At 39.5% G+C, this 57671-nt stretch carries 52 protein-coding genes, 4 tRNA genes and 1 riboswitch (1 of these 57 running past the window's edge); of the genes, 4 read left to right on the forward strand and 52 right to left on the reverse strand.

Annotation, left to right across the window (positions count from 1 at the left end):
- Positions 1-300 precede the first annotated feature (300 nt).
- The 14 genes from ACYQ1N_RS06380 to ACYQ1N_RS06445 all read right to left on the reverse strand — a co-directional run bounded on the left by ACYQ1N_RS06380 (position 301) and on the right by ACYQ1N_RS06445 (position 15556).
- Entirely contained in the window at positions 301-2895 is a 2595-nt protein-coding gene (locus ACYQ1N_RS06380; protein ID WP_459834071.1) for a YhgE/Pip family protein, read from the reverse strand.
- Between the two features lie 524 nt (positions 2896-3419).
- Complete coding sequence (locus ACYQ1N_RS06385) at positions 3420-4016, reverse strand: TetR/AcrR family transcriptional regulator C-terminal domain-containing protein (RefSeq protein ID WP_459834073.1); 597 nt, start codon at positions 4014-4016, stop codon at positions 3420-3422.
- Between the two features lie 261 nt (positions 4017-4277).
- Positions 4278-4365, reverse strand: a tRNA-Ser gene (locus ACYQ1N_RS06390).
- Positions 4366-4414: 49 nt separating this feature from the next.
- A tRNA-Ser gene (locus ACYQ1N_RS06395) sits at positions 4415-4500 on the reverse strand.
- A gap of 110 nt (positions 4501-4610) precedes the next feature.
- Positions 4611-5351: a 2-C-methyl-D-erythritol 4-phosphate cytidylyltransferase gene (ispD, locus tag ACYQ1N_RS06400; protein ID WP_459834075.1), complete on the reverse strand. Its 741-nt coding sequence runs from the start codon at positions 5349-5351 to the stop codon at positions 4611-4613.
- A gap of 128 nt (positions 5352-5479) precedes the next feature.
- The gene (gene tsaD / locus ACYQ1N_RS06405) at positions 5480-6508 is read right to left on the reverse strand and encodes a tRNA (adenosine(37)-N6)-threonylcarbamoyltransferase complex transferase subunit TsaD (RefSeq protein ID WP_459834077.1); all 1029 of its coding nucleotides are present in this window, start codon (positions 6506-6508) and stop codon (positions 5480-5482) included.
- Positions 6498-7406 carry a ribonuclease Z gene (locus tag ACYQ1N_RS06410; RefSeq protein WP_459834079.1) on the reverse strand — a complete coding sequence of 303 codons (909 nt, stop codon included), beginning with the start codon at positions 7404-7406 and terminating at the stop codon, positions 6498-6500. The genes tsaD and ACYQ1N_RS06410 overlap by 11 nt, the downstream gene beginning before the upstream one ends.
- 12 nt (positions 7407-7418) lie before the next feature.
- On the reverse strand, positions 7419-8573 hold the full coding sequence (gene tsaB / locus ACYQ1N_RS06415) for a tRNA (adenosine(37)-N6)-threonylcarbamoyltransferase complex dimerization subunit type 1 TsaB (protein ID WP_459834081.1): 1155 nt from the start codon (positions 8571-8573) through the stop codon (positions 7419-7421).
- Positions 8554-8991 (reverse strand): tRNA (adenosine(37)-N6)-threonylcarbamoyltransferase complex ATPase subunit type 1 TsaE, encoded by a 438-nt coding sequence (tsaE, locus tag ACYQ1N_RS06420; RefSeq protein WP_459834083.1) that lies wholly within the window; start codon positions 8989-8991, stop codon positions 8554-8556. Before tsaE ends, tsaB begins: the two co-directional genes overlap by 20 nt.
- A gap of 181 nt (positions 8992-9172) precedes the next feature.
- Positions 9173-10483 carry an aspartate kinase gene (locus ACYQ1N_RS06425; protein ID WP_459834085.1) on the reverse strand — a complete coding sequence of 437 codons (1311 nt, stop codon included), beginning with the start codon at positions 10481-10483 and terminating at the stop codon, positions 9173-9175.
- 54 nt (positions 10484-10537) lie between these two features.
- Complete coding sequence (locus tag ACYQ1N_RS06430; protein WP_459834087.1) at positions 10538-11242, reverse strand: tRNA (adenine(22)-N(1))-methyltransferase; 705 nt, start codon at positions 11240-11242, stop codon at positions 10538-10540.
- Entirely contained in the window at positions 11235-12536 is a 1302-nt protein-coding gene (gene rpoD, locus ACYQ1N_RS06435; RefSeq protein ID WP_459834089.1) for an RNA polymerase sigma factor RpoD, read from the reverse strand. The genes ACYQ1N_RS06430 and rpoD overlap by 8 nt, the downstream gene beginning before the upstream one ends.
- Before the next feature lie 51 nt (positions 12537-12587).
- Positions 12588-14387 carry a DNA primase gene (gene dnaG / locus ACYQ1N_RS06440; protein WP_459834091.1) on the reverse strand — a complete coding sequence of 600 codons (1800 nt, stop codon included), beginning with the start codon at positions 14385-14387 and terminating at the stop codon, positions 12588-12590.
- A gap of 161 nt (positions 14388-14548) precedes the next feature.
- Complete coding sequence (locus ACYQ1N_RS06445) at positions 14549-15556, reverse strand: deoxyguanosinetriphosphate triphosphohydrolase (RefSeq protein WP_459834093.1); 1008 nt, start codon at positions 15554-15556, stop codon at positions 14549-14551.
- A 156-nt stretch (positions 15557-15712) separates the two neighbouring features.
- Between ACYQ1N_RS06445 and ACYQ1N_RS06450 the strand changes: the two genes are divergently transcribed.
- Positions 15713-17020: an HlyC/CorC family transporter gene (locus tag ACYQ1N_RS06450; protein WP_459834095.1), complete on the forward strand. Its 1308-nt coding sequence runs from the start codon at positions 15713-15715 to the stop codon at positions 17018-17020.
- 15 nt (positions 17021-17035) lie between these two features.
- Positions 17036-17719, forward strand: a complete 684-nt coding sequence (locus tag ACYQ1N_RS06455; protein ID WP_459834097.1) for a hypothetical protein — start codon at positions 17036-17038, stop codon at positions 17717-17719.
- A 132-nt stretch (positions 17720-17851) separates the two neighbouring features.
- On the opposite strand, the gene ACYQ1N_RS06460 is transcribed toward ACYQ1N_RS06455, so the two are convergent.
- The 9 genes from ACYQ1N_RS06460 to ACYQ1N_RS06500 form a co-directional block, all read right to left on the reverse strand.
- Entirely contained in the window at positions 17852-19435 is a 1584-nt protein-coding gene (locus ACYQ1N_RS06460; protein ID WP_459834099.1) for a UDP-N-acetylmuramoyl-tripeptide--D-alanyl-D-alanine ligase, read from the reverse strand.
- A gap of 65 nt (positions 19436-19500) precedes the next feature.
- On the reverse strand, positions 19501-20553 hold the full coding sequence (locus ACYQ1N_RS06465) for a D-alanine--D-alanine ligase family protein (protein WP_459834101.1): 1053 nt from the start codon (positions 20551-20553) through the stop codon (positions 19501-19503).
- A 202-nt stretch (positions 20554-20755) separates the two neighbouring features.
- The gene (locus ACYQ1N_RS06470) at positions 20756-21388 is read right to left on the reverse strand and encodes an NAD(P)-dependent oxidoreductase (RefSeq protein WP_459834103.1); all 633 of its coding nucleotides are present in this window, start codon (positions 21386-21388) and stop codon (positions 20756-20758) included.
- A gap of 279 nt (positions 21389-21667) precedes the next feature.
- Positions 21668-23305, reverse strand: coding sequence for a DUF438 domain-containing protein (locus ACYQ1N_RS06475; RefSeq protein ID WP_459834105.1), 1638 nt, complete (start codon positions 23303-23305; stop codon positions 21668-21670).
- 96 nt (positions 23306-23401) lie between these two features.
- Positions 23402-24025: an ABC transporter ATP-binding protein gene (locus ACYQ1N_RS06480; RefSeq protein WP_459834107.1), complete on the reverse strand. Its 624-nt coding sequence runs from the start codon at positions 24023-24025 to the stop codon at positions 23402-23404.
- Positions 24026-24032: 7 nt separating this feature from the next.
- A complete protein-coding gene (locus ACYQ1N_RS06485) occupies positions 24033-24974 on the reverse strand; it encodes an oligopeptide/dipeptide ABC transporter ATP-binding protein (RefSeq protein ID WP_459834109.1) in 942 nt (313 codons plus the stop codon).
- A gap of 16 nt (positions 24975-24990) precedes the next feature.
- A complete protein-coding gene (locus tag ACYQ1N_RS06490; protein ID WP_459834111.1) occupies positions 24991-25815 on the reverse strand; it encodes an ABC transporter permease in 825 nt (274 codons plus the stop codon).
- Positions 25815-26804 (reverse strand): ABC transporter permease, encoded by a 990-nt coding sequence (locus ACYQ1N_RS06495; RefSeq protein WP_459834113.1) that lies wholly within the window; start codon positions 26802-26804, stop codon positions 25815-25817. Before ACYQ1N_RS06495 ends, ACYQ1N_RS06490 begins: the two co-directional genes overlap by 1 nt.
- A gap of 130 nt (positions 26805-26934) precedes the next feature.
- Positions 26935-28545: an ABC transporter substrate-binding protein gene (locus ACYQ1N_RS06500; protein WP_459834115.1), complete on the reverse strand. Its 1611-nt coding sequence runs from the start codon at positions 28543-28545 to the stop codon at positions 26935-26937.
- Positions 28546-29055: 510 nt separating this feature from the next.
- Between ACYQ1N_RS06500 and ACYQ1N_RS06505 the strand changes: the two genes are divergently transcribed.
- On the forward strand, positions 29056-29241 hold the full coding sequence (locus ACYQ1N_RS06505; RefSeq protein WP_459834117.1) for a ferredoxin: 186 nt from the start codon (positions 29056-29058) through the stop codon (positions 29239-29241).
- Between the two features lie 143 nt (positions 29242-29384).
- On the opposite strand, the gene ACYQ1N_RS06510 is transcribed toward ACYQ1N_RS06505, so the two are convergent.
- The 18 genes from ACYQ1N_RS06510 to ACYQ1N_RS06595 form a co-directional block, all read right to left on the reverse strand.
- A complete protein-coding gene (locus ACYQ1N_RS06510) occupies positions 29385-29990 on the reverse strand; it encodes a hypothetical protein (RefSeq protein ID WP_459834119.1) in 606 nt (201 codons plus the stop codon).
- 12 nt (positions 29991-30002) lie between these two features.
- Positions 30003-30191 (reverse strand): DUF1858 domain-containing protein, encoded by a 189-nt coding sequence (locus ACYQ1N_RS06515; protein ID WP_459834121.1) that lies wholly within the window; start codon positions 30189-30191, stop codon positions 30003-30005.
- Between the two features lie 205 nt (positions 30192-30396).
- Positions 30397-31938 (reverse strand): SulP family inorganic anion transporter, encoded by a 1542-nt coding sequence (locus tag ACYQ1N_RS06520; RefSeq protein ID WP_459834123.1) that lies wholly within the window; start codon positions 31936-31938, stop codon positions 30397-30399.
- 232 nt (positions 31939-32170) lie between these two features.
- On the reverse strand, positions 32171-32596 hold the full coding sequence (sufU, locus tag ACYQ1N_RS06525) for a Fe-S cluster assembly sulfur transfer protein SufU (protein ID WP_459834125.1): 426 nt from the start codon (positions 32594-32596) through the stop codon (positions 32171-32173).
- Complete coding sequence (locus tag ACYQ1N_RS06530) at positions 32589-33860, reverse strand: aminotransferase class V-fold PLP-dependent enzyme (protein ID WP_459834127.1); 1272 nt, start codon at positions 33858-33860, stop codon at positions 32589-32591. The genes sufU and ACYQ1N_RS06530 overlap by 8 nt, the downstream gene beginning before the upstream one ends.
- Complete coding sequence (locus ACYQ1N_RS06535) at positions 33853-34932, reverse strand: SufB/SufD family protein (RefSeq protein ID WP_459834129.1); 1080 nt, start codon at positions 34930-34932, stop codon at positions 33853-33855. Before ACYQ1N_RS06535 ends, ACYQ1N_RS06530 begins: the two co-directional genes overlap by 8 nt.
- A 14-nt stretch (positions 34933-34946) precedes the next feature.
- Entirely contained in the window at positions 34947-36353 is a 1407-nt protein-coding gene (sufB, locus tag ACYQ1N_RS06540; RefSeq protein ID WP_459834131.1) for a Fe-S cluster assembly protein SufB, read from the reverse strand.
- A 22-nt stretch (positions 36354-36375) separates the two neighbouring features.
- Positions 36376-37119, reverse strand: coding sequence for a Fe-S cluster assembly ATPase SufC (gene sufC, locus ACYQ1N_RS06545; protein WP_459834133.1), 744 nt, complete (start codon positions 37117-37119; stop codon positions 36376-36378).
- Positions 37120-37460: 341 nt separating this feature from the next.
- Positions 37461-39632 carry an anaerobic ribonucleoside-triphosphate reductase gene (gene nrdD, locus ACYQ1N_RS06550; protein ID WP_459834135.1) on the reverse strand — a complete coding sequence of 724 codons (2172 nt, stop codon included), beginning with the start codon at positions 39630-39632 and terminating at the stop codon, positions 37461-37463.
- A 172-nt stretch (positions 39633-39804) separates the two neighbouring features.
- Complete coding sequence (locus ACYQ1N_RS06555; protein WP_459834137.1) at positions 39805-40467, reverse strand: potassium channel family protein; 663 nt, start codon at positions 40465-40467, stop codon at positions 39805-39807.
- A 12-nt stretch (positions 40468-40479) separates the two neighbouring features.
- Entirely contained in the window at positions 40480-41835 is a 1356-nt protein-coding gene (locus ACYQ1N_RS06560; protein WP_459834139.1) for a TrkH family potassium uptake protein, read from the reverse strand.
- A gap of 234 nt (positions 41836-42069) precedes the next feature.
- Positions 42070-42804, reverse strand: coding sequence for an HAD family hydrolase (locus tag ACYQ1N_RS06565; RefSeq protein WP_459834141.1), 735 nt, complete (start codon positions 42802-42804; stop codon positions 42070-42072).
- Between the two features lie 152 nt (positions 42805-42956).
- A tRNA-Gly gene (locus tag ACYQ1N_RS06570) sits at positions 42957-43028 on the reverse strand.
- 58 nt (positions 43029-43086) lie between these two features.
- A tRNA-Gly gene (locus tag ACYQ1N_RS06575) sits at positions 43087-43158 on the reverse strand.
- A gap of 84 nt (positions 43159-43242) precedes the next feature.
- A complete protein-coding gene (locus ACYQ1N_RS06580; protein ID WP_459834143.1) occupies positions 43243-44130 on the reverse strand; it encodes a DegV family protein in 888 nt (295 codons plus the stop codon).
- A 301-nt stretch (positions 44131-44431) separates the two neighbouring features.
- On the reverse strand, positions 44432-45370 hold the full coding sequence (locus tag ACYQ1N_RS06585; RefSeq protein WP_459834145.1) for an MATE family efflux transporter: 939 nt from the start codon (positions 45368-45370) through the stop codon (positions 44432-44434).
- A gap of 132 nt (positions 45371-45502) precedes the next feature.
- Positions 45503-45898 carry an MATE family efflux transporter gene (locus ACYQ1N_RS06590; protein ID WP_459834147.1) on the reverse strand — a complete coding sequence of 132 codons (396 nt, stop codon included), beginning with the start codon at positions 45896-45898 and terminating at the stop codon, positions 45503-45505.
- A gap of 87 nt (positions 45899-45985) precedes the next feature.
- Positions 45986-47530, reverse strand: coding sequence for an MATE family efflux transporter (locus tag ACYQ1N_RS06595; protein ID WP_459834149.1), 1545 nt, complete (start codon positions 47528-47530; stop codon positions 45986-45988).
- Between the two features lie 237 nt (positions 47531-47767).
- Here ACYQ1N_RS06595 and ACYQ1N_RS06600 point away from each other — a divergent pair, with 237 nt between their 5' ends.
- Complete coding sequence (locus ACYQ1N_RS06600; protein ID WP_459834151.1) at positions 47768-48664, forward strand: GNAT family N-acetyltransferase; 897 nt, start codon at positions 47768-47770, stop codon at positions 48662-48664.
- Between the two features lie 160 nt (positions 48665-48824).
- Here the strand turns inward: ACYQ1N_RS06600 and dapB are convergent, their stop codons facing one another.
- From dapB to rpsA, 11 genes are all read right to left on the reverse strand, one after another.
- The gene (gene dapB / locus ACYQ1N_RS06605) at positions 48825-49589 is read right to left on the reverse strand and encodes a 4-hydroxy-tetrahydrodipicolinate reductase (protein ID WP_459834153.1); all 765 of its coding nucleotides are present in this window, start codon (positions 49587-49589) and stop codon (positions 48825-48827) included.
- Positions 49586-50479 carry a 4-hydroxy-tetrahydrodipicolinate synthase gene (gene dapA, locus ACYQ1N_RS06610; protein ID WP_459834155.1) on the reverse strand — a complete coding sequence of 298 codons (894 nt, stop codon included), beginning with the start codon at positions 50477-50479 and terminating at the stop codon, positions 49586-49588. The genes dapB and dapA overlap by 4 nt, the downstream gene beginning before the upstream one ends.
- Before the next feature lie 161 nt (positions 50480-50640).
- Positions 50641-50813: riboswitch (Lysine riboswitch) on the reverse strand.
- 39 nt (positions 50814-50852) lie between these two features.
- Positions 50853-51362: a Gx transporter family protein gene (locus tag ACYQ1N_RS06615; RefSeq protein WP_459834157.1), complete on the reverse strand. Its 510-nt coding sequence runs from the start codon at positions 51360-51362 to the stop codon at positions 50853-50855.
- Between the two features lies 1 nt (position 51363).
- Entirely contained in the window at positions 51364-51765 is a 402-nt protein-coding gene (locus ACYQ1N_RS06620; protein ID WP_459834159.1) for a NusG domain II-containing protein, read from the reverse strand.
- A gap of 117 nt (positions 51766-51882) precedes the next feature.
- Positions 51883-52722, reverse strand: coding sequence for an RnfABCDGE type electron transport complex subunit B (locus ACYQ1N_RS06625; RefSeq protein WP_459834161.1), 840 nt, complete (start codon positions 52720-52722; stop codon positions 51883-51885).
- Positions 52723-52742: 20 nt separating this feature from the next.
- On the reverse strand, positions 52743-53315 hold the full coding sequence (rsxA, locus tag ACYQ1N_RS06630) for an electron transport complex subunit RsxA (protein ID WP_459834163.1): 573 nt from the start codon (positions 53313-53315) through the stop codon (positions 52743-52745).
- Positions 53312-54109, reverse strand: a complete 798-nt coding sequence (rsxE, locus tag ACYQ1N_RS06635; protein ID WP_459834165.1) for an electron transport complex subunit RsxE — start codon at positions 54107-54109, stop codon at positions 53312-53314. The genes rsxA and rsxE overlap by 4 nt, the downstream gene beginning before the upstream one ends.
- The gene (locus tag ACYQ1N_RS06640; protein WP_459834167.1) at positions 54102-54788 is read right to left on the reverse strand and encodes an RnfABCDGE type electron transport complex subunit G; all 687 of its coding nucleotides are present in this window, start codon (positions 54786-54788) and stop codon (positions 54102-54104) included. The genes rsxE and ACYQ1N_RS06640 overlap by 8 nt, the downstream gene beginning before the upstream one ends.
- Entirely contained in the window at positions 54785-55747 is a 963-nt protein-coding gene (locus ACYQ1N_RS06645; protein ID WP_459834169.1) for an RnfABCDGE type electron transport complex subunit D, read from the reverse strand. The genes ACYQ1N_RS06640 and ACYQ1N_RS06645 overlap by 4 nt, the downstream gene beginning before the upstream one ends.
- Positions 55744-57081, reverse strand: a complete 1338-nt coding sequence (gene rsxC, locus ACYQ1N_RS06650) for an electron transport complex subunit RsxC (protein ID WP_459834171.1) — start codon at positions 57079-57081, stop codon at positions 55744-55746. The genes ACYQ1N_RS06645 and rsxC overlap by 4 nt, the downstream gene beginning before the upstream one ends.
- Before the next feature lie 430 nt (positions 57082-57511).
- Positions 57512-57671: the final stretch of a 30S ribosomal protein S1 gene (gene rpsA / locus ACYQ1N_RS06655; RefSeq protein ID WP_459834173.1), read on the reverse strand. It continues 914 nt past the right edge of the window; the window shows 160 of its 1074 coding nt (coding positions 915-1074); the start codon falls outside the window, past its right edge; it ends in the stop codon at positions 57512-57514.

Here is a 57671-nt window from a genome sequence, read left to right on the forward strand (position 1 = left end):
ATGCTGCGGATACGGCTGTTGCACCGTTTCCGTCGTGTTTGTTTGTTGCCGCTTGCCGCGGCGACTTGTATATAATATCAACACCCCAATATAATGTCAACACTTTTTTTGAAAAATATTTGAATTTATTTTTTTATTTTTCAAGAAACCGCATAAATGCCATGTTTCAGAGGATTTTTATTTTATGGATTTAATAAAAAGGCTGTATATTTAAGATTATCAAATCCTAAATACACAGCCTTTGCTCATCATTTGTTATCTGAAATTTAAAGACATCGTTTTACTTTGTCGTAACTGTAATCAATGTTTGTCAGGAATACTGCTGAAATGTCCTTCCTCACCATAGTGGAAAGCATCTTTTATTCCGATTTTTTCACCGTCATTCCTGTTCTTTATTCTTCTTATAATATTTCCCAACATAAGAAGTCCGAGAGCGATTGCCGCAAAAATAAACTGCATTCCGAAATTATACCATGCATAAGCTTCGTTATGACCGCTTATCGCTTCTTTCATCAGCTGAATATTATATGTCATAGGAAGGAACGGATTTATGGCTCTGAAGAATCCCGGATTCAATTCAATAGGGAATGTTCCTCCCGTTGCCGTAAGCTGCAGTACCATAAGTACCATTGAAAGGAATTTACCCACATCTCCGAGGTTAACCATCAGACATTCCACTATAAGCATATATGTTATGGAAATCGCACACAGTCCGAGATAATATGCCAAAGGAAGATCTACCTCGAGACCGAGTCCGAACTGACCTACAAGGCCGCATATAAGAGCCTGTGCAACGGCTATACCAAGGAAGAAGAAGAAACGTATTAATGGTTTCCTTGACATAGGTCCCAATGTTTTAACCGTTCTCTTATAATCATAGTAGATTGTTAACATACATGTTAATGCACCTACCCACAGAGATACATTTAAGAAATACGGAGCAAACGACTCACCGTAATTAGGTATCTCATCAAACGGTTCAGCCTTGGTTTCAACTCCGCCGCCTACCGCGGAAGCAAGTCCGTCGGTTGTCTTAAGTTTATCTCTGGCGTCGCTTATTGAAGTGTTGAATCCGTTATTTAAGGTTGTAAGTCCGCCCAGAACCTGACTGTTTCCGTCTTTAGCCGTTACAAGTCCGTCTCCGAGCTGACGCGAACCGTCCTCAAGTTTTGCGGATCCGTCTGAAAGCTGACCTATACCTGATGTAAGCGTATTGATTCCGGCTCCCAATTCATTGAGTCTTACCGCACCGTTTGCAAGAGTATCGGCTCCTGCGGCAAGTTTGTTAACGCCTGCACCTAATTCATTAAGTTTTTCGGCACCGTTTGAAAGGGTTTCAGTACCCTGTGACAATGTTGTAAGACCGCCGTTAAGAGTATTCAATCCCTGACTCACCTGAGTTGCGCCCGCAAGAAGAGCAGTTTTTTTGCTTCCGTCGGGAGCGGTATATGTTCCCGTATCGCCTTCTCCGTCTATAGGAGTCTTTAACATCTGAATTCCCGCACCGATGCTTTTTGCCATGGTGTCCAGGCTGTTGCCCAATTCAGGAATAAGCGCATTTTTAAGTCCTGCAGCCAATAAATCTTTACTTCCCTTTACGGATGTGCCTCCGGCCTGAACCTGTGTTCCCGAAGCCTGAAGCTGTCCGGCGCCCGCTTTTATTTTTTCAGTTGCATTCATGCCTGAAGCATCCTTTGCATTTAACTGATTTGCAATTGCGGTTGCCGTTGCCGTATCGCCTGCATTTAAAGCTGCAATCATTTTATTGGTTGCGTCAGTGTATGAATTAACGCCTGCTGCATATGTGTTTACTCCGTTTACATATGTGTTAACGCCGTCTACATAACCGTTAATTCCCGGTGTTGTTCCGTTACCTTCATATACCTGATTCACCGCGCCGTCAACTCCCGCACCTATCTTTGCGGCAGAACTATCCTTTGACGATTTTATACCTGACTGTATGGTGTCATTAAGAGTAGTCAAACCTGATGAAACAGATTTTATACCGTCTGCAACCGACTGACTTCCCACAGCAAGCTGTCCGGATCCGGCCTGAGCCGATTTGGCGCCGTCATTTAACTGTTTTGCACCATTAACAAGAACAGGAAGTGAAGCAACTCCGTCCTTTAACTGTCCCGCACCGTCTGCCAATGCTTTTGTACCCGAAACCAGGGTAGGCAATGAAGCCGCACCGTTGCTGAGAGCAGTTGCTCCGTTAAGAGCCGTAGACAAACCTGTCGATAATGCAGTCAAACCGTCTGTTATTGTTGTATTGCCGTCAATAAGTGCGGTATAACCGTTATCCAACTGTTCGCTTCCGTCTTTTAATTTTGCGACACCGTCATTTGCCTCTTCCAATGAATCAGGAACGGCCTCCAGTTGTGTCACCAACTTATCCGTAACTTTCTCTGCGATTTTTAAATCAACAGAATCCTTAAGCTTTGTTACGGCTGTTGTTAAAATAGATGACGCCACATAATTCCTCTTTTGGTTGGCAGAATATGTAATCGTCGCCTGTGTTTTTACCTCATTACTTAAAGATGTCAAATCTTCGGTGAAGTTACCCGGTATATCAATCACGGCATAATATTTATTACCCGTTTCCAAGCCTTCTCTTGCAGTCTTTAAATCAACAAATTCCCACTTCAGGTTTTTGTTTTCTTTAAGATTGTCCACTAATTGATTACCGAAATTAACTTCTTCACCCTGATACATTGCCCCCTTGTCCTCGTTAACTACCGCGACAGGCAAATTTTCAGTTTTTCCGTAAACATCCCATACGGATGATACATATGTGCCGAAGTAGATAACAGGGATGAGCAATATGCCGATACAGAGAATAACCAAAGTCAAGTACTTGCTTCGTCTTCTCTTATTCTCATCTCCCTGCGACATTTACATAAAACCTCCCTTCTTTGCGCGCAGATAAAGTATCTTAATATTTTAGCTGCTTATCTTAAGTAAATAAAATACTAAGATATATTAGCTGCTGTAATAGTATGATAGAAATTTAACATTTAAAATATGTTTCTTAAATAGACTTTTTTATACAAATGTCAAAATTGTTACACTTGTATAGTTTTGTAATAGGTTTTATTTTATAAGTTCTTATATTCGACAGACAATTTGATAAATAAGTGACATAAGTTGTTTTGCAGACATTCTGTTTCACAAATTCGGGATGCCGGATGCTTTTTATAACTTATCCGTTATTACATCTTCTCAGGGATAAATAAAAGGAACACTATGCAAATAATTCAACCGCACAATGTTCCCCGTAAATTAAATATTATCAGCTTCGATATTAAATCATCGGTAAGTAAAATATATTTTAACTTATAAATAAAAACCGTTATAACCTGTCTTCTGATGTGATTGTATAATTTGATATTGCTAACATTATGGATCTACAAATAATATTAAACCGTAATTTCGCTTTTTCCTTTGAATCTTTCAACAATGTGTTCCAATGATCCTTCAACGGTCATATAAATCAATTCAACCAGGTTATTTTTGTCAGTGACACTCTTAATACCGTCAAATAATATCCAATCAACTATGCAGCCGTGGAATGATGCCGTGTAATATTCATATAAAAATTCCAGATATTCATTATAAATATTTGTAAATCTTATATATTTTGCGATATAGGCTTTAACATATGGCTTAAGATTGTCATGTATAAATTGATTAATATAATAAGATCCAACCGTAAGTATAAGTCTTTTGTATAAATTTTTATTGTCCTCCAGGTAATCCAGAAGTGTAATCATGGTACTCTTCCAATCCGTCACTTCAGTTCCTCCCGAAGGCATCAGTTCCTGAAAGTCTCTTTCTATCATATACGAGCAAAGTTCATATATATCATGAAAATGATAATAAAATGTTTGGCGATTCACACCGCTGTCTCTTGTTATTTCGTTGATTGTGATTTTATTAATCTCTTTTACGTTTAAAAGATTTTTCAACGAATCAGCAAGAAGATTGATAGTTCTTTTTGTTGCGCTGTTTTGCATTTTTCTCCCCATTCCCTAATTAAGAAAATACCCGACAGACTTCAGTATTACCAAAACCCAAAAAGTAATACTGTTTAGTTATATACAAACACGTAGTCCCAAATGTTGTATATATAATCTGCAATGTCTAAAATATAACATATATTTTCTAAAAATTTAATATTTTTTGTAACAAATATATGTTAATTAAGTATATATTTTTAAATTTTAGTAACAAAAAAACAGGTTGACATATAAAATATGACAACCTGTTTAAAAAAGCGGAGAAGGCGGGATTTGAACCCGCGCGCCGCGTTAACGACCTGCACCCTTTCCAGGGGTGTCCCTTCAGCCTCTTGGGTACTTCTCCATGTATACACGGAAATCAAAAACGGGGCGTAAGCACGCCCCGTTTTCAGCGGAGAGGATGGGATTCGAACCCATGCGCCCGTTAAGACAAACGGTTTTCAAGACCGCCGCGTTATGACCACTTCGCTACCTCTCCAAAGCTCACCACCTCGTAGCGACTTTGTTATAATATCAATATATTTGTGTTATGTCAACAACTATTTTAAATATTTTATTACCGTGTAAAATCATGTTTTCCGATAAAATCTATCTGCCTCCGTCAGCCCTTTCGATAATCATTTCAGCTATGCTTAAATCTATGGGAGTCGTAATTTTAATATTGTTCTCATCCCCCTCAGTAATAACTACTTTTGTATCAGAATACATCTCAATCAGGCTTCCGTCATCCGTTGGTAAATATTCCGACTGTGTGTCGGACATATACTTATCAAAGGCATCAAGTATAAGTTCCAGTTCAAAACATTGAGGCGTCTGTGCTGCCCTTAAATTACATCTTTGCGGGGTATTAACCGCCTCATTGTCGGCATTAATAACTTTAATCGTATCTTTTACGGCTGTTGCCGGAACTATTGCCCTATGTGCTTTCACATTTTCAATGCACTCCGAAACAAGCCTCTCCGAAATTAACGGTCTGGCTCCGTCATGAATCATTACATACGCCGTACCTCCGTCATTCCGGTCCTGATGCTCACTTTCAATATATACCGCTTTATCCAATCCCGCTTTTACGGAATCAATACGTTCCGCCCCGTTTTCAACTATATATAAATTATTTTTCGTGCCGCATGCCATGTTTTCAATATCTTTGTGGTACATTTTATCAGCCACGACAATACATGAATCAATCAATTCGTTTTTAAGAAATTTTTCAATTGAATATTGTAATACGGGTTTGCCGCACAGATTAAGATATTGCTTCGGAACGGAACTCTTCATCCTTGAACCTGTTCCGCCTGCAACAATGATAGCGTAAATCCTGTCTTTCATTTATACAAAGCTCCTGAAAATATAAGAAATTTTCGAAAATATTGCAAATTTACGTCTCCGAATACCGAAATACGCTTTGCGGTAAAATGCAAAATATATTTACCCGTTCGGATAATCCTTTTATTCTGTTATAAAGGTAAATTAGGTACGGCGTTGAGGTTTAAATCCCCGAATTCATTGTTTATATATTTATAATATGCCGCCGCTCCTATCATAGCCGCATTATCGGTACACATTACGGGAGAAGGTGAATGGAATTCAATTCCTTCCCTAAGACAAGCTGACTGCAAGGCCTCCCTTAACGCGCTGTTTGACGCAACTCCCCCGGCAATGGCAAGCTTTCTTATGTTTTTCTCTTTACACAACGCGATTGCCTTCGGCACCGTGGATCCTATTATCGCCCTCTGAAATGAAGCCGCAACGTCTGCCTTGTTAACCTCAACCCCGTTCATCTTTGCCGTATTAAGCTGATTGAGCACAGCAGATTTAACTCCGCTGTATGAAAAATCAAACGGAGCGTCATCTATGTGCGCAATCGGAAAATCATATGCATACGGATTGCCGCTTTTGCTTAGTTTATCAACTTTAGGTCCTCCGGGATAACCTAATCCTATGGCTCTGGCCACTTTATCAAAGGCTTCTCCCGCCGCGTCGTCTCTTGTCATACCCACTATTTCATACTTCCCGTATTCGGAACAAAGCGCAAGATACGTATGTCCGCCCGAAATAACAAGTATTACGAAAGGCGGTTCAAGATTTTTATTTTCCGGATAATTTGCACATATATGACCTTCTATGTGATTAACCGGAATCAAAGGCTTATTGATGCTCCATGCGAGAGTTTTTGCAAACGAAACTCCCACAAGCAGTGCTCCGACAAGTCCCGGTCCGTTTGTTACAGCTACGGCGTCCACATCCGTCAGATTCATCTCCGCTTCATTAAGAGCCTCCTCAACAACATTAACTATATTTTCCATGTGTTTTCTGGATGCAATTTCAGGTACAACTCCTCCGTATTCAGTATGGATCTTTATTTGAGAATTAATCACATTTGATATGATATTTCTTCCGTTTATAACAACCGAAGCCGCCGTTTCATCACATGATGACTCAATTGCAAGTATTTTTATGTCTCTGTCTTTCATATCAATCCTCATACATTAATGTTACCGCTTTACCGCATGTTCCCACATGGGAATTGGCAAATATCTTTCTCGCAGTATTAATAAAGTCCCCGGGGCGCTGCAATACGGGGCTGAAATGTGTTAACCACATCTCTTTTACTTCCGCTTCCCTGGCCAATGAAGCCGCTTCGGAAAATGTCATATGCTTATATTCTCTGGCCTTGTTCATTCTGTCGTCAGTACCGTACATTCCTTCACAGATAAACAAGTCCGACTGATAAGCATTGTCGACTATTGCCTTAACCGGTCTGGTGTCCGTACAATATGTTACCTTTATTCCCTTTCTCGGACTCCCCATCACAGTCTCCGACTTTATTTCGATACCGTCAACCGTTACATCCTCTCCGTGCTGGAGTCTGTTCCAATACATCTTTGGAATTCCCAGGGAGTTCGCTTTCTCCACATCAAATTTACCCATTCTCGGAATACTTACCGTATATCCGAAACATGTAACTTTATGATTCAGTTTATATATATCTATCTCATATCCTCTCAGGCTTAAATGTGTTTGAGCATCATCCAATTCCATAAATTCCAACTCAAACGGCAGTTCCGGAGCTATGGTTCTGAGAGCCGTAACTATCCTTTTCAAACCCTTGGGTCCTACGAGAGTAACAGGAGCGCTTCTTCCTGAATTCCCCATTGATAAAAGCATTCCCGGAAGACCGCTTATATGATCCGCATGAAAGTGCGTGAAACATATCGTATCTATGTCGTAATTGCTGATTCCAGCTTCTTTCATGGCAATCTGTGTTGCTTCGCCGCAGTCTATAAGAAGTCCGCTTCCGTTATATTTTAAAAACAGAGATGTTAACCATCTTCCCGGGAGAGGCAGCATTCCGCCCGTCCCAAGCAAACAAACGTCAAGCATTGTTATTCCTTTCTAACCAAGCTCATATATACATGCATCTTCTTTAGGTCCGTCATAAAAACCTTTTCTTTCTCCGATGAATTCAAAATTCATGCTTTCGTACAGATTAACAGCCTTTTTATTGCCCTTTCTCACTTCAAGAATAAAACGTTTCACGCCTCTCTTTCTTCCACGTGATATAAGCTCTCTTAACAGCGCTCTTGCAATTCCCTTTCTTCTGTACTCCGGATGTACCGCAACATTTGTAATCTCTGACTCGTCAATAGATATCCATGAGCCGACAAACCCGCATACCGTATCACCGGAGCAGGCAACAAGATATAATGCATTTTCTTTTCCGGCCGCGTCTCTCAAGGCATCTTCAGACCATGCCCCGTTTCCTATTGACATTTTCTCGATTTCGGCAACCCCTGATGCATCGGATTCCCGTAACTCTCTTATTATGTAATTATCCTGTGTTTCTTTGGTTCTTTCAGCCTGCGAAGGCCTTAAATACTCGGCGTTTAACGCAGAGGCGGATGTTACTTCTCCCGCTTCTATCATTTCTCCCGCAATATATGCAACTTTTGCGGCGCTTAAATCATTTTCGGTCGGAAGTGCGTATTTATATGAAAATTGTGCATTTTCCAGATACTTTTCAAGTATTTTTACGCCGTCTCCCACAAATGTCACTTCATCGCCGTATGCATTTAATTTTTCCACCAGCTCTTCGGCGGAAATCAGCATATTCTCTTCAATTTCTTCAATTTTGTATCTTTTTTCCTTTGCATCGGAATCAATGAGTCTGTATTGATACAATCCACAATAAACATGAGATCTTCTCGCATCCGTCACTGCGCATATTATGCCTGGAGTTATACCGACGGCTCCGAGTGCTTTTAACGTAGGCACCGCAACCGCAGGTTTGTTAAATGCGTACGCCATTGCCTTTACCTGAGCAATACCGATTCTTAACCCCGTAAATGACCCCGGACCTACGGAAACAGCAATATAATCTATCTCCGAGACATCCATGCCGACACTTTTTAAAAGTGCGTCAGTCATCGGGAGAAGAGTTTCAGAATGTTTCATCCCCGTATTTATGCTGTATTCTCCGATTATCTTATTATCCCTTAATATTGCCGCGCTTGCGACACTTCCGGCACTCTCAATCGCAAGAACCGTCATTTTCCACCTCTATCAATCTGTAATTTAATCCCTTATCCAAATTTTTCGATATGGTTATCTTTATCATATCATTCGGCAAATATTCCTCTATGACGCTCGGCCACTCTATAAGGCATACGCCGTTTCCGAAAAAATATTCGTCGAATCCGAGATAATCCATTTCATTTGGATCTTCAATTCTATATGCATCAAAATGATACAGCGGTATTCTTCCGCTGTCGTACACCTGTACTATGGTAAATGTCGGGCTGTTTACAACCTCCGTTATTCCGAGTCCTTTGGCAAATCCCTTGGAAAATGCCGTTTTACCCGCCCCCAGGTCTCCTTCGAGCGCAAAAATCATTCCCATCTCAGCCTTTTCGCCTAACTTTTTACCTATTTCAAATGTTTCCCTTTCACTGTAAGATTCATATATCATAAGCAAATCCTCATATTTAAAGAAGCGGCGTCTGTGCATTTATCCCATCGAATGTTCCGTCGACACCGTTTAATAATCTAACAAAAAAGCTGCCGCTGATTTTATCGGAAGTAAATCATATACCGTTTACACTTACCGATGCTGTTACATATGCGACAACTTTTCATTATATTAATATATATCAGTTAAAAAAAGCTTTGTATATGGCTTTTATTGCATCGTCAAAATTCTTATTTCTGACGCCTACAATAATATTCATTTCGCTTGACCCCTGGTCAATCATCTTAATATTGACATTTGCCTCCGCAAGCGCTTTGAATATTTTTGAAGCGACACCCGTGCTGTTTTTCATTCCTCTTCCGACTACGGCAATAAGAGCAAGATCCGCTTCAAGCTCGATTGAATCCGGATGTACCGCCTGATGGAGCTGGGACAATACCAACTGTTCTTTAGGAATGAAGTGTTCCATGTTAACAAATATTGTCATTGTATCGATTCCCGAAGGCATATGTTCAAACGAAAGTCCGTTCTTTTCGAATACTTCCAGGACCTTTCTTCCGAAACCTACCTCTGAGTTCATTTTATCTTTATCGATATTTACCGATGCAAAGCCTTTTTTGCCCGCAATACCGGTAATTGTATGTTCAGGAACATGGCACGTACTCTCCACTATCATAGTTCCCTTATCTTCCGGAGCATTTGTATTTCTTATGTTAACAGGTATCCCCTCTTTTCTTACCGGGAATACAACGGATTCGTGAAGCACTCCCGCTCCCATGTAAGAAAGTTCTCTGAGTTCCTTGTAAGTAATTACCTCTATAACTTCAGGATCTTTTACAATTCTCGGATCTGCAGCAAGAAATCCGGATACATCTGTCCAGTTTTCATATACATCTGCTCTGATTGCACGGGCAAGTATCGAACCCGTAACGTCCGAACCTCCTCTGCTGAATGTCTTTACTTCACCGTTTGGCATTGATCCGTAGAAGCCCGGAAGTACGGCATTCTCCATTTTACTTAATCTCTCAGAAAGTTTTTCATTTGTTTCTTCCGGAAGAAAATTTCCGTTTTCGTCAAAAAGAATAACTTCCGCAGAGTCCAGGAATTCATATCCGAGGCAGGCCGCAAGAACAATACCGTTAAGATATTCCCCTCTGGATGCAATATAATCTATGGACGTTCCTTTTTTAAGGTTGTCCGAAATTGTATCAAATTCAGAGTCAAGAGAAAGGTCCAAGTCAAGGCCCTTGATAATTTCTTCATATCTTGACTTTATCACATCCAATGTATGAGCATAGTCCATGCCTACCTTAGCTTCTCCGTGACATCTGTATAACAGGTCAGTAACCTTAACATCCTCGGGAAATCTTCTTCCCGGCGCGGACGGAACGACGTATTTTCTGTCATCCTCCGACAAAATTATGTTTTTTACTTTTTTGAACTGCTCAGCGCTTGCAAGTGAACTTCCTCCAAACTTAACCGCCTTAATCATAAGTCTTATTTCCCCTTTAATATGAATTCATTTTGTATTTATAAAGATACATTTTTACAAAAAATATAACAATGCTTCTCTGTTAACCGCCAATTTGTCTTTCAACTCTTCTGCTTTTGCCTTTGCGGAATCAGAGTCCGATTCGGAAACATCTTCAATTACACCCCTTAAAACCATGCTTTCATGCAGCAGATATTTCTTCAGTGCGGCATTTCGGGACTCAAGACAATGACTTCCGTAACTTAATACAACCTCATCGGCACTTCTTGTTACTCCGTCGTACTTAGCCGAGATAATGTTATAAAACCATTTATTTTCATACATGGCATTTTCTTCCAGAATAAGAAATCCGTTACGATACAGGAAATATCTGAGTTCTCTGTAATCCGAATGAGGTGATACTATTATTCTCATACCCTCTGAAAACAGATTTCTTTCCAGTGCTTTTTTTAAAATGTTAATAATCAGATAGCCGCCCATACCTGTTATGGTTATTACATCCGCCTCATTTTTCTCTAATTTTTCAAGCCCATCGGACAGTCTGAAATCGATATTAAAAACATTTGCGTCTTTCGCGTTGTTTTTAGCCTTTTGAAGCGGTTTTTCCCTTAGGTCCATGGCGATGATACTTTTTGCTATGCCTGTCTGTGATAAATAAACAGGTAAATATCCGTGGTCCGTCCCCACATCGCAGACTCTGCATGCTCTCGGTATAAAATTGGCTACGGATTTTAATCTTTTTGAAATGCCGTCAATCAAGATAATCCTGCAACTTTCTGCTTCGGCTCGGCTGACGGAGTTTTCTTATGGCCTTAGCTTCAATCTGTCTTATTCTCTCTCTTGTAACCTGAAATTCCTTGCCGACTTCCTCAAGGGTTCTTGCCTTTCCGTCATCAAGTCCGAATCTGAGTCTCAAAACCTTCTGTTCTCTTTCGGTAAGAGTCGCAAGTTCATCGTCAAGCTGCTCTCTGAGCAATGTGGCCGCTGCCGCTTCTGCCGGAACGGGAACATTTTCATCCTGTATAAAGTCGCCGAGATGACTGTCTTCCTCTTCTCCGATAGGTGTTTCAAGCGAAACCGGTTCCTGTGAAATCTTTTGTATTTCACGAACCTTTTCTACAGGTATGTCCATTTCTTCCGCAATCTCTTCCGGAGAAGGCTCTCTTCCGAGTTCCTGTAAGAGTTGTCTCGATACTCTTGTGAGTTTATTGATGGTTTCAACCATATGAACCGGAATTCTTATTGTTCTTGCCTGGTCGGCTATGGCTCTTGTAATGGCCTGTCTTATCCACCATGTGGCGTATGTTGAAAACTTATATCCCTTACGGTAATCGAATTTTTCCACGGCTTTTATAAGTCCGAGATTTCCTTCCTGAATCAAATCCAGGAACTGCATTCCTCTTCCCACATACCTTTTCGCAATGGAAACAACCAGCCTGAGGTTGGCCTCCGCAAGACGGCGCTTTGCCACCTCATCTCCTTCTTCCATTCTTTTCGCATATTCGACTTCCTGTTCAGCTGTAAGAAGCGGAATTTGTCCTATCTCTTTAAGATACATTCTTACCGGATCGTCAACACCGATACCCTCGGGAACCGATAAATCTATTTTGGAAAGGTCAATATCATCTTCACTTTCCATGTCATCACTTAGATCATCGTCGTCGTCAAGCTTATCCGTATCATCTTCCATTCTGATTTCAATCTTTTTACTTTCAAGATAATCATATATCTTATCTATATCATCAAGATTGTCCAGCACTTCAGATACGGCTTCCGTAACATCCTGGTAATCGATTACATTTTTATTCTTGCTTGCTTTCTTCACAATCATATCCAGGATGTCAACAAGCTTTTCTTCATCACTTCTTGTATCTTCCTCTTCTTCTGTAACCGAGGCAGAAGACGCCTTTTCTTCGTCAGCCTTTTTGGAGGCTCTCTTCCTTGTTGTTTTCCTGGTTTTCTTCTCCTCTACTTCAAGTTCTTTCCTGTCATCAGCCTCCATAACCTTTTCCATTATTTCCTCATCTTTAGTTGTTTCAGCCTTTTTAGCCATTTATATTTCCTCCCGGTAAAACTCTGTCACGACATGTGCATATAGTAATTATCAGTCAAAATTAATTGAAAGTTCTTGAAGTTCCATCTTCCTGTTCGTCAATTTCGCTATATCAGCGAGATTTTCCGGCTTATTAATTTCTATTTCATTTTTCTTTTGAAGAATTTTTTTAATAGAATCGCCTAAAGCTTTCTTGGTGTCATCCTCCGAAAGCTGATTTAATTCATCACTGTTGAGAACCATGCTTATATTTATGTTTCTTTCCGCAAATGTATCAAAGATTTTCGGTATGTTGAGAGTATCGGACAATATGTCATCTCTAAGCATTTTCCCTACCTCTGTTGATACATCGTTGACAAGATCGTCTATTCTTATATATTTTTCAACGGATTCCAGAATACCCGGATAGCACGATACGGCCGTAAGAACTATCTTCTCAGCGTTAAGTATTCCCTTGTCCGTACTTATGCCGTTATTCCCGTCTTTTTTCATATGCGGCTCATGCCTTTTAACCGAAACATTGTTATAATTTCCGTCTCGTCTTTTAATTGCAATCATTCCCTCTACAATCTGCGTGAGTTCTTTTTTGTCCATATGAAATTCATTCGCCGCCGTATTGATATAATTATTGCGAATACTCAAAAATTCAGCCTTATCCTCATCCGTGTCCGCGGAAGAAAACGCCGCAATTTTTGATGCGGCTTCTTTTTCGAATTCCGCATTGCTTGCGGGGTCGCTCCTGTTATATTCATTTTCAAGCTGCATTATCTCAAAGATTGTTCCGTCCACGGCGTTGTTTATTCTCTTTGACATCTCATTTTTTCCGAGAACTTTTATGAGTTCATCGGGATCTTTATACGGATCCAGTATGACAACGTATGGCGTAATTCCGTATTTCCTGAGAATCGGAATTGCTCTGAGTTTAGCCTTTGTTCCGGCTTCATCCGAATCATATATGAGATATACTTTTTTTGCGACCCTGCTTATTTTTTTTGCCTGAAATTCCGTAAGAGCCGTTCCGAGCGAGGCAACCGTTTCGGCAAACCCCGCCCGCTGCATGGATATAACATCCATATATCCCTCAACAAGAATTATCCTTTCGTCTCTTGTCCTTTTTGCGATATAAAATCCGTAAAGGTTTTCGCCTTTCTCAAATATGGGAGTCTCCGGCGAATTGAGATACTTGGGTATTCCGTCACCAAGCACTCTTCCTCCGAATCCGATAACTTCCCGATTATCTCCCAGTATCGGAAATATAACTCTGTTAAAAAACTTATCCTTTATACCTGCCTTATATGTAAACAGTCCTGATTTTTTTAGGTCATCATCAGAATAACCCTTATCTTTCAAATATCTGTACAGATTTCCGTCATTTGAGGCATATCCCAGCCCGAAACCCGTAATAATTTTAGAGTCGAGCCCCCTGTTGTGTAAATAATCTCTTGCGGCGGCTCCCTTCTCTCCTCTGAGACAGTCAACAAAAAAATATGCCGCATCTTTATTAATCGAATAAAGCACTTCCTTACTTTTATCTTTCCTGCCTCCGTTTAACGAAACATTATCCGGAATCGCAATCCCGGCTTTATCCGCAAGAAGTTTAAGAGCCTCCATAAAGGTTATGTTTTCATATTCCTGTACAAATTTAAAAACATCCCCGCCTTTATTGCAGCCGAAACAATGATATATCTGACGACTTGCCGATACGGAAAACGACGGAGTCTTTTCTCCGTGAAAAGGGCAAAGTCCCATATAGTTAGATCCCGATTTTTTAAGAGTAATATAACTGCCTATAACATCAACTATGTCATTGGCATCCCTCACCTGTTCCTTTAATTGATTAATGTCAGCCATAGTACCTCTTCACAAAGCACTTTATGAATATGTAAGTCTTTTGAACCGATACATAAACAAAAGTAAAATATCCCGCATTCCCAAACGAAGGGTTTATATTAATAAGGTAAAAATAGTGTGTGATATTATAGCATAATTATAGTTTTTAAGCAATTAACAGCTTATATATCCCATGACATGGGAATATATATTTTTTTAAAAGTGTTTATTGAATATGTGTCGCTCATACCTGAAATATAATCACATATGGCCCGCTCTATGGGCTCATTGTTGCGATTAACTATATCAACATACATCCCGGGCAGCTTATCCGTATTGTCCCTATAGTACAGATATAAAGTTCTGAGCATTCTGTCCGCCTTTTTTTCTTCGCTCTTCGCCGTTTTATTGGTATAGACATTTTTAAACATAAAACTTCTTAATCCCGTCATCGCAATGTTAACATCAGGATCCATTTTTACATACGGTTTACCCGTCGATGTATCCACTATGGCCTTTACAAGCGTGTTAAGCCTTTCTTTCGTGGAGTTGCCCAATATTGAGACATACTCCTTCGGAATATCCGTTTCCTTTAATATCCCCGCTCTTATGGCATCGTCTATATCATGATTAATATATGCTATCTTGTCGGAATATCTTACTATACATCCCTCCAACGTACTTGGACTTCCGCTTGTACGATGATTTAAAATCCCATCTCTTACTTCCTTTGTAAGATTCAGGCCCATTCCGTCCTTTTCTATTTTTTCAACTACCCTTACGCTCTGTTCGCAATGTTCAAATCGTATTCCCGATACATCGCTTAAAGTGTCTTCTCCGATATGTCCGAAAGGTGTATGTCCCAAGTCATGTCCGAGAGCTATGGCTTCCGTCAAGTCTTCATTAAGCCTCAATGCTCTTGCTATGGTCCTGGAAATCTGAGCAACTTCCAATGTATGAGTAAGTCTGGTCCTGTAATGATCTCCTTCCGGAGAAAGAAAAACCTGCGTCTTATGCTTTAATCTCCTGAATGATTTACAGTGTATAATTCTGTCCCGGTCTCTTTGGTAAACGGTTCTTAATTCGCATTGAGGCTCATCTCTGTCTCTGCCCATTGTAGAATCTGAAAATGCCGCGTATTGACTTAAAATTTTTCTTTCGATTTGTTCTGTTTCTTCTCTTACGGTCATACATATCACCTCCAAACTTAAAACGGCGTCTTTAGTATTATTCTGTATACTAAACTGTTTTCCTTCTATTTTGTTCTGTTATTTATATATTTTAAAATCGCAAATTATGGTATAATATTCGCCAAAACATTTTATTGAGATAAAAAGGAGTATAAATTGGACACGTCCCAAATAGCAGAACTTATAGTTATCATTGTTTTGGTAATATTTTCTTCGTTTTTTTCGGCTTCCGAAACGGCTTTTTCAATGAGCAGCATAATAAAGCTGAAATCGATGGGAGATGAAGGCAACAGAGGTGCTTTAACGGCAATAAAAATATTGGATAATCCAAATAAGATGCTAAGTACAATTCTTGTGGGTAACAATATCGTAAATATTGCATCCTCATCAATCGCAACGACTCTGTTTATGGCTATATTGGGAAGCAGCGGAGCCGGTGTAGCCACAGTAATACTTACTGTCGTTCTTCTTATATTCGGTGAAATAACGCCGAAAACGCTTGCAGCGGCAAATCCCGAAAAGTTTGCATGTGCAGTTGCTCCCGTGATAAGGATATTTACAATCGTACTCACTCCCGTGGTTTTCATAATAAATGTTATGGCAGGCTTTTTCGTAAAATTGTTCAGCAGGGGGAAAAATAACAACAAGAGCACCATGACCGAGTCCGAACTCAGAGCTCTTTTGGATGTAAGCAGTGAAGAAGGCGTTATTGAAACAAATGAAAAAAATATCATTAACAACCTTATCGACTTCGGCGATTCCATCGCAAAGGACATCATGACTCCGAGAGCAAATATTGTTTCGGTAGATATTAATTCAACATTTGACGAAGTTGTCGAAACTTACAGAACGTATAAACACTCCCGTGTTCCCGTATATAAAGACAATCCTAACAACATTGTCGGTATACTGCACAGCAAAGACATACTGATGGTCAACCCGGAAAGAGATGAAGCATTTAATAATAATTTTTCCGTATCCGATATAATGAGGGATGCTTATTATACATATGAAATGCAAAATAATTCAACGTTATTTAAGGATATGCAAAAAGAAAGAACTTCCATAGCCATAGTAATCGACGAATACGGCGAAGTTTCAGGAATCATTACGACACAGGATCTTCTTGAGGAAATAATAGGAAAAATTCACGACGAATATGATGAAAAATCAAAGGATTCCTGTATTCAGGTATCTCCTAATATATATAAAGCGGAAGGAAGTCTTAAGCTTGACGACTTAAATGATTTTATCGGTTCCGACCTCTCATCCGAGGAAAACGACTCCGTTGCGGGACTTGTTATTGAGAAACTTGACAGGTTCCCGGTTGCCGGAGATTCCGTAACCGTAAACGACGTATATATAACGGTTATAAAAACCGACAGAAACCGTGTTGAAACGGTACTTGTTAAAAAAATTAAAAATAACGATTCAACCGACAACAATAAAGAATCAGAAAAATAGGAGGATACCCGTATTATGGACATATTTCGTCTGAAATACTTATCATTGGCAATCGGCATGGGAGCAATATCCGCATTTGCGGTCGGAAATTTAAATACGCACTCCGTATCAGCCGACGATATTCTCTCAATAGAACTGACTTCCAGCCCGACAAGCGGAACGAATAATAATCCAAAGGCTCTGTCAGTGTCTACAGACATTGTATATTCAATCAACATAACAAATAACAGTTCATCTGATATCGAACAAATAGTAATTAACGACGATATTCCGGATGGGCTTCATATTGCCGATAATTCCATATCATATTATACCGGCGGTAATTCAGAGAACAGTAAGCTGATATCCGACGGCGGTGATGTTACATACAGCGCTGACGGCAACTCGACGGTATTTACAATTAATAAACTTGAATCAAACAGTTCGATTACAATTTCCGTTCCCACCGTTGTTAATTCGGACACCTCCGGAGAAAAGATATTTGACAACCGCGCGTTAATAAGTTCATATAACGGAACAAGCGTTAACATACAAAGTGCAGATACATTTCACAGTTACACGGGCAGTGCGGATTCAACACTGCCTGAACTGAGAGGAGGCGGGAACATTCCGTTTATTGTAATCGGAATTTCAATAATGGCCGCTGCAGCAATACTTATGATTGTTACTTTTAAAAGACGAAACGGAAAAAGAAAATAACTTTTTTAAAAGCAGGGGAATTCATCCTTTACAAATATATGTAAAGTTTGAACCGCCCCTGCTTTTTATTTTTATGTCATGGTTATAAATTAAAGTATGAATATGCATATACGGCCGTTATGCATTGTGCCGTCACCTTAGCGCATCTACTATTTCAGAAAATTTCATACTGTTCGATGCCTTTATCAGGACCGTATCATTTTCTTTTATTATTGATTTGATATATTCTGTTGCGGATCCGTTGTCGTCAAATGATACAACCTCCGTATCTCCGTCTGAGTTCTCGGCTCCAAAGGCCGTCTCTTTTGACATATTACCTACCGTAATTAATATATCTATATTTTTTCCGGATACATAATCGCCTATCTCTCTGTGTAACATCAAATCATCCGAACCGAGTTCAAACATATCTCCCAGAATACATATTTTTCTGCCGTCGGCATATGTCAGTACATCAATTCCGGCCTTCACCGACGCGGGACTGGCATTATAACAGTCGTCTATTATGGTATAACCGTGTTCTGTCCGTATAATGTTCATTCTGCCCTTTGTTGTTTGTCTGCGGGCAATTCCCTTTTGTATATCCTCTGTATTAAGCCCGAAATGAGCTCCTACAATCGCCGCCTCCAAAGCCGGATATACCATATGTCTTCCGGGTACGTTTATCTTAACATCAACATCAGTCAGTTTGTTATGAATATTTAAATTTCTTATTTTACATTCACTTCCGTAAAGGCCCTTGGATCTGTAGGAATCCGCATATACAAGAGGACTGTCGTTAACCGTTCCGTCACCGTTTTTGCTCATACTGAAGAATCTAACGGCAATATCATCTCTCTTATAACATCTCAAAAGGTCGTCGTCAAAATTAAGGACCGCTGTTCCGCCTTCCGGAAGCGCATCTGCCAACTTAATCTTTTCGGCATATATGGCTTCTCTTGTTCCGAAGTTTTCCATATGAGAAATTCCTATGTTGGTTACGACCGCAATATCAGGTTTTACAATTTCGGTCAGTTTATCCATTTCGCCGGGCTCGCTTACGCCCATTTCAATGACGGCAATTTCGGTGTTTTTGTCGAACGTGAAACACGTAAGAGGAAGTCCTATGAGATTATTGTTATTCCCCGGCGTCTTTCCTGCGGCAAATCTCTCTCCAAGCACGCTTGCAATTGTCTCTTTAGAACTTGTTTTGCCTACGCTGCCCGTGATTCCAACTACAGGTATGTTGAGAATGTTCATATATGCATGAGCAATTCTTCCGAGCGAATATACGGAAGATGCCGTTTCAATGTAGATATATGCGCATTCATCAGAATTATCAAAAACAAATTCAATATCCGTTTCTTCATCTTCCGCCAATTTTTCGTATGCGATATGTTCCGAATCCGCCTCTTTAAAAAGTTCCTTTGCCGGTCTCTCTCCCACGGTCGCAACCGCACCATCGTCAAATACAGCGACGATAAAGTCGTTTCCGTCGTTTCTTTCTCCTTTAATCGCAACAAAGACACTGTCCTTTTCGACCTGTCTTGAATCCGTAACCACATTTGAAATTTCAATATCGAAAATACTTCCCGTAAGAGCTTTATACACATTTTCAAATTCTTTATCTTCGGAACTGATATTTGAATATTCATATATTATTTCTTTATTGTTATTAAGGAGATAAACGGTCCCCTTGACTTCTTTTATTATGTCTTTTACAAACATATTATTCATTTCTGTTACCTCATGTATCAGTATTATATAAGAATCTCAATGTTTTCGGACTTCATGCGAATTATTTAAAACTTATCTTTATCAATGTTATCCAGGGATATTTCGATTAGCTTTTCGCATAATTCATCATAACTCATACCGATTGCCGCTGCCTCTTTTGGAAGCAGACTTGTAGGCGTCATTCCCGGAAGCGTATTTATCTCAAGCGCATATATACTGCCGTCTTCTTTTATCAATTCATCTACTCTGGAAACCGTACGGATTCCTGCAGACTTGCAGGCAAGTTCCGCAATATGCTGCATTTTTTCGGTTGTTTCTTCATCTAATTCCGCAGGGCATATTTCTATTGCTCCGTTCGGATCATATTTGTGTTCAAAATCATATACTCCGCCGTTAGGGATTATTTCCACTATAGGGAGAGCCTTTCCTCCCATTACTCCGACGGAAAACTCTCTGCCCTTTATATATTCTTCTATGACAAGCTTATCTTCCAATTCAAAGGCCTTATCAAGCGCATTATTTAATTCTTCGTGTGTATATACGATGCTTACGCCTACACTTGAACCTCCGCAGGCAGGCTTTACTACAAGCGGAAGCGGAATATCAACGGTTTTGCCGCGTTCTTCTTTCGTAAGTTCCGTTCCTTTCGGCATCGGAACTCCCGCCGGCATAATTACTTTTTTTGTAAGTGATTTATCCATTGATATTGCCGAACTTAAAAACCCGGGACCCGTATACTTTATTCCGAGGAGATCAAATGCGGCCTGTATTTTTCCGTTTTCTCCGTTTTCTCCGTGAAGTCCCATAAATACAATATCTGCTTCTTTGCAATAATCCAATACATTCGGTCCGAAGAACATTCCGTTGTCCGATTTTCTTTCAGCTACGGCATCTTTTACTTTCGCAGAGAGCTTATGCAGTCTTTCCGCCTCTTTATCCAAGTCGTTATCCGCATTAAAAAATGTATCGGCATCTTCAAATCCGTCGCTTCCGAAGAAAACATCAATCATATTGGCATTATGTCCTCTTTTCCTTAATGCTCCGCATACATTGGTCGATGTTACTATAGAAACATCTCTTTCCGTGCTTGTACCGCCTGTAAGAACCGCTATTTTCATAACTAACCTTCCTTTATGTGTTAAAAACATTCTTTTATACTTCATTGTGATAAAACATATTTTAATATAATAACACAATACATATATTTAAAAAATATTATATGTTATTTACACTTAGTTTTCGACACATATCTGCATCATCATAAAAACAAAAAACACTGCCGTTTAAACATAATAGTTTAATACGACAGTGTGTAATAAATTACTTGCCAAGCACTGATATTCTTTCCTGAATATGATTTCCCGATACAGCTTCGTCAACAAATGCAATCGCATAATCGGCATAGCTTATAACGCTCTCTCCCTTTGAATTCAAAGTTAATTCTTCTCCCGCCAAAATGTATTCTCCGGTTCTTTCTCCGTCAGCCACAAATTCGGCAGCAGGGCTTATATAAGTCCACTTAACATCCTTATTTTCTCTGAGTTCCGAAAGCGCCTTTGCCATGGCTCCCGCAACAGGCTTATAATCTTCAGGAAAATCAGGTGTATCAAATAGGGTTGTCTTATGCTCCCCATCCGTGTATAAGCTTGCCGCTCCTCCGACGATTATAAGTCTTGTATCGGTTCCGCCTAATAAATTTAAAAGATGTGCCAGTGTTGTACTGTGCAGAGGAAGTGTTTCCGGTGTCCATGCTCCGAAAGCGTCTGCAACAACGTCAAAACCGGCAAGGTCTTCCTTTGTCAAATCAAATATATCTTTCTTAATGTAATTTTTTGCGTCCGTATTATTGCTGTCTTTTCTTCCGAATGCCGTCACGTCTATTCCTCTGTTAACAGCCTCTGTTATTATTCTTCCCGCAACTCTTCCGTTAGCTGCCACTACTGCCATTTTCATATCATTGTCCTCCTGCAAAATTATTTATTCTGTTTGTAATAATCGTCGTTACAATCTATAAGGATAATAACATTGTTTTGTTGTAATGTCAATCATTACATTTAATTTTTTTAAAAAAGAATATGAGCCCCTTGAAATCGCATGTAAAATATGATTTCAAGGGACTCAACATTCTTTTGGTTATATGTTTTTATGTACCGCTTAGGGTCTGCATACAAATATATTGTTTATATACTTCTTTGTATTTCAACGGATTTTCTTAAAAACGGAAAAACACATTTACCACGGTTCTGTTCCGTCGCTGTTTTCCTCCGCAAAATGTTCTTTTGCGAATTCCATGTTTTGTACCACTTCAACGACTCCGAGATATTTTTTATTTTTATCTCTTACTGCCATGTATCTTACAAGATATGTTTTACCGTTTTTTTCAAGCCAAACAGGAACTTCGTCTTTCGCTCCGCTTCTGAGCTCCTCAATTATTGTCCTTACCAACGGTTCGATCTTCGGAGGATGGCATGAAAACACTTCTCTGTCAATGGACATACCCGGTCTCTTAAATGCCTTAGGCTCTGAATTATTGTTGTAATATCTGTTGATGTTGCCGTCATCCACGAATGTAATCTCGAAAGGCAAAGTATCAAGCATGGCTGCCAACTGTTCAACATTCATATGACCGCCCGGCATTACGATTTCACCGCCTGCAAAGCTTGACGGAACAGTCGTTTTTTCGGCTTCATCCCATACTTCGTTCACAACTCCGAAAGCTTCGCTGTAATCCTTGGAATCTCTGTATATTCCCTGCCATTCTTCTTCGGTAAAATTAACAGCGCATATAGGGAATAAAATATTATTCTCCTTAAATATCATTTCATCCGCTCTTTTCACAACGGCTTTCACTCTTTCAAGCCATTCTTTGTCTCTGTTCTCCTCTTTTGACAGAGTTCCCAATTCGTCTCTTATTTCATCATCAACCGTCCACATTACGTCAGACGGTCCGGATATTTCATATTTAACTTTTAAATGCGGATATAATAAATCTCCTTTTTTGGCATAATGAACAGATACATCTCTTATTTTCTTAAGAGTCTCGGATACATCACTTTCCGCTTCGACTTCCGCATTAAATAATTTTATTAACTTTCCGAGTTTTTCATTTTCTTTTGTAAATGTATACAACGGATGTCCCTTTATTTTTGCAAGAGCCGCAGCCTTTTCGTTTTTGTCGGTATAGTCTGCCTTCGGAGCATTACCCCCCTTAACGGAAGAAGCGACTTTACCTGCCGCCTTGGATCTTGCAACGGCTTCATCTTCGGCCTTTCTTGCATTTTCAAGTCTTTCCTCGTCCGTATCTCCGTGGAAAAGAGCCGAATGAACATCACAAAGCTTCTGAACGTCCGCAAGAGGTTCGCCGCCTGCAATAAGTTCCTGCTCAGCTTTCATAATTTCGGTAGGATCAACGCTTTCAAATTCTTTAACAAAATCCGCTCTTACGCTTTCAAGAGATTCGCCCTGATTAAGTCTCTTTAAATATTCTTTAAGCTGACTCCTGCGGTTCTCACCGGCCTCATCCGAATTGCTTTCATGTTTTGATTTATTCGCCTGTTCCTTATTTGTGCCTTCCACAGGTTCTGACGCCGACGTTTCATCTTTGTCTTCTTTTGCCGCCGCAGCCATTTTATCCATAGGCATCTCGCCCGTGAGTTCAAAGCCGTTCTTTATAAGCGCCGCTATAACCGTAGGCATCGGAATATTCTTTGCCGTAGCGCCCTTAGGAATAGTCATCATCCTTGCAACCGAATTAAGCATCACTTTGTTTTTTATTTCCGTAAATCCAAGATCTGCCATAATATCGACAAGTTCAGGATATTGTTTTACAAGTGTATATACGCTTTTGCTTAAATCTAACTTTTTAGCCATTTTTGCACCTCCGCTCTTAAATATAATATAAAAATATATCATCTAAAGATTTAAATATGTTGTCAAAACAACGAAATACAATGTATATTAATTAAATTACTTCTCCGTCACTTCTCCTGTCAACATATTAATCTGCTTTGTGCAAATAAGTTTCATTAGTTCACTGTTGTGACTTACGGCGATAAGTCCTATTTTCCTCGTCTTCACTTCTTCCAGAAGAAAATTCCAGATTTGACTCTGAGTTATAAGATCCAGCATTGTACTTATCTCGTCGCATATAAGGAATTTCGTTCTTTTCCCCAGGGCTCTTGCAATATTGAATCTTTGCAATTCTCCTCCGGATAATTCGTTGGGGAATCTGCTTAACCAATCCTTCTCAATTCCGAGTCCTTCTGTTATTCTGTCTTCAATATCATCGCCTTCCTCAATAACTTCTTTCATCCTCAGTGCCGGATTAACGGCAAATTCCGGCTGCTGCCAAATCATTTGAATCGGAGAATAGCCTTTAATTTTTGCAATCGGTACTCCGTCACAGAAAACATTTCCCTCGTCCGGTTTAATGTATCCGGACAGAATTTTACAAAGAGTCGTCTTTCCGTATCCGCTTGGAGCAATAAGCCCCACTCTTTCATCTCCCTCTAAATCAAGATTAAAATCCGATATAATTTTTTTGCCTTTTTTCTCATAAGCATATGATATATTTTTTATTTCCAGTTTCATAAAATACCTATTTTGCGTTGACACATCTCACTTTTCCGCCTCTGAGCGATCTATATTCCTGTGTTAATTCACATTCCTCCGTCTTAAACGGGCATCTCGGTGAAAAAACGCATCCTTTCGGAAGATTCTTTACATAGCTCTGATTTCCGCTTATAAATTTAAATCCGTTTCTCGGCATTGCGCGCCAAAGAGCTTTAGTATACGGATGTCTGAGATATTCCTCTTTTTCAAAATCTTTTACGCTTGCATCTTCTATGGTTGTTCCTGAATAAAATACAGATACTCTGTCAGCGGTTTCCAATGCGAGTTCAAGATCATGAGTTATTACCAGCACCGCAGCACCGTTATTTGCCATATCCCTGAAATGACTCATTGCCCTTTTGGCCATAGCAGGATCAAGTCCGGGCGTGGGCTCATCCGCAATTACAAGTCTCGGATGCTCTATAAGGGCCGTTGAAACCAACACCCGTCTGTTCATACCTCCTGACAACTCAAAAGGATACATATTCATGACTTTTTTATCCAATTCAAACTGCTCGAATATATTATTCAGCCTCTTATTCGTTTCATTATCATTTCTGCCTTTCTTTATCTGCGGTCCGATTTTCATAAGAGGATTGAGAAAAGCCAGACTCTGCGGAACCATAACCATCTCATTCCCCCTCAACATTTCAATTCTTTTCTTATCCAACGGTTCGCCGTCATAAGTCATATCAGCTTTCATTTCAGCATTATACGGAAGTACTCCCATAACGGCATGAGCAAGCAGACTTTTCCCGGATCCGCTTGACCCTATCACGGCAACCGTTTCTCCCGGTCTGACCTCTACGGCAAGATCTCTTATTACGGGTAACTCTGTTTTTTTCAACCCCCTGTCATACTGAGTAAATGTAACGGTCATATTGTTTATCTTAAGCAGAGGAGCATTTTTATCATTGTATTTAACCATATTACCTCTCATTCAATTACATATGTGCCGTATTCGGATCCATAAGTTTTCTCATTCCCTGACCTGTCAGGTAAAATAATAACACCGTAATTACAAGGAAAATTCCCGGAAACACGGCGAGCCACCATTTACCCGTTATTAAATATTTCATTGATTCGGAAAGTATGTTGCCTATGGCAGGTTGACCTGCCGAAAGACCGAATCCTAAAAATGTTACACTTGCTTCATGTAATACCGCATGCGGAAACAGAAGAATAAGACCTACGGTAAACTGCGGAAACAAGTGCGGCAGAATATGTTTTTTGGCTATATAAAACTTACTTTTGCCCAGTTTTTCGGCAATTTTAATGTAAGGACTTTCCTTAAGCTGTATAACTTCACCTCTTATCAGTCTTGCAAGCGACGGCCAATGCGTAAGAGAAACTCCTATAATAATTCCCGGCAGTCCTCTTCCCACGGCAACACATATCAAAATCAACAGCAGAATATGCGGTATTCCCATAACTATATCCGTAATAAATGAAATTACCGCATCGGCCGCTCTGCCGCCCGTTGCCGCAATTATTCCCAATGTCAATGCAATAAAGGCACTTATTCCGGCCGTAATTATGCCTATTAATATGCTTATGGATAACCCTCTCAATGTCCTTGCAAACATATCTCTGCCAAGCCAATCGGTGCCGAATATATGTCCTGTCTCGGGAGGCACGTTTTTAAGTCCGAAATCCGATGTGATTGCAATATCCGCATTAAGAGAGCCCCATATACATATGACTCCCAAAAAAGAGGCAGATATAATTATTTGAATAAATGTCCATTGTCTTCCGTTTAGTTTATTCATTATATTCTCCCCTTTCTTATTCTCGGATCTATGATACTCACAATAATATCTGCAGTCAGATTACCGGCAAACACAATTACGGAGCTTATTACCGTTATTGCCATTAAAAGAGGTAAGTCACTTCCCAGTCCTGCCGCAACAACGGCCTGACCCATTCCCGGATATGAAAACACCTGCTCTATAAGTATCGAGCCTCCGAATATTTCGCTGATTACGGCAAAATGCAATATAATTGCGGGGAGCAGGGCGTTTCTGAATACATGTCTGCTAAACAGCGAAAATCCCTTTTCGCCTCTCATTTTTGCAAATAATATATAATCGCTTTCCATTATATCTATTGTCTTTTCCCGTGTATGCAGCGCAACATTTGATACTCCCAAAAAACTGAGAGTAAGTGCAGGCAAAAATGCATGATAGAGCCTGTCCAAAAATGTTACTCCGCCTGCCTCGACTCCTATCGGAACGCTTAAACCAATCGGAAACCATCCGAGCCATACGCCGAAAATCATTAAGAACAGCAGTGCCAGCCAGAAAGCCGGTGTACTTGATATTACAAGACAATACCCTCTTATCAGCTTATCTATGAACTTTCCTCTGTTCATTCCCGATATTATTCCGAGAAAGAATCCCATGACACCTGATATTATCCACGCCGCAATCATAATAAATAAGGAATTCCCAAACTTTACGGCAACTACTTCCCCAACCGGCTGCCTGTACAGCAGAGATGTTCCCATGTCGCCTTTCAAGAAATCGCCCGCCCATGAAAGGAACTGTTCTGCCGGTTCTTTATTTACACCCCAGTACTCCTGAAGTTTTGCAATCTGTTCTTCGCTCATTCCTCCCAGAGCGGCCTGACCTATATTTTGCTGTAAAGGATCAACGGGAGACATTTTCATGAGCATAAATGTAATAATACTTACGCATATTACCAATAATATTATTCGTATAATATTTTTAATTATAAATACCGGTAATTTGCCGTTCATAATTAACTCCTGTTTTAGAAAAACACAAAAACAGCTGCCGTTTGCCCCATATAGCAATAAAACCGATATAATCCTTGTACATCGTGATACACATTACGGCAGCAGCAGCTGTTTAACAGTTATTTATTGATTATTTCCAAGTCCACTGATCTACATTATTTACGATAGACCAACCGTGTCCGTGCGGATGAATTTTCTGTTTTGCAACATTCAAACCACTCTTTACCCAATACAGATGATCCACATTACATAACCATATCCAAGGAATGTCACCTTCCTGAGTCACACCCGTATTTCCGTCCCACTGAGCCTTTTTCCATAAATCATAGGATTCTTCAAGGCTGTTTGCCGCAAGGGCATCGTCCATGTATTTATTAACGGTTTCATTTTTATATGGTGACAGTTCAGCCATCTTAACGGGAGAACTGTCAACCGAATGGTATATGTTGTATAACTCCATAGGTGTATGGGCGCCCCATCCCCATACAAGAGGCTGTGACTGTGCCTGATCGTATGCTACATCCCAGCTTGTACCCTCAGGATTCACTTTTATTCCGAGTTTGCCAAGCTGATTGGATACCTCTTCGGCTATTGCCTGTCTTACGGAATCACCGCTCGAAAAATATAACGTAATCTCGGCCTTCACTCCGTTCTTTGCGCGTATACCGTCAGAACCCACTTTCCAGCCGGCATCCTCAAGGAGTTTTTGTGCTCCTTCAAAATCATATTTCACTTCACCGGACGGGTTGTACCACGGCATGTTATCGCATACACTAAAAGCCTTGGTTCCGTGACCGTTCAGTACATTATTAACCAAAGCATCTCTGTCTATACCGATATTTATCGCCCGTCTGACATTTATGTCACTTGTAAACGCATTGCCGTATGTTACGCCGTTTACAGTCTTCGGAGCGATTGAAGGAAGATTAATCCCTCTGTTATCTACTGAGGCAACACTGAGAAGGTCATAACCGTTGACTTTTTCATTACTGTATGAAGCAGCCGTATGGGCAACATCAACTTTGCCGGCTGAAGCCGCTGCAAGCGCCGCATCTTCTTCCATAAACAAGACGGTTACCTTTTTCATCTTCGGAGCTTCCCCGTAATAATTAGGATTGGCTTCAAATATAACCTGCTGTCCCTTATCCCACTGTTTCATAATGTATCTGCCGGAGCCTACCGGATGTTGCCCGTAATTTGCGTCATATCCTTCTTCCGGCACTATTCCCACTATCGCCATTGTATACGGCCAAATGGAATATTCCTTCGTCATTTTGAATTCTACGGTATCTTCATCTACGGCGACCGCTTCTTTCAGCATTGTAAAATCATTTACAGAGCTGTTCTTACGGCAATTATTGTATGTAAACGCAACATCCTTTGCCGTAAGAGATTTTCCGTTGGTAAACTTTACATCATTTCTGATATCCACGGTCCATGTCAAACCATCCTCACTTACCCTGTAATCCGTAGCAAGATCTTTAGCAATTTTAAGATCCTGTGTGGTTGTTAATAATGTGCTTTGTATAAGCGGCTCGTGCACATGCTCTCCGGCTCCCCATCCGTATGCCGGATCAAATCCCGATTCGGGTTCTGAAGTTACAGGCATTGTTACCACCACCTCATCCTTTGCGGAATCTCCCTTATTATTTGTAACTGCGGCAGATCCCCCGGCGCATCCCGCAAACAAACCTCCCGAAAGGGCAAATATTACCGATAATCCCAAAGTCCTTTTTTTCATATTTCCTCCTGTTTGTATAATTTTTTTAATAATATAAAAAGATTGTTTATTTTTTAACCTATAGGGGAGGATAATTCTGTATCTGTAAATAGTTCTTTGTTTCTGTAATTTATTTTTTGATTAAAGCATTGTTGGGAATATCCTGAAATTAATAAACAGCATGGCGTTATACAATATAGAAATTAACCAATACGTTTTGATAATCGCAGTGCGGAACTGATAAAATATTTTGAAATAATTGTTTATGATGAATGAAATTTGAAGTTTAAAATTATACATTTTGTATATAATATATATTCATTTTTATCCTAATGCTCATCTTTATGAATAAAATATACTTAGGAAATAAATTGTATAAATATTAATACAGACTCATTTTAATTTTAGTTGTATACTGTAGAAACAGTATTAATAAATAATAATTACTGTAGGCTTGTTTTATTTATGCATTTACCATTAAAAGCGGATTTAAATGCATATAATATTAATTAAGTAGGAGGTTATACGGTTATGAAATATTCTGTAAATGATTCATGTATAGGGTGTGCTCTTTGTGCATCAATGTGTCCTGAAGTATTTTCAATGACAGATGACGGAGTTGCAGTTGCAATCGACGAAGAAGTTCCTGCAGATGCTCTTGATACCGCGGCAGACGCAAAAGAAGGATGTCCTGTTGAAGCAATTGAGGAAGCTTAATTCCCGCATAAAACACCTTCCCGTTGTATACCGCCTGAAAAGGCGTATACAACGGGAAGGTGTTTTTTTTAATATTTATAATTACAGTGTCGAATGTGTCAGCGTGGCGGGAGCTGCAAAGCAGCAAAACCACGCGTAATCATTCAGGCCAATCTCTTTAATTCATATGTATAATCACCTATAGTCTCATATACAATACCGGTGCCGTCAAATATTCCCTGAACGGCTTTTTCACGAACAGAGAAGAAATTTTGATTATCTCCTCCTGCCTCATCCCAGTACTTTTTATGAACATCTGATGTTTCTCTCCATTCGATACTGTCCGATGTATCTTTTATCAAATCATTGACTCTGTCGCAAGGCATTCCGTTAAGAATCAACGACTCAATGTGTTTATAAGCCTGTCCCAAATTAAGATTTTCTTCGGGTTTTCTTGTCTTTCCGACTTCATATGCAACATTACATATTTCATTTAATCTTTCCGGATGTTCTTTAAGAAGCTCTGTTACAAGATATGCAAGATTTCCTTCAACAAGACTTACTTTATCCTGCAGCCATCCGTGAATATTGGATTCGTCGCATATTTCCGCAAGTTCCCCCTTCGGAAGAGTTCCGCACCTGCGGGCAGCCGAATCATCTTCAATCCATCCTTTATCTTGAGCATATTCGGAAATTCTTTCAACTAATTCATTCTGAAATAATATTTTTCCGTACAACCATGTGTGAATAGGTCCTAAAAATGCACTCATTTTAAACCTCCGTCAGATTCCTGCATTTAATTTTTCCAAAACTTCCTCTGTTTCAACGCCGTGAACCATGCAGGCATTTTCAAGTGATTCAGCCTGTGAAGCCGGGCAACCGAGGCAATGCATTCCGATTGATGTAAGTATTTCCTCAGCCTGTGGACTTATCTCTAAAATTTCACCGATATTCATATCTTTTGTAATCATAACCGTCTCCTTGTAATGTTTTTAATTTACATAATTGTTTTTATTTAAATAATATTTACAAATGTTTCATTGGCGATTATTCTATCACACTAGTATTTTAAAAAATGTTGTTATAACAACATTTTATTGTTTTTATAAATTTATAATTTAAATAAAAACTTCTCTCCCCGGATAATCCGAGAAGAGAAGTCAGAGTCTGTTTATATTATAAGTGATACCACATAAATGCACCCGGCATAATATATGTATTAAGAATAATTAAAAATACAAATACCGCATAAGCAATTAAGTTGAGTACCGTTGAAGCCTTTGCGGCTTTACCGTAATCGAAGTCCATTCTGCAGCCTTCCGCAATACATGCCGATGTTGCAACGATAGGAATTGAGAAGAACATTCCTATTCCGAACGGAGCGATTGCAATGGCTGCTCCGAGAAGAATGTATGAAACAATAACATCCTTTTTACTTGATACAAAGAAGTTAAGCAAAAATGCTATATAATATGCCGCAATACCGAATATAACGCCGAACGCAAGGTTATGTGTTCCGATAACAATCGTAACAACAAGGAGCATGACAATCGTATCTTTTATAGGATTCTTAGCCATCTTAATGATTGAATCCCAATTATAAACCTCAAAGCAAATATAAAACATTACCGCAATAAATGCAGCCAGAGGAATTGCCGAAAGCAGCGGCGACAATGCAAATAGAAGCACCGCCATGGTAGCACCGGTTACAAGTGATGAAAGTCTTCCCTTTCCGCCGCTCTTAACGTTGGCTGTTGAAGGAGCAATCATTGCACAACCCGGCATGGTTCCCAAAAATCCGCAAATAATATTACCGATACCCTGTCCCCTGCACTCTCTGTTAAGGTCGGTAATCTCTGTGGTCTTTGTTTCTTCGCCCACAACTCTTGATGTAAGCATGGTTTCAACCAATCCTATAAATGCAACCGAAAGAGATAATGGGAAAATGGTTGCAAAGCAATCCCATGTAAATATATTGCCGAAGTTTTCAAACACTGAACCGATATATGTATATTCAGGTGTAACGGAGCCCAAATCGGAAACTCTCATAATAGGAAGGTTTGCAAGAATACCTATTACCGCAACAACCACAACGCCGATTATTGCTTCCGGAATGGTGGCAAAGCCTCTGCCTTTAATAACTTTTTTAAGGAATTTAAATCCGACTATCGAGCCTACTCCTACGGCGATCATACCGATCTGAAGCCCCATTGTTTCAGGCTTTTCTCTTAAAAGCATCTGTATTTGAGATATAAGTATGATAGTTGCGAGACCGTTAACGAATCCGTGCATAACCGAATCCGGAATAAACTTTACTATCATACCGAATTTAACGAGACCCAAAACTATCTGAATAATTCCGGCTAATATTACGGCCGCAAACAGATACTCCGGATGTTCACCCGTTATGAATACTTTTGATATGAGACCCGTAAGAATTGTTGCCGTGGCGCCTGCACAGGCTGTTATTACACCGGGTCTGCCGCTTACGAACGAAAGTGAAACAGTAAGTATTATACAAGTAAAAAGCCCCATGTACGGAGGAATCCCAACCGCAAGCATAAATCCTATAACTTCCGGAAGAAGACAGAATGTGGCAACTATACCTCCCCATATATCTCCCGGAATGTTGGAGAACCAGGTATATCTTTCTCTCTGCCAAAAGGTCATCTCCTTATACGGAATGGCTTTCTTCTCATTTTCTGTATTATTACTCATAAATAAACAACGATACGATCGTACTCCTTTCTGAAAATTTTAACATTACGAAATATAATATACTTATATTTTTTTTCATATTATACTCTCATTTTTTATATAATGTATATAATTAGTTTAAGATTATTTAATTATTAAGGCATGACACTTACATAAAAATAAGGAATGAACCACAGGAAACACTGATTTCCACGGTCATTCCTTATAAATTGTATGATACTGCCGGAAACTGTTATGCGTCCTTCAATATCTCGTTAAGTGTTCTCCAACCGAGAACCGCACACTTAACTCTTGCAGGCATATGAGAAATATCTTCAAGCGCAGAGCCTTCCTCCAGTTCCGCAATCTCATCTTCGCTTGCCTCACCCTTTATCATTCTGAGGAAAATATCCGAAAGTCTGAGAGCTTCCTCTTTTGTTTTACCCTTTACAAGACTTGTCATGATATCCGCAGATGCCTGTGAAATTGCGCATCCTTCTCCGATGAATGCCGCATCGGCAATGACGCCGTCTTCATATTTAATCTGCAATACAATATCATCACCGCAACTTGGGTTTACGCCTTCTTTTTCAAATGTGAAGTCTTTTATCTTAAATTTATTTTCCGGATGTATATTATGGTCAGTCAATACTTCGTTATAAAATGTTCTGTTACTCATAACCCATTTCACCTCTTATTTCAGAAAGCGCCTTGGCAAATCTTTCAATATCTTCTACATTATTATAGAAAGAAATGCTCGCTCTGGTTGTCGATATACCTCCCGTAGGCTTCTCATCCTTCAAATCATACAGATGTTGAAGTAAAGGCTGCGCACAATGGTGTCCCGCTCTTACCGCAACTCCCTTTGTATCGAATATTGAAGCCACGTCATGAGGGTGAACACCGTTTACTCTGAATGTAATTATTCCTTCATGCTCATTTGCATCCTGTGAGCCTATTATTTCTATTCCGTTAATATCCTTTATTAATTCAAAAGCATATTGCGTAAGTGCGCGTTCACGCCTCATTATTGTATCAAAGCCGATTGTATCGATATAATCTATGGCCGCTTCCAGACCTACGGCATCTCCGACATTTACGGTTCCCGCCTCAAACTTATGAGGTACCTCCGCATATGTTGCGCCGTTTTTTGTAACGGTTTCAATCATTTCTCCGCCGTAAAGGAACGGATCCATTTCTTCAAGGAGTTCAAGTTTACCGTACAATACGCCGATTCCCATAGGGGAAAGCATTTTATGGCCTGAGAACACAAGATAATCACAATCTAAATCTTTAACATTTACCGGCATGTGAGGTACTGACTGCGCTCCGTCAACCAATATCTTTGCTCCCACGCTTCTTGCGACCTTGGCATATGATTTTACATCGTTAATCCTTCCGATAACATTTGAAACCTGTGTAATCGCAACCAGCTTAGTCTTTTCATTTACAAGATTTTTTAATGTTGCAATATCAAAGTTTCCCTCTTCATCACATTCCCAAAATACTACTTTAGCACCTGTTCTCTTGGCAACCTGAAGCCATGGAAGAAAATTAGAGTGATGCTCCGCAATACTTACAACAATCTCATCGCCTTCTTTTATGCCGTTTATTCCGAGGCTGTATGCCACCAAATTAATACTTTCCGAAGCATTTCTCGTAAATACTATTTCTTCCGTCTTTGCTCCGATGAATTCGGCAACCCTTGCACGTGCCTTCTCGTATGCATCCGTAGCGTCTACGCTCAGTTCATATACGCCTCTGAATGGATTGGCATTGTTTTTTTCGTAATAATTATTAACGGCTTCCAATACCTGCATCGGCTTCTGAGTTGTAGCGCCGTTGTCTAAATATGCTATTTTTCTGTTATTAATAAGCGGGAAATGTCTTCGAATTCTGTTACTGTCCAGTTCAAAATCCCTGTCTTCGGATATATTACTCATCTGTCTCTATACCTCCGTTAAAAGACTTTCTCGCGTCTCTTCTTACCTCATCATCCGGAATCTGTCTGCAGAATCCGCGAAGTCTGGCATCAGATATTATGTCATAAATATCGTCTTCTTTCAGACCTCTTGAGGACATATAGAATAAGAGATCTTCGTCCAGTTTTCCTATACTTGCTCCGTGGTTGCCCGCAACGTCTTCTTCACTGCAAAGAATTACGGGAATGGAACGACATATAACGTCATCGCTTCGCATAAGAACATTTTCGATTTCACCGCCTACGGCTCCGGCACATCCGTTTTTGAAATCTATGGTTCCTCTGAACACTTTCTCTGATGTACCCTGAAGCACTCCCTGTGCATCTATGTTACATTCCGTATTCGGAGCAATGTGATCTACAATGTAGTTCATATCAAGCTTATCGTTTCCGTTAAGGAAATACCCTATGTTCTTCTCAACTTTTGAAGCTTCTCCGCTGAGAGTTACTCTGCATCCCTGATATACGTCTCCGCCCACGAATAAATTCATAATTTTTATTTCGGCGTTGTCGTCGGTTTCTATACCGATATCGTTAAAGAAACGGTTATTTTCACCGAGTCTCGTTACCTGAATAATTGAAACTTTTGAATTTTTACCGGCTTTAACCAATGTCTTTGCCATGGATACATTTCCTTCATCGCCGCAACCGTCCGATGCGAAATCCATGAGAACGGTAAGCTCTGCGTTCTCTCCCGTTTCAAAAACAAATCTGTTGGCGTTTACCGCATGTTCTCCGTAATTAAATCTGAGAACCAAAGGCAACGACTCTTTAACTCCCGGCTTTATCACATATTTTGATGTTTCCGTAACCGTCTCGTTAAATATTTCATCAAAATCAGCTCCGAGAGATGCTTTTATGTTATCATACTCAGCTTTGTCCGCCTTTGTTTTATCTATTGAGGAAGGTATCTTCTCAGTATAATCATGTGTCGCACCTGATGCATCAAATGCAGTTATTTTGCCATGGTTCATTTTTAACCATCGCCAAGTAGGAGATGGTATATGGTTTAATGTAATTTCTTTAGTACTCATAATTCCGTTTCTCCTTATCCGATACTGCCCTTCATTTCAAGTCTGATAAGATTATTCATCTCAACAGCATATTCAACAGGAAGTTCCTTTCCGACATTATCGGCAAAGCCGCTTACAATCATAGCCTTTGCTTCTTCTTCCGAAAGGCCCCTGCTCATAATATAGAAAATCTCATCATCATTTATTTTACCGATTTTTGCTTCATGTCCCACATCGGCATACTGTGTTCTGATATCCATGGCCGGAATTGTATCCGATCTTGAAATATTATCAACCATAAGTGACTCGCAGGATACGGCAACTTTACTGTTTTTAGCATTTTTATTTACAACAACTGCGCTTCTGAATGTGCTTATACCGCCGTCTTTTGATATGGAACGGGTGTTAATATATGATGATGTATCAGGCGCATTGTGAACTACCTTTGTACCGGTATCGAGATTCTGACCTTCGCCAGCAAATGTGACGCCCGTAAATTCCGCTCTTGCACCCTTTCCGTTAAGAACACTCATAGGATAAAGGTAAGAAACATGAGAACCGAATGAGCCTGATACCCATTCAATCTTTCCGCCTTCTTCCACCTTGGCACGCTTGGTATTAAGGTTGTACATGTTCTTCGACCAGTTCTCAATTGTTGAATATCTTAAAGTCGCATTCTTACCTACATAGAGTTCAACGCATCCTGCATGAAGATTGGCAACATTATATTTAGGAGCCGAACATCCCTCTATAAAGTGAAGATATGCATCATCTTCCACAATAATAAGTGTATGCTCAAACTGTCCCGCCCCCGGAGCGTTAAGTCTGAAATATGACTGAAGCGGAATCTCAAGATGAACTCCCTTCGGAACATATACAAATGATCCGCCCGACCATACGGCACCGTGAAGAGCTGCAAATTTATGATCCGTAGGAGGAACAAGCTTCATAAAATGTTCCTTCACCATATCCGCATATTCACCGTTAAGAGCGCTTTCCATATCCGTATAGATAACACCCTGCTCCTCAACTTCTTTTCTTACGTTGTGATATACGACTTCTGAATCATACTGTGCTCCGACACCGGCAAGAGAATCTTTCTCCGCCTGAGGTATACCCAGTCTGTCAAATGTATTCTTAATGTCATCCGGAACCTCGTTCCAATCCGCCTTCATATCAGTGTTTGGACGTACATATGTAACGATTTCGTCTACATTAAGTTCTTCAATGGACGGACCCCAATCCGGCATCTCCGTTTTGTTATATATATCAAGAGATTTAAGTCGGAAATCTTTCATCCACTCCGGATCGTGTTTTTCCCTTGACAAATGTTCAACAATTTCCGGAGTTAATCCCTCTTCTATTTTGTAATTATCTTTTTCTTCGTCTTTTATATTGTAGATATTTCTGTCAATATCGGAAACGATTGTCTTCTCTCTCATAAGTTCACCTCACAAATCTACATTAATTTTCGTACTTTGCAAATCCGTTGTTATTGATTTCATCGATAAGTGAAGCGTCGCCCTCAGCAACTAAAGAACCTTTAACAAGTACATGTGTTTTATCCACGGTAAGAGCGGATAAGATCTTTGTGCTATGTGTAATAACGAGAAGTGCACCGCCTACTTTTTGGCGGTATGCTTCAATACCCTTAGACACCGTTTTAACGGCATCTACATCAAGTCCGGAATCCGTCTCGTCCAATATGGCAATCTTCGGCTTAAGCATAAGAAGCTGTAAAACTTCAGCCTTCTTTTTCTCTCCTCCCGAGAATCCGCAGTTTAAATCTCTTTGTAAATACTTTTCATCCATATCAAGAAGAGCCATGTTTTCTTCTACTTCTTTTTTGAATTCCCAAAATTTAATTCTCTTTCCTGTCTTTTGTTCCAATGCATTTCTCAGGAATTCACTGAGTGTAATTCCCGGAACTTCAACAGGTGCCTGGAATGATAAGAACACTCCGTCCTTTGCTCTTTCATTAACGGCTTCATCCGTAATATCTTTTCCTTCCAAAGCAATGGAGCCGTTTGTTACGTTATATCTCGGATTTCCCATGATTGTAAGACCGAGAGTTGTTTTACCTGCTCCGTTAGGTCCCATAAGTACATGAGTTTCACCGGCGTTGAGGTTAAGATCGATATCGTGAAGAATTTCCTTCCCGCCTACTTCAACCGTTAAATTTTTTATTTCCAATAAACTATCTGACATACAAACCTCCATTTACAATAAGCCTTTATATTGTACAATTATATTGTTTACAATTTATTTTGATATGAGTAATAATATATCTTTTATTATTTTAAATACAATTCACATTTTACTATATTTGTTAAAATAATTTCGTATTTGTATACAATATTGTTAAGTATATATCAATATTGTATATTCCACTTAACAAAACGGATATTACTCCCTCGCAAAACACGGTATTTCAAAGCAATACCGACATTGTTAATTACATACATGCTTTTCCCGTCAAAAAAGGACCGCAGAAAATGAATTCTCATTCATTTCCCTCAGTCCCTTTTATTAATTGCACCCGTATCCGATTATAAATGAAGAACTCTGTCTTTTATTTCCTGAGTCCTTCCCTGATTCCAGAATTGAGTACCTATGTATCCGCACGTTCTTCTTGCAACGTTCAGTTTATTTTCATCCGTATTACCGCAGTTAGGGCATTTCCAGATAAGCTTTCCGCTGTTATCGTTTTCAATCTGAATTTCACCGTCAAATCCGCAAACCTGGCAATAATCGCTTTTAGTATTAAGCTCGGCATACATTATGTTGTCATAAATATATTTCATGACTTCCAGCACCGCTTCAATATTGTTGGTCATGTTCGGAACTTCAACATAGCTGATGGCTCCTCCCGGACTCAAAGCCTGAAATTCCGATTCAAATTTAAGCTTTGTAAACGCATCTATTTCCTCTGTTACGTGTACATGATAGCTGTTGGTTATATAATTCTTGTCGGTAACTCCTTCAATCTTTCCGAATCTCTTCTGAAGGCACTTTGCGAATTTATATGTTGTTGATTCCAAAGGTGTTCCGTAAGGAGAGAATGAAATATTGGTTTCCGCTCTCCACTTGCTGCATTTATCATTTAAAAACTGCATTACACGGAGTGCAAATTCCTTTCCTCCGTCTTCCGTATGGGATACGCCCTTCATGTACTTTGTACATTCATTAAGACCCGCATATCCTAAAGAAATAGTAGAGTAATTGTCAAACAACAATTTGTCGATTACTTCTCCCTTTTCAAGTCTTGCCAATGCGCCGTTCTGCCATAATATCGGTGCAACGTCCGAAGGAGTCCCAAGGAGTCTTTCATGACGGTACATAAGAGCTCTCTTACATAATTCCGTTCTTTCTTCCATAAGCTCCCAAAAACGATTCTCGTCTCCGCCTGATGAACATGCGACATCAACAAGATTGAGGGTTACAACTCCCTGATTGAATCTTCCGTAATATTTGTGTTCTCCGTTTTCTCCGAGCCCCTCTGTATCGGCCGTAAGGAAGGAACGGCATCCCATACACGGATATACATCTCCGTTTTTAAGCTCGCGCATTTTCTTGGCTGATATGTAATCCGGAACCATTCTTTTAGCCGTACATTTTGCGGCAAGCACCGTAAGATCCCAATACTTTGAATCTTCTTTAATATTATCCTCGTCAAGAACATATATTAACTTAGGAAACGCCGGCGTAATATATACGCCCTTTTCGTTTTTTACACCCTGAATTCTCTGTTCCAGCACTTCTCTGATTACGAGGGCAAGGTCTTCTCTTGTCTGTTCGTCTTTTGCCTCGCTGAGATCCATGTATACCGTGACAAAAGGAGCCTGACCGTTTGTTGTCATAAGTGTTATCACCTGGTATTGAATTGTCTGAACGCCGCGTTTAATCTCATCAAGAACTCTTAATTCAGCCACTTGACGAATCTTTTCCTCGTCAGAATCTATCCCTGCCTTTTCAAATTCTTCCCTAACCTGTGAAATAAATTTCTTTCTGCTTACATCCACAAAAGGAGCCAGATGCGAAAGGGAAATACTCTGTCCGCCGTACTGAGAACTTGCAATTTGGGCAATTGCCTGAGTGGCTATGTTACATGCGGTTGAAAAACTGTGTGGCTTTTCGATCATTGTCTCGCTTATTACGGTACCGTTTTGAAGCATATCCTCAAGGTTAACAAGGCAGCAGTTATGCATATGCTGCGCAAAATAATCGGAGTCGTGGAAGTGAATAATGCCCTCTTCGTGGGCTTCGACTATATCATTCGGAAGAAGAAATCTTTTTGTTATATCCTTACTTACCTCTCCGGCCATGTAGTCTCTCTGAACGCTGTTAACCGTAGGGTTTTTATTGGAATTCTCCTGTTTAACCTCTTCGTTGCTGCATTCCAGAAGACTGAGAATTTGAGCATCTGTGGAATTTGATTTACGAACAAGTTCTCTTTTATATCTGTATGTAATATACTTTCTTGCAAGAGCAAATTTTGCCCTTTTCATAATTTCGTCTTCCACAATATCCTGTATCTCTTCAACAGATAAACTTCTCGTCATACCGTGTCCGACCTGCTTTACATGTTCAGCAATCTGTTCTATTTCCTCTGATGACAGCTTGTCACCTTCTATTACTTCATCATTGGCTTTATTTACGGCGTCTATAATTTTAACACCGTCGAACAAAGCCTCCGTACCGTTTCGTTTAATAATCTTCATGCCGACCTCCACAAGCAAATACAACTTATAGTGTAATTCTTTTAACTTAAAAATCCCCCGCAAAATCTTTGCAAGGGATATACTACTATATATTGTGTTTAATTACAAGATGTATACATTATATATACATATTGTATTTTTTAAAAACATTTGTAAATCGGCACCGCACCGATTAACTCTGGGCATCCAGCATTTTAAATATTTTATTTGCATCTCCCAAACTCGCTATAATTTGCATATGATCGCCTTCCCGGAACACATAATTGGCTCCCGGCATAATGTTTGTCACTCCGTCGGTCACCACACCTATAATGTTGATATTATATCTCGTGCTGACATTTAACTCCTTTATCGAATAACCTATCCACTCATTAATTATTGGCACTTCATATATGGAATAATCTCCGTCCAGTTCTATATATTCAAATACATGATTCGCCGAAGCTTTAACCGCAATACTGTGTGCGGCGTCCCTTTCCGGATATACAACCTCATCTGCGCCGTTTTTCAGAAGAAACTTTGCCTGAATTTCTCTGCTTGCGAGACTGATAACCCACTTTGCCCCCTTTTCCTTTGCAAGATTGGTTATTTCAAGAGAATTTTGAAAATTTTCTTTTATTGCCACTATTATTACATCAAAATTCTTTATCCCCAGAGCATCAAGTACATCGGGATTTGTACAGTCACCGATTCTCGCAGCGGAAACATCCGTGAAGAAGTCTCTGAGCTTCTCTTCTTTCTGGTCAACAATCATAATATCATTATCGAGTTCGATAAGTTTTCTGCACACATGTTTGCCGAACTCACCCATACCAATTATCAAAAAAGATTTCATTATATAACCTCATTAACCCACATTTACATGCTCAACAGGATATGTAATAAGCGGAGTTTTCTTTCTTACCTTAAATGATACCGCAAATGTAACGGTTCCTATTCGACCGATAAACATCAGTAATATAATAACTACCTGAGATACGGGCAAAAGTTCCCTTGTCAGTCCGGCAGAAAGCCCCACCGTACCCATGGCGGAAAACACCTCTAACATAAGGGCTCCCATATTTACATTCTGTATGGCACTTATTATAAGCGTAGCCACGGAAACAAGCATTACATTGAGCCACAACACAAGAGACGCCTGATTGATATTCTCTTCGCTGATTCTTCTTTTTCCGATGTGCACGCCGCTTCTTCCGAATATATGGCTGAATACATATACAGTCATTATTACAAGAGTTGTTGTTTTTATACCGCCTGCCGTAGAACCTGAATTTCCTCCTATAAACATTAAGAAACAAGTAAGCATTTTGCTCGGCTGTGACATTAAGTTAAGATCAACGGAATTCATGCCTGCCGTTCTCGGCGTAATACTTGCAAACATGCCTGACATAATTGCCTGAGGGGCGCTCATATCGGCAAATGTATTATTCCGTTCAAAGATAATATAAAGCACCGTACCGGAAGCTATTAAAACAATGGTAGACACAAGAACTATTTTTGTGTGTAATGCGAATTTTTTAAATCTAAATTTCTTCGTGAGGATATCGTCCCATACGAGAAATCCCAATCCTCCGACAACAATAAGCCCCATGATTGTATACAACACCAAAGGGTCATTCATATAGCTCGTCAGAGATGAATATTCCCCTTTGAATCCCAAAATATCAAATCCTGCATTACAAAATGCTGATATGGAATGGAATATGCCGTAATAAGTGCCCTTAATGATACCGAGCTCCGGTATAAATCTTATACATAAAAGAATTGCACCTATTCCCTCAATAATAAATACTCTTACAACAATCTTCCTGAGCATTCTTACGACTCCGTTCATTCCGCTTGAGAAAATACTCTCCTGAATAAGCGCACGCATATTAATGCTCATTCTTTTTCTCGTAAGCATGTAGAGCATTGCCGTAATTGTAACAACGCCGAGTCCGCCGATTTGAATAAGACACAATATTACAATCTGCCCAAACAGCGACCAGTGAGTATATGTATCCGCAATTACAAGACCTGTTACACATGTTGCGGACGTGGACGTAAATAAACTGTCCAAAAAGCCCGTAACTTCCACGGTCCTTGAGGATATAGGCAGCATGAGCAATAGTGTACCAGTGAGAATCACCAACGCAAATCCGAAAGCAACTATTTGAGCTCTTGAAAATAATATTTTGTTGATTACTTTTTTATCCTGTGACATAATCTGCCCTTTTTAGTCTAAATATTTTATCAATATATTATACCTTAAATAATTAATAAACAAAATGAAATAAATATTCATATATGGTTTCATTTCGGGCTCTGACAGAGTTGCTTCACGGCTCACATGTTGCAGGACATAAAAATGCTCCCTCGGTATCGCATATATCATTACATATGACATATCCGACAACTCGGGAGCGTCTTTATGATGCTTTATAAAGCTTCGGCAAAATTAAAGTAAATCGTGTAATTCTCCCGGAAAATCGATAATATTAACTCTGTTTCCGAGCTGTCTGAGAAAATCTTTATCTCTATATCCCCATGACGCCATTATTACATTTACATTGCCGTTTAAAGCAAATTTATAGTCCACTTCGGAATCACCCACATAAACCATTAAGTGACTCTTCACCTTCATTTTTTTAGATAGGTAAAGAAGAGCATCCGGAACCGGCTTATTTCTGAATCCGGCATTGCTTCCTATTACATAATCAAATTTATTGGGCATCAGTTTATTTACTATATCCTTGGCTATGGCATCATCCTTATTGGTGATTACCGCCAACTTGTAACGCTTTTTATTTTTCAGGTATCCGAGAAGCACCTTTATACCCGGATATGTGATGGTTTTTTCCGTATCGTGTTCTTTATAGTATTCAAGAAATTCTTTGTAGCACTTTTCTTTTATTTCATCACTCGCATTTTCAGGCAAAACGTCTGAGATTAATTTTCTTGTTCCGTTGCCTAAAAGAGGAATAATTTCTTCCCGTTTGACGGTCGTAAATCCGTTTTTATCAAGGGTTGCGTTAAGTGCGTCCGCCAAATCCCCGCCGGAATCAATAAGAGTCCCGTCTAAATCAAATACTATCAGTTTATAATAATTTTGATTGTTTTTGTTTAGTATGGCTGCCACGATAAATATCGCAATTCCGACTAAAACCACAATCACTGCGTTCATTATTTCCATGACAATACCTCTGCTGTTCTGCTTTCCGTATTACGGTATGCTAATCTGTCATAATTACATATACAATCTTTTTAAAATATACGCATTCAATTCTAACACATAAATAATCTAAAGCAATAAAAAAAGATGCCTGAAGGCATCCGGATAATGAGAGCGCGAGACGGGGGTCGAACCCGCGGCCCCCTCCTTGGCAAGGAGGTGCTCTACCACTGAGCCACTCGCGCTTAAAACATATTATAAAGTTTTGTAATTGTAATGCATACAGATATATCCGTATACAAGAGCGCGAGACGGGGGTCGAACCCGCGGCCCCCTCCTTGGCAAGGAGGTGCTCTACCACTGAGCCACTCGCGCTTAAAAGCAAATCGCCGTATGTCTTAGCGACTTGCTTATAATATCAATATATCGAATTATTGTCAACCTTAATTTTACAAAAAATTACTCTCCTTCGAGTTCCGGAATATAGCAGCTGCATGCAACAGCGTAAGCTCCGTAACCGATATGAGTTGAAATACTCATAGGCAATGGTTCTGCCGTAAAGTCGAGATTACTGAATGTCTCCTTTACACGGTCTTCCCATATCTTTCTTTCGGGATCGTCATATGTCAATGTATATGACGCCTTCATGTGAACTTTATTCTCTGCCGCAAACTTTGCAAATCTGCCGTCAAGGTCTTTTTTCATGGCCTCAAGCATAATATTTTGAGCCTTGTTCATACCTCTTGCTTTGGCATATGAATCTAACTTTTCACCCTGAATCTGCAATACGGGTTTAATCTTGAGCAGAGTTCCGATGGCAGCCGCTGCAGGAGTAATACGTCCTCCCTTTTTAAGATGCTTTAAAGTCTGTAATGTAATATATATGGAAGAATTAAATTTCTCTCTCTCTAAAATATTTTTTATATCAAGAGCACTGAATCCGTGTTCCGCAAGATGAAGAGCGTCGAGTACCGACTGTCTCATGGTAACGGAAATTCTCTGATTGTTAACAACCTGAACCTTACCGTCATAATCCCCGGCAAGCATATTTGCCGTCTGGCATGTTCCGCTGAGTCCCGATGACATAGGGATAAATACAACTGATTCATAGTCCTTTAACAAAGCATCAAAATGTTCCGTCATTGACTGCATGCTTGGCTGACTTGTAGTAATATTCGCATCACCGTCCTGGATCTTAAAGAAGTCTTCATATGAAAGATCTTTCCATTCAAGATATGTTTCACCGTCTATAATAATAGGCATAAGTATAAGACCTATACCGAGATCTTCAGCTTCTTTAGGAGTAATACCACTGTTAGTATCCGTGAGTATCGCTACTTTTCTCATAATAAAATCCCCTTCATACTTTTTAAATTGTATTTATGATAAAAAGTACATTTTTAAACATAATTCATAACAATAACAAATAAGTAATTATATAAAAATAAGCACCTTTATTATCAGACTGAAAAGTTAAGTCATAAGACCAAACCCTTCATACAACAAAGGTACTATTTGTAATGTCATAATCACTTAATATTTATGTAAACGATTATATCATATTGATTATGGAAATTTAAGAGTTTTTATGGTAGTTTTCGATACTACATCCGACGGTTATTAAACACATATGAGACATTTGTATGATTTATATTTTTACATTTCTTTTATATACGCTTCTGCACATATTCCACGATATCGTATATAAAACGGCGGCTGCTCCCCATGTTATGGGATAAATCAAAGCAACGCTTACCACAGTCTGCACATTAATAACTGAAATTAATATCAATAAAAGACTTCTCATTACAACAAATGAAAATACGGATACCGTCGTAGCCAGTGCAGAGCGACCCACGGCACGAACTCCGTTGGACATGCATTCCAATATAAGGTATATCCAATAAAACGGAACCGTTGTATATATTATGCGAAGCCCCAAATCTATTACACTTAAATCCGAATTAAATATTCCGAACAAAAAATTGCCGAATATCAATGTGGCGGCTTCAATCGGGATGATTATCATCAACCCTGTTTTTATACAGGTCTTCATAACAAGATCCAATCTTTCGACTTTTCCGGCTCCTATATTTTGACTCATCGCATACATAACTGCCTGCCCAATTGACAATATCGGATAATACATAAATAATTCGATTTTAAAGTAAGCCGTAAACGCACTTATTGCGTCAACTCCCAAAGCATTTATATTAGCCTGTACAAACATATTGGATATTGTAACCACCATGGTTTGAATTGAAACAGGCAGACCTAATATGAACACGGCCCCTAAAATGCTCTTTTCACCGATAACATCTTCTTTTTTTGACAACCTGTCTATTGTACCGTCATTTTCGTTTTTGGCATTTATCATACCTGCCGTATAATTTTCTTCATTTTTTACCGTTGAATCAATAATGTTTTCGTCATACTTCATGTCAAAGTTTTGTGCTTTTATATTTTTTCTCATATATCTAATCATAAGAAATGCACTTATCCCCTGAGAGATTACGGTTGCCCACGCAACCGCTCCGATTCCGTTGTCTGTTATATTTATCAACAGCAAATCCAACGCTACGTTCATCCCTCCCGATATGCTCTGATAAATCATGGGAGTCCTTGAATTACCGGAGGCACGCGACATACCCGAAAACATATTAAAAATCGCCATAAACGTAATACTTATCAAATATATTCTTAAATATGTTATCGCAAGTTAAAATATATCATCCGGCGTCTGCATCAGCATCAATATCCACGGTGTAAATATATACCCTAAAACGGTAATTACGAGTCCGAGGCAAACGGCAAGTATGTTTGTATATCTGTATATTTCCTTTTTTCTTTTGTAATCGTTTGCTCCGCAGGCTCTTGCATAAAGCATTCCGACGCCCATTGACAAGCCTCCGAAAAGTCCTATTGCCAATGTTATTACCATACTGCCTGAACCGATTGCGGCAGAAGCGTTTTTCCCGATATAATGTCCCGCAATAATAAGATCTGCCGAATTATATGCCTGTTGAATTAAATATGCCACAATCAGCGGGAATACAAATTTTATTATTTTCTTTTCAAGTGCTCCCTGCACAAAAGAAATATCTCCCTTATTCACGGTTTCCCTCCCGATAATATAAAATCCCTTATATTATATGACTGATCGTTCATATAATATAAGGGGGTATGGGGGATATAAATGACTTTATGCCATATCATTGCCGACTGCCGTTTTTCTTAATTTATTCCATATTATCATAAGAAGTACAACAGCAAGACACCATGTAGATATATATATGACGGATACATTTACCACGCTTTGAATATTTAAAACATTTATTATTATATACAAAAACGTTCTGAGTCCGACAAATGTTGTTATTGATACAACAGTAGCCGTAATTGTCTTTCCCATGGCTCTTACGGCATTGGACATGCACTCATATATTAAGTAAACAACATAGAACGGAGCTATGATTCTTATTATTTGCGTTCCTACTTCTATCACTCCCGGTTCCGAATTAAATATGCTTACAAGATAAGGTGCAAATATTGTTTCCAGTGTTTCGAGAGGTATAATCATCGCAAGCCCGATTTTTAAACAGGTCTTAATTACAAGACTGATTCTTTCGGTCTTCCCGGCTCCTATGTTTTGATTGGAGGCAATAAGCAATGCCTGTCCCACGGATACAGCCGGATAATATATAAACAGCTCTATCTTGAAAAATGCCGTATAGGCGGTTATGGTATCAACTCCCAGAGTATTGATATTTGCCTGAAGAAACATATTGGAAATTGACATTACCATGGTTTGAAGAGCAACCGGCATTCCGAGGGCAAATATGGCGCTTACAATATTGTCGCTTGTCATATACTTTTCTTTTGATTTTTCCCTGTTATTGTCTGCCGGAGCATCTTTTACGGATGTTTTATCGTTTCCTTTTTCATCCTTCTTCGTTTTGTCACCTGATGTGTCATGATTATTTAATTCGCCGACAACCGCCTCGACAGATTTATCGTTAATTTCTTCGCATTCATTTGTTTTACCGGATTTTTCATGTACGACATTTGTATCTCCGTTGAATATTTTTCGCATATTTTTTGCGAGATATACGGATATTAAAACAACTCCTATTCCCTGAGCTATCACCGTTGCAACGGATACCGCAACGATACCGTTGTCCAGGATGTTAACGAGAATAAGATCTAAAATTACATTTATTCCTCCGGCAATCGTTTGAAATATCATCGGAACGGATGAATTCCCGACTGCTCTTATTATTGACGCGAACATTTCGAAAACAGCCATAAATGTAATACCCAAAAAATATATTCTGAAATATATGACCGTAAGTTCAAAAATGTCATCGGGAGTCTGCATTAATTTAAGCAGATACGGAGAAAAAATAAAACCCGCAACGGTTACGCCTATCCCCAGTGCAACAGCGACTCTGTATGAGCAATGATATATTTTCTTTTTTCTTTCGTTGTCACCCGCACCGTATGCTCTTGCAAATAACATACTCACTCCCATTGCCAAGCCGGAAAACAGTCCTATGGCAATCGTTATAAGCAAACTGCTTGCGCCGATTGCCGCAGAAGCATTTTTACCCATGTAGTGACCGACTATGATCAAGTCCGCAGAGCTATATGCCTGCTGTATAAAATATGCCATTACGAGAGGAAGCACGAATTTTAATATTTTTTTATTAAGCGGCCCCTCCGTGAATAATATTTCACCCTTACCCATTACAATCTCCATAAAACGGCAATATACGGAATCCGTACCGTTGTTACTTTTTATACTAATTGGTATATTATATGCCTAAGCGAATAAATTTGCCACCGAAACGTTCTGTTTACCTAATTATTTATTATGCGTACCGGCAAAATATATCGCAATAATACAAATAATAGTATAATAACTTTACAAAATAACCGAAAGGCGAACCACATTGCATAATCATCATATGTGTCAGGTATCATTATGGACGGTTTTACAATTAAAAAATTCAAAAGAAGTGACGATTATATAAAGAAACTTATAAAAAACGAGATTGTATATACGGATATTTCGGTATTTTCCGAAGAATATGCCGAATTTCCCGTATATGTGTTACATTCCGGCGGAGAACCCGTAATAATCGCAACATTTGTAATATATGATTATAATCAGTTAATTATACCTTATAATTATCTTCCGGAAGCTCCGAATCTGGAAAGTGAAGTATATTTAGCTTATACGGAAAAATTGAAATATTGCAATATCGATATTGAAAATGCATTGGACTGTATGTTCAATGAAATAAAAAAAGACTTTAATGACTTCACCGACGGTTATACCGTAACAAAGGTACTGTGCAGAAAAAAAGATATTTCGGAATTATCGGAAGTATATAATAAATCACATAACTATTATCTGACAGTTACGGGATTATTCGCGGAAAAATATGAACCGTCTCTTGCGGAATGCCTTTTTTCTCTTGATAAAAAGACATTTGAAGATAATTCGGAATATTTTAATTCGTTGCGCGAAAGCATCACAAAGTCATCTGATTTTAACGATGCGGAATTCTCTTACGGTATGATATATGAAAATGAATACGAATCAGCCGTTTATCAGGAAGGCCGTATGGCAGCGTCCGCCCGAATTACTCTTGTGGGAAATGCGGCATTTTTGAGTTCCGTTTATGTCGATGTTGAATACAGACACAAAGGTCTTGCAACCGACCTGCTGGTATTTACTTTCGGAGAATTCTTCTCCGAATATGACAATACTGTTTTACTTAATATACGAAATGACAATAAATATGCCTTATGTCTGTATAAGAAGTTATTGTTTAAAAATATTGTTGAAAAAAACGAGTTTTTTGTAATTATTTGATTTATCGTCACTCATTATTTGATTATGTCACAGACATATAATAACCCCTTCTTTATATGCGGAAGCCTGTGAATACCTTTAAGGTATTCTTAAAATCATACTCCCGTTATATAAAGAAGGGGTTTTATTATTATGAATAAATATCAGATTTTGTTCGCCGTTATATTCTGTCTGCTATTACATCCTGCATATCATAAAGTCCCGCTGCTTTACCTGCAAGAAACGCCGCTGCTTCTACCGCACCCTTTGCAAATACAGCCTTGGAATACGCCGTATGCTTAAATGTAATCACCTCATCTTCTCCGGCGAATATCACTTCATGTTCTCCGACGATATTACCGCCGCGAACGGCACTTAAGCCGATTTCTTTTCTGTCTCTCGGCTTTCTTTCGTTACTTCTGTCATACACGAAATAATAATCGTCTCCGGCACTTTCTCTGAGAACCTCTCCGAGGGCCATTGCCGTTCCGCTTGGAGCATCTACCTTTTTGTTGTGATGTTTCTCGACAATCTCCATATCAAATCCTGCCGGTTCAAGTGTATTCACCGCACTTTTTAAAAGTTTGAAAAGCATGTTAATACCAAGCGACATATTAGCCGATTTGAGTACGGCCACACTCTCGGATACCTTCTTTACCCTTTCAAGCTGATTTTCACTTAAACCCGTTGTGCAAAGTACAACCGGAATCTTTCTCGCTTCACAATAGTCAAGAAGACCGTCAATGGCTGCCGCCGAAGAAAAATCCACTATTACGTCAGCTTCAACATTACATTCATTAATATCCGAGAATACAGGAAATCCGTTCCTTGCTTCTCCTCTTGTGTCTATTCCGGCCACTATCTCACAGCCTTCTTTTTCATTAACTATATTAACAACGGTCTGTCCCATATGACCGTTACATCCATGTAAAATAATCTTTGTCATTGTAAAATACCGTAATCCTGCATTGCCTTTCTAAGTCTTTCCACATTTGCCGATTCCATCTCCGTAAGCGGCATACGAAGCGGACCTACCTGAAATCCCATTAATTCAAGAGCTTTCTTTACCGGAATAGGATTTACCTCACAGAATAATGCATCAATGAGCGGAAGAGCCTTGAATTGAAGCTCTCTTGCCTTTTCTGTGTTTCCGGCTAAAAACTCTGCACAAATATCATGTGTCTGACGAGGAGCCACATTTGAGAGAACGGAAATAACACCCTTTGCCCCTATGGACATTAAAGGAACTATAAGTCCGTCCTCTCCGGAATACATATCAAGGCAGCCTTCAGCAAGCTGCATGGTCTTTGTCTCAAGACTCAGATTTCCCGTAGCCGCCTTTATTGCGACAATGTTATCCACATCCCTGGCAAGAGATACCGCTGTTTCCGGAGCAATCGTACAACCGGTTCTGCTCGGAACATTATACATAATAATCGGAGTATCATCCACCGAAGCGGCAATTTCCTTATAATGCTCATACATACCTTTCTGAGTACACTTATTATAATAAGGCGTTACTATTAAAAGAGCATCTGCTCCCATTCTCCTTGCATCTCTTGATAATTCAACAGCTGTTTCCGTACTGTTGGATCCTGTTCCCGCAATAACCGGAACTCTCTTATTAACATAATTAATTGCATATTCGATTACTTCCATATGCTCTTTTTCACTTAAAGTCGCGGATTCACCTGTTGTGCCGCACGCTACGATTGCATCGGTTCCATTTTCAATCTGGTAATCTATGAGTTTTCCGTATGCTTCGTAATCTACTTCCTTTGTTCCTTCTTTCATCGGTGTAACTATTGCAACACCCGCACCTGTAAAAACAGCCATAATTCCTCCTAAAAAAATAAATTTATTAAGAAAATAGTCATATTCATTCCCGATTTAATTATCATACGGGTGCAAGATATAAGTCATCTTACATAAATAAAACCTTCTACAAAAATAAATGCAGAAGGTCACTGGGTGTTATCGAACTATATAAAGCTTTTCGCTTAAGTAGCTCCCCATCAAACGATGACAGTCAGACAGTTATTAACTGTCTGCCCAGCTTCGAATACATTATGCTGTAATCTCACTTCGGCAATCTTCCCTTTCACAAGACATCATACGCGCATAAACGTCCGTCCTGCTACTCTTTAAGATTGCGACCTCTACTTTCTAATTGTGCCAACTATAACACCCAAATATATATAAGTCAAGACTAAGCTGTTTTATTTACATGTTTAACGAATAATCTTGCAACGACTCCGCACACTGCACCTGTTATCACTCCCAATACTATAAATATCGGAGTCATAAAAATAAGCGTGGGAGTGCTTAACAAAAGCATGGCAACCGCTACCTGAGTTATATTGTGACACACTCCTCCCACGGCGCTCACCGCAATAATGTTAAGCTTATCTGTTTTTTTCAAAAGGGACATAACCGCCGTACTTACCATGCCTCCCGAAAAACCCAACACAAATGTATTAAAATTGCCGAATAATAAACCTGAAAGAACTATTCTTATTATGTTTATTATGAAAGCATCTCTGGGACCGTAAAGATAAAGAGCCGCTATAATTGCTATATTGGCAAAACCCAGTCTCATACCCGGAAACGGATACGGTATGGGCAGCAGACTTTCGATATAGCCGAACACCATCGCCATGGCAGCCAACATTCCGCATAAAGCAAGTTCTCTTGTCCCTCTTTTTCCTGTATTACTCATATTAATTTACCATGGAATCCACGCCGTCACTTCCGCCCACTATTTCTACCACAACTCTGTGTGGAATACATGTTATTGTCTGACCGGGTTTTGATATGGCCGCGGAATTTACACAAATCTGATTATCGCAATCGGCTTCCGTTACATCTACCGTACCGTTGTGTATTTCTACTATGTTATATCCTCCGTTATAGCCCTCGACTTTTATTGTCTGATTCTGATTAATACTTACGGTTTTGACAGTCCTTCCGTCAACTTTTATCAAAACAGACGAGGCGGGTCCTCTGTTCATCAGCCAAAAAACAACCGCAAGTATACCTGCGGCCGCAATAATTGCAATGATTACAATTAAACCCGTTCTGTTTTTTTTCTTAGTCGCATTGACATTATTTTCCAAAGGCATATTTTTTCCTCTACATTAAAATATATACAAAAAGATTGTTGTATCTGATAAATAATATTATCAATACAACAATCTTTTATCAAGTTAAATAATTAGCTGTGTCTAACTATATTTACTTTAAGCCTGTTCTGCCGCCGGTTTTTCTGCCTTTGGCTTGCGAGGCTCAAACTGAATAACCTTAGTAGGACATTTAGCCGCACATTTTCCGCAGTTAATGCATCTGTCATAATCTATATGAGCAATGTTATCCGTAACCACGATTGCTGTTTCCGGAAGAGGACATTGCTTCTCACATATTTTACATCCGATACATCCCGTTGAACATACTTCCTTTACGTCCTTACCGAATTCCTTTGAAGCACAGGCAACTTTTGTACGTGCCTTAGCAGGAATAATTTCGATTAATGCATTAGGACATGCCTTAACACACAGTCCGCATGAAGTACATTTCTCAGGATCGACTACCGCAATTCCGTTAACAATATGTATTGCATCATATTCACATACCGCCACGCAGTCACCGAAACCGTCACATCCGTATGAGCATGCTTTCGCACCGCCTCCCGGAGCAACGGATGCCGCTGCGCAGGTTTTGATTCCCGTATACTCATAATTGGACTTAGCTTTTTCACAATCGCCCATACATTTTACAAAAGCGGTTGTCTTTTCCATCTCTCCGGCTTCCGCACCCATAATACCTGCTATTATCTCAGCAGTTGATGCACCGCCTACGGGACATGCCGTTACGGGAGCTTCGCCTTTTGCGATTGCCGCAGCCGCTCCGTCACAACCCGGATATCCGCACGCACCGCAGTTACTTCCCGGAAGAACTTCCCTGACTTCAGCTTCCCTTTCATCTACCGGAACTTCAAATTTTTTACTGGAATAAGTAAGAAATATGCCCAATGCAATTCCGATAGCGCCGACAACCACAGCCGCTATAATAAAGCCTGTCATTTACGCTCACCCCCTACTTTTTATAAAACACCTGAAAAACCAATAAATGCAATTGACATTAAACCTGCCGTTATTAATACGATAGGCATTCCGCGAAAACTTACAGGTATGTCATTTCCTTCGATTCTTTCACGAATTGAAGCCATAAGCAGAAGAGCTATGGCAAATCCCAATGATGTACCGAATCCGCTGGCTACCGATTCTATAAAATTGTAATCCTTCTGTACGTTGGTAAGAACGGCACCGAGAACGGCACAGTTTGTAGTTATAAGCGGAAGGTACACTCCGAGTGACTCATACAATTTAGGATTGCTCTTCTTAATATACATTTCAAGGAACTGTACCAAAGAAGCAATAACAAGAATGAATACTATGGTATTCAAATATGTAAGGTCCAGAGGTACCAATACAAATTGATATAATAAACTGCATATTGCCGATGATATGGTTATAACTGCAATAACAGCGCCTCCCATACCCGTCGAAGTCTTAATTCTCTTCGATACGCCGAGGAAAGGGCAAAGACCGAGGAACTGACTGAGAACAACATTGTTAACAAATGCCGCACTTACAATAATCAAAATAAGATTCATTCTTTAGTTTCCCCCTCTCCCGTCTTTTCTTTAACAACAACATCAATAGGACGGCTCTTTATCTCCACCTTATTTTTGTTGTTCATTTCGGCAATGGTTCTGCCTGCACATGAATCTATTGAACAGGATGCACATCCGCCGTCCTGTGTATAGTCCGGAACTTCAGCCTGAGGAAGTCCCTTCTTTCTCTTTGCCCTGTTCATAACCGCTGTCATAAACGCAAGTACAAAGAAGGCTCCCGGAGCAAGTACAAAAATACTTGCAGGTTCATACCATGTTCCTTCGGGAAGTTTAAATAACTGAGTTGCACCTGTTGAAAAAACAGTTCCGCTTCCCAAAAATTCTCTTATCGCTCCGAGAATGGTAAGTGTCATCGTAAATCCGAGACCTACGCCGATACCGTCAAATAATGAAAGTATCGGACCGTTTTTTGCAGCATATGATTCCGCTCTTCCCAAGATAATACAGTTAACAACTATAAGCGGTATAAATATACCCAGAGATTCATATAAATCAGGAACGAATCCCTGCATAAAGAACTGAATTATGGTAACGAGTGAAGCTACAATAACTATATATCCCGGAATACGAACACTGTTCGGTATAAAATTTCTGAGAAGAGATATTATTAAGTTTGAAAGAGCCAAAACTATAAGCGTTGATGCTCCCATTCCCAAACCGTTTATTGCCGATGTCGTAACGGCAAGTGTGGAACATATACCAAGCATTCCGACAAGTATCGGATTCTCCTTGATAATACCGTTACCTAATCTTTCTAATATTTTCTTACCCAATCGGAACACCTCCTACCGTCTTTAAGCCCGGCGTTGAATACACCGTCTTAGCCGTTACAACGGCTGCATTAATTCCGTTGTTAATTGATTTGGAAGTTATCGTCGAACCGCTTAAGCTGTCAATTTTTTCAGTTTTATCTTTTACATCTTTTTTAAGATTACCCGTTCCGTCCTTCACTATTGTGAAGTTGTCCGATGCAACTCCCACATACTGTTCAAGATGTTCCGGTTTTGTCTTAGCCTGCATGCCGAGACCCGGTGTCTCGGCTATGGAAAGGAGTTCAACCTTGTTAACTCTGCCTTCCGCATCTACTCCTACGGAATAGCTGATATCTCCGTTATAACCGTCATGAGACGTTACATTAACAACCGTACCCACAACCTTGTCGCCTTTTAATCCTACCAACACCTTGTTGACTGAAATATCTGAATGTACTCCCGGAGCATTGGCAAGAACAGGCTTCATTGTCGATTCAATATTGGAGTCATTGTAATCCGTATTGTCAATTTCTTCATATTTGTCCGCCTCAGGAACGACTAATTTATATGCCTGTTCCTGCTTTTTCTGCGCGGCTTCCGCAACGGGCCCCTTCGTAACATTATATACAACACCGAGAGCCGCCCCGGCCACTACCGTAAGGAGCAGCAGACGAAGTGCGTCTTTTACCTGTTTGCTCATTTCCTATCAGCCTCCTTTTTCTCAGGTTTGATCCAACCGAACGGCTTAGGAACTGATGCCATATCGAGAAACGGTGTAAGCAGGTTGGCTATAATGATTGAATATGCCACACCTTCCGAGTTCGGTCCCAACATTCTGAATAAGAATGTAAGCACACCGAGGATCAATCCGAAATAAATCTTACCTTTGTTAGATACCGGACTTGTTACATAGTCCGTAGCCATGAAGAAAGCTCCCAGAATGATACCGCCGCTGCACACTTCCATAAGTGTGTACATAATATCAAACTGATGTCCCGGCGCCAGGAAGAATGTCATGGCTGCAAACATTCCTATGTAAGAAAGAGGAATATGCACCTTGATTACTCTTTTTATAAGTAAGTATACGGCTCCGGCAAGCAATAACATTGCTGATGTCTCTCCGATAACACCGTTATTTGTACCTATGAACATTGAAAGAAGATCGGTTGCTCCTACCGCCTCTCCTCCCGGTTTTAAAATCTGAAGAGGAGTAGCTCCTGAAACACCGTCAATAACAAAATCCGTCATAGGTTTTGTATAAGCAATCAGCAGGAAACAACGAGCCGCCAATGCCGGGTTCATAAAGTTTTGACCCAAACCGCCGAACAGCTGCTTAACAATAATAATTGCAAATGCGCATCCTACCACTTCCATCCATATAGGAAAAGTTGACGGGATGTTCATTGCAAGAAGAAGACCGGTTACGGCGGCAGACATATCTCCCACCATTACTTTCTTCTTCATTGCCTTTTGATAAATCGCCTCAAAAGCTACACATGCAAAAATGCCAACCAATAATCTGATAAGAGCCGGTACACCGAAGTTGTATACACCAAATGCCGATGCCGGAATAAGCGCTATAAATACATCAAGCATTATCTTTTGAGTTGTATTTTTGCTTCTGACGTGCGGACTTTCCGATACATGTAATAAACTCACTTCTTTACCTCCGCCCTTTTCTTTTTCTTTTCAGCCTTAATAATTGAATTCATCGTCTTAAATGACTGCTTAAGAGGAATCTTAGCAGGACAAACATATGAACAGCATCCGCATGCTATACAGTAATCACCGTACATCTTTAAAAAGCCTTCCTTATCGCCGTTATTTGCCAATTTATACATTTTATTAGGCATAAGGTATATAGGACATGCGAATCCGCATTTTCCGCAATTAATACACGGCGTCGGAGGTTCATTTGCGGAAACCTCATCTTTTTTAAGTGCAAGGAGGGATGAAGCCGTTTTTGTAACGGATGATGTCAAATCATACATTGCGAATCCCATCATGGTACCGCCGTTAATATATTTTTCCGGATCCTGAATTGTTCCCCCCGCAGCTTTAAGAACTTCATTATAAGGTGTTCCGATGCGCACTCTGAAATTTCCCGGATTAGCGATATCGTCACCGCTTACGGTAAATATTCTTTCTATACATGGTTTTCCCTCAATAACCGCATCATATACCGCAGCCAGGGTTGATACGTTTACTACCACTACGCCGAACTTGTTGGATCGCTCCTTTGGACTTATCTTTTTTCCCGTTGTGGCATATACCAACATTCTGTCCGATCCCTGAGGGTACTTCGTTTTAAGCTTGGCAACTTCGATCTTCGTCTCATTGGAACACTTATCACGGAAAATACTGATTGCATCCGGTTTATTATCCTCTATTCCGATTATCGCTCTTGCATTAGGAAGCACCTTAAGAGCAATTTTAATTCCCCCGATTACTTTTTCGGGGGAATCTGTCATATTCTTATAATCAGATGTAAGATACGGCTCACATTCAGCCCCATTTACCACAAGATACTCTATTTTTTCATAGTTACTTGGGTTAAACTTGGAATCCGTCGGGAATCCTGCTCCACCCATACCGACTACTCCGGCTGCTCTTATTCTTTCAAGAATCTGATCTCTTGATAACTCTTCAAGAGATGCCGGTTTATATTCAACTTCTCTGTATTCATTATCATTTGTAATTACTATACTCATTCCGACTCCGCCGGTAGGCAGAGGTCGTTTTTGTATGGCTTTAACCTTTCCCGATACAGAAGAATGAATGTTAGCGGATATCGCTCCGTTTGCCTCAGCAATAAGTTGACCGGCAAGTACTTCATCACCCGGTTTAACTACCGGAGTCGCAGGAGCGCCTGCATGCTGTGAAAGAGGAAATACAAGTTCAGGACCCGGTTCCAGATTTACGACCGGCTTTGTACTTGACATTTCCTTTCCTTCAAAGGGGTGACATCCGCCTTTGAACGTTGACCTGTACATACACATACCTCCCGAAAAACATAAATATAAAATAAAAATAAATATGTATTGAAATAAAAACAATTATGTTTTTGAATTGTACATTATTAAAGGAAAAAAGTCCATATCCATAATTTCTGTTTTTTAGTGAAAAGCAGATTATTTTTAATATTATTAAGTGTCCTGACTGCTCTTCATGGAATATAAACCTATATAATCCTTTTTTTACTTAAGTATATTAAGTTTTGTAATAATTAAAGATACAATTAAACTGTCAACTTTCTAATAAAGTAAAATTGTATACTGTATACTATTTTATAAAATAATTAAATAAAATTGTAATACAATTTTATTTTTTTGTTTACATAAAGAAAAGGAATCCGGATTTTATTTTCCGGATTCCTTTTAAATATAATACATCTATTGAAAAATGATATTAAATTTATTTTAATTATTCTTCTGCTGTATCATCCTTATCTGAAAGAGCCTTGATACTTAAGCTGATTTTCTTTTCGCTTGGGTTAAAATCAACAACCTTAGCTTCTACTTCCTGTCCAACCTTAAGTATGTCTGATGGCTTCTCTACATGATCCTTTGAAATCTGAGATACA

The sequence above is a fragment of the Howardella ureilytica genome (assembly GCF_054657495.1).

What these genes read in the sequence shown, in the direction of transcription:
- nrdD (WP_459834135.1), bottom strand. Translation starts at nt 39,632, where the DNA reads ATGAAGATTATTAAACGAAACGGTACGGAGGCTTTGTTCGACGGTGTT.
- ACYQ1N_RS06565 (WP_459834141.1), bottom strand. Translation starts at nt 42,804, where the DNA reads ATGGAAATAATGAACGCAGTGATTGTGGTTTTAGTCGGAATTGCGATA.
- tsaB (WP_459834081.1), bottom strand. Translation starts at nt 8,573, where the DNA reads ATGACGGTTCTTGCGATTGAGAGTGCCGGAAGTGTCGCAAGCGCGGCA.
- rpoD (WP_459834089.1), bottom strand. Translation starts at nt 12,536, where the DNA reads ATGGCTAAAAAGGCTGAAACAACTAAAGATGAGGAAATAATGGAAAAG.
- ACYQ1N_RS06530 (WP_459834127.1), bottom strand. Translation starts at nt 33,860, where the DNA reads ATGAGTAATATATCCGAAGACAGGGATTTTGAACTGGACAGTAACAGA.
- ACYQ1N_RS06485 (WP_459834109.1), bottom strand. Translation starts at nt 24,974, where the DNA reads ATGGTTAAATACAATGATAAAAATGCTCCTCTGCTTAAGATAAACAAT.
- ACYQ1N_RS06445 (WP_459834093.1), bottom strand. Translation starts at nt 15,556, where the DNA reads ATGACCGTAAGAGAAGAAACAGAACAAATCGAAAGAAAAATTTTAAGT.
- ACYQ1N_RS06555 (WP_459834137.1), bottom strand. Translation starts at nt 40,467, where the DNA reads ATGAAATCTTTTTTGATAATTGGTATGGGTGAGTTCGGCAAACATGTG.
- tsaD (WP_459834077.1), bottom strand. Translation starts at nt 6,508, where the DNA reads ATGAGGATTGATATGAAAGACAGAGACATAAAAATACTTGCAATTGAG.
- ACYQ1N_RS06480 (WP_459834107.1), bottom strand. Translation starts at nt 24,025, where the DNA reads ATGAAACTGGAAATAAAAAATATATCATATGCTTATGAGAAAAAAGGC.
- ACYQ1N_RS06510 (WP_459834119.1), bottom strand. Translation starts at nt 29,990, where the DNA reads ATGAGTGCATTTTTAGGACCTATTCACACATGGTTGTACGGAAAAATA.
- ACYQ1N_RS06515 (WP_459834121.1), bottom strand. Translation starts at nt 30,191, where the DNA reads ATGATTACAAAAGATATGAATATCGGTGAAATTTTAGAGATAAGTCCA.
- dapB (WP_459834153.1), bottom strand. Translation starts at nt 49,589, where the DNA reads ATGACAAAGATTATTTTACATGGATGTAACGGTCATATGGGACAGACC.
- ACYQ1N_RS06620 (WP_459834159.1), bottom strand. Translation starts at nt 51,765, where the DNA reads ATGCCTTTGGAAAATAATGTCAATGCGACTAAGAAAAAAAACAGAACG.
- ACYQ1N_RS06455 (WP_459834097.1), top strand. Translation starts at nt 17,036, where the DNA reads ATGGACATATTTCGTCTGAAATACTTATCATTGGCAATCGGCATGGGA.
- sufU (WP_459834125.1), bottom strand. Translation starts at nt 32,596, where the DNA reads ATGAGTAACAGAACATTTTATAACGAAGTATTGACTGACCATAATATA.
- tsaE (WP_459834083.1), bottom strand. Translation starts at nt 8,991, where the DNA reads ATGATATATGAATCTTACAGTGAAAGGGAAACATTTGAAATAGGTAAA.
- ACYQ1N_RS06585 (WP_459834145.1), bottom strand. Translation starts at nt 45,370, where the DNA reads ATGAACGTAGCGTTGGATTTGCTGTTGATAAATATAACAGACAACGGA.
- rsxC (WP_459834171.1), bottom strand. Translation starts at nt 57,081, where the DNA reads ATGTACAGGTCAACGTTCAAAGGCGGATGTCACCCCTTTGAAGGAAAG.
- sufB (WP_459834131.1), bottom strand. Translation starts at nt 36,353, where the DNA reads ATGAGAGAGAAGACAATCGTTTCCGATATTGACAGAAATATCTACAAT.
- dnaG (WP_459834091.1), bottom strand. Translation starts at nt 14,387, where the DNA reads ATGGCTGACATTAATCAATTAAAGGAACAGGTGAGGGATGCCAATGAC.
- ACYQ1N_RS06615 (WP_459834157.1), bottom strand. Translation starts at nt 51,362, where the DNA reads ATGAGTAATACAGGAAAAAGAGGGACAAGAGAACTTGCTTTATGCGGA.
- ACYQ1N_RS06640 (WP_459834167.1), bottom strand. Translation starts at nt 54,788, where the DNA reads ATGAGCAAACAGGTAAAAGACGCACTTCGTCTGCTGCTCCTTACGGTA.
- ACYQ1N_RS06460 (WP_459834099.1), bottom strand. Translation starts at nt 19,435, where the DNA reads ATGAATAATATGTTTGTAAAAGACATAATAAAAGAAGTCAAGGGGACC.
- ACYQ1N_RS06625 (WP_459834161.1), bottom strand. Translation starts at nt 52,722, where the DNA reads ATGACAGGCTTTATTATAGCGGCTGTGGTTGTCGGCGCTATCGGAATT.
- ACYQ1N_RS06560 (WP_459834139.1), bottom strand. Translation starts at nt 41,835, where the DNA reads ATGTCACAGGATAAAAAAGTAATCAACAAAATATTATTTTCAAGAGCT.
- ACYQ1N_RS06520 (WP_459834123.1), bottom strand. Translation starts at nt 31,938, where the DNA reads ATGAGTAATAATACAGAAAATGAGAAGAAAGCCATTCCGTATAAGGAG.
- ispD (WP_459834075.1), bottom strand. Translation starts at nt 5,351, where the DNA reads ATGAAAGACAGGATTTACGCTATCATTGTTGCAGGCGGAACAGGTTCA.
- rsxA (WP_459834163.1), bottom strand. Translation starts at nt 53,315, where the DNA reads ATGAATCTTATTTTGATTATTGTAAGTGCGGCATTTGTTAACAATGTT.
- ACYQ1N_RS06600 (WP_459834151.1), top strand. Translation starts at nt 47,768, where the DNA reads ATGGACGGTTTTACAATTAAAAAATTCAAAAGAAGTGACGATTATATA.
- ACYQ1N_RS06380 (WP_459834071.1), bottom strand. Translation starts at nt 2,895, where the DNA reads ATGTCGCAGGGAGATGAGAATAAGAGAAGACGAAGCAAGTACTTGACT.
- ACYQ1N_RS06470 (WP_459834103.1), bottom strand. Translation starts at nt 21,388, where the DNA reads ATGAAAATGGCAGTAGTGGCAGCTAACGGAAGAGTTGCGGGAAGAATA.
- ACYQ1N_RS06535 (WP_459834129.1), bottom strand. Translation starts at nt 34,932, where the DNA reads ATGAGTACTAAAGAAATTACATTAAACCATATACCATCTCCTACTTGG.
- ACYQ1N_RS06505 (WP_459834117.1), top strand. Translation starts at nt 29,056, where the DNA reads ATGAAATATTCTGTAAATGATTCATGTATAGGGTGTGCTCTTTGTGCA.
- ACYQ1N_RS06495 (WP_459834113.1), bottom strand. Translation starts at nt 26,804, where the DNA reads ATGAACGGCAAATTACCGGTATTTATAATTAAAAATATTATACGAATA.
- dapA (WP_459834155.1), bottom strand. Translation starts at nt 50,479, where the DNA reads ATGGCTGTTTTTACAGGTGCGGGTGTTGCAATAGTTACACCGATGAAA.
- ACYQ1N_RS06595 (WP_459834149.1), bottom strand. Translation starts at nt 47,530, where the DNA reads ATGGGTAAGGGTGAAATATTATTCACGGAGGGGCCGCTTAATAAAAAA.
- ACYQ1N_RS06475 (WP_459834105.1), bottom strand. Translation starts at nt 23,305, where the DNA reads ATGGCTAAAAAGTTAGATTTAAGCAAAAGCGTATATACACTTGTAAAA.
- ACYQ1N_RS06580 (WP_459834143.1), bottom strand. Translation starts at nt 44,130, where the DNA reads ATGAGAAAAGTAGCGATACTCACGGATACTAACAGTGGTATTACTCCT.
- ACYQ1N_RS06465 (WP_459834101.1), bottom strand. Translation starts at nt 20,553, where the DNA reads ATGAAAATAGCGGTTCTTACAGGCGGTACAAGCACGGAAAGAGATGTT.
- ACYQ1N_RS06500 (WP_459834115.1), bottom strand. Translation starts at nt 28,545, where the DNA reads ATGAAAAAAAGGACTTTGGGATTATCGGTAATATTTGCCCTTTCGGGA.
- sufC (WP_459834133.1), bottom strand. Translation starts at nt 37,119, where the DNA reads ATGTCAGATAGTTTATTGGAAATAAAAAATTTAACGGTTGAAGTAGGC.
- ACYQ1N_RS06385 (WP_459834073.1), bottom strand. Translation starts at nt 4,016, where the DNA reads ATGCAAAACAGCGCAACAAAAAGAACTATCAATCTTCTTGCTGATTCG.
- ACYQ1N_RS06410 (WP_459834079.1), bottom strand. Translation starts at nt 7,406, where the DNA reads ATGCTTGACGTTTGTTTGCTTGGGACGGGCGGAATGCTGCCTCTCCCG.
- ACYQ1N_RS06490 (WP_459834111.1), bottom strand. Translation starts at nt 25,815, where the DNA reads ATGAATAAACTAAACGGAAGACAATGGACATTTATTCAAATAATTATA.
- ACYQ1N_RS06425 (WP_459834085.1), bottom strand. Translation starts at nt 10,483, where the DNA reads ATGATTAAGGCGGTTAAGTTTGGAGGAAGTTCACTTGCAAGCGCTGAG.